Here is a 54710-nt window from a genome sequence, read left to right on the forward strand (position 1 = left end):
GCCATTACGCCCGGTTCTCCACCATCGCCAGCGATATCACGGCAATCGGCCGAGGCCGCTTGGATCGTTGTCGGATGGCTCGAATCATCCCTGTGCGCACTCACATTCACATCGATATCCACGCACCATTGCCCGAGATCAATGCAACGCATATGCTGTTGGTTTGAGCGACATTCGACTGGTCCCAGTACATTCGCCAGCGGGATACGCCGGACGCCCGGAATAGGGCGGGTCGCGGCATTAACTGATCCGAAAACGCATGGCATGAATCCCGATTCGGGTATTGGTTGCGTGGAGACGTCGAGGTAGCGCGGCTACCCATCTCTACGCGTTCAGTCGCGCACTGGCGCGGAGACTGGTTCCCTTTATCGCCCCGGCACGGGTAGGCGTTCGGTTCCAAGCGGGTCCATCCGAAGGAGGAATCATGGTGCGAGTCGGTCTACTGGTGCGTGTACAGGCAAAGCCGGGCAAGGAATCCGAAGTCGCGCAGTTCTTGAAAGACGCGCAGTCGATCGTCGAGCAGGAACCCGACACCCGGGCCTGGTTCGCCGTCCAGTTCGACGCGACCACCTTCGGCATCTTCGATGTGTTCCCGGACGACGCCGGCCGCCAAACCCACCTGGCAGGCGGAGTAGGCGCAGCGCTCGGGCAGCGCGCCGACGAGCTGTTCACCGTGGCGCCCGCGATCGAGTATGTCGACATCCTCGCGTCGAAGCTTCCAGCTTGATTCGGCAACCATAGGCTAGGGCACGCGGTGCCCGTGGCACTCTCAAACCGCCCACGTGCCAAGGGAATTGGCCACCGTATGTGAGCGATCACCGGATGACAAGGACGGCTCCGAGCGACGCGCCCGTACTCAGCTGTGATGCCGAGGCGGCGGCGTCGAAGTCTCTTACCACCACAGATCACGGTTTACACAGCCGGTGGCGGCCCGTGGCGGGCGAGGCCGACACGGGCAGCTCGCGGGTAGGCGTGCCGATCACATTCCGGAGATAGACACAGAAACCGTCGATCGAGCCGTAACGGGCCAGGATCTGACCCACCAACGCCCGCACCCCGGCGTCGAGCACCGGTTCGCTCATACCGACCTCCTGGCACGACATCCCCGCAACCACCACGCGCCGGGGACAGTGAGAAGAACAGAACGACCTCACCATTCCCAAACAAGCACTGGCGCAAACATCGAGCATCCCGTGCGATTCGGATGTCTACCCGCGGTGGGGCTAGTAGCAGAGCCATTCGAAGGCCACCGGCCGAGGACAGCCGAGAGTCACCATTGAGCGGTGAGCTCGACCGGTGGCAGACCCTCGGTCCGGCGCAGTCCGTCCGCGGCATTGACCAGCGTGTCGAGCGCGGTATCTGACAACCCTCGTGCGACATGACTCACCAGATGAACAGCGAGACTGCGTTGGCCGACTGACACGGAGAGTTGGGTGTCCAACTCGGTCGATTCGGTTGGGTTCGGCGTGCTGGATACGCGCATCTGGGGCAACGTCAGGTCTCCTCAGGGCTCGCAGCATGTGGGCGAGAGGCGGTTGTCGGACAGCCAGCAAGATCGGTTGCAGCGTTCGAAACCATCGATACCCCACCCGTGTCGACACCAAACTATCAACACCCCGAACACGCCGCCCGATCTCCTCGGGCGGTGTCAGGTCTGCATCAGTCGCGGGTCCTGCGATACCGGTGACCATGGATCCCTGGGTTGCGGTATGGGGATCGGGTGCGGCGGGAGGATGGTGCTGGGGATGCGGGGCAACGGCGGCAGCGACAACTCCAGCGGTGTCAGGCCCAGCGCGCGCTGCGCGTTCCACACAGTGAGCTCGGCTTCGAACAGGCCGCCGTCCACCGCGAGAGCCAGCCTGTACTCCAGGTATTAAGCGAACGCGGGAGCCTCCCCCGGACCGTCGGACCCGGCCGGATACGACACGGCAACAGTACGATTCAGATCCGCCGCGTCCAATACGCTTTGGACCCGATCGACGGTCCTCCGAATAGCCTGCAGCGCTTCGGATCCCACGCTTGCGGCGTTCTGCGCGGCCTCAGCGTCGTCCCTCGAGACCCTGCCAGGCGACCGAATGCCCGAGCAGCACGGCATTGGATGAGGAATGCGCGTCCGCGAGAAGCCCCGAAAAGGTGTCTTCATCGTTCGATGGCAGCAACGGCGGCGCGGGGACCGGTGACACCGGCGGTGGCACCGCGTAATCCGGTCTGCCCAGCGTGTCGACCAACCCCTGGAAGTAGGGGTTGGTGCTGATGATGAAGCCTGCCAGCACGGCCGACGCCAGGCGCGGAGGAACCAGCTGAGGTCTCCAGCCGGATAAGCCCGGTGTTGCCGTAACGCCGTCCTGACCAGGCGGAACGAGACTCATATGTCATTCCCCCGATGTCACCCCGTCGATATGCTCGCACGTACCGACGAACCACGTATTGGCAGTCTGTTCTCCTATCTGGGAATCGCGGGCAGCCCACCATGACTCGTCGACGCGACGATCGCATCGGCCGGAAGTCATTGTGCGGGTGCGGTTTTCCTACCTCATCGAGGCGGTGTGAGTTGTGCGCTGTGAGGCCGGCGGCGAACCCGACCGCAGGTGCGAGCGGAATCAGCGCCGGGCTGTCCGGTCAGCGTGCCGGGATGGAGACCTTGGTCAGTTCTTCGGAGATGCTCCAGATACGTTGTGCGGCTTCGACGCTCGCAAGTCGCGTGTACAACTTCTGTTCAGCGGGGGAACCACCGAGATGCCCGGGTCCACTCGGCCCGTACATACGGCCGCCGAGGGCGTCGGGGGCGGTTGCGGCGTACAGGGCCGGGAGTTTCGCGGTCTCGACGGTGCCGACCAAGATGCCGCGGGAAGACAGCGCGCGGATGAGTCGCACACCCAGGGTGTCGCGGTCGCGACCGACCTCCGGGCGCGCGGCGAGCAGACTTGTCGGCGCGACGCCGGGGTGCGAGAGGTTGCTGCTGATACCCCACCCTGCTTCGGTGCTGCGTCGGTCGAGCTCGAGGCCGACGAGCCCGAGTGCGATCTTCGATTGACTGTAGGCGTTCTGACCGTTGTAGGAGCGTTCCCAGTTCAGGTCCTGCCAGTTGATCGCACCGCGATTGGCGGAGATGCTGACCTGCGAGGTCACCCGGGCCTGCCCGGCGCGCAGCAGTGGCAGCAGGTGAGCGATCAGGGCGAAGTGGCCGAGGTGGTTGGTACCGAACTGCAGCTCGAATCCGTCAGCGGTGGTCTGCCGCTCGGGCGGGGTCATCACGCCCGCGTTGTTGATGAGCAGGTGAATCGGACGGCCCTCGCTTCGCAGGGTCTCGCCCAGGGCCGCGACGGATTCCAGCGCGGACAAGTCGAGGGAGTGCAACACGAGGTCGGCGTGCGGCGCCAGCTGTTTGATTTTGGTGATCGCTTCCTCGCCTTTGCGCGGATTGCGCACCGGCAGCAGCACTTCGGCTCCTGCCGCGGCCAACCTGGTGGCGATGCCGAGGCCGATACCGTCGCTGGCTCCGGTGACGACCGCGCGCTTTCCAGAGAGGTCGGGAATCGTGATGTCCACGGGTGTGCGTGCCATGTCGGCTCCTGTCGTTGGCTCGCTGGTCGAGGTCGAGTCGTGGAAGAACGTGGCACAGCTTCCGACCACACACCGTATAATATCAGGCACCTGCCTGATTAGACGTCGGTGCAGGTCAGGGAAGGAACAGTGGATGCGCCAGGGACCTGGGCGGCCGAAACGTGAACGCCGGACGCCGGACCACGCCGAATTGATGCACAATGGCCTTCGCGCCTTCGCGGAATTGGGCTATGACGCGGTCTCGGTTCGTGAACTCAACGACCGCCTGGGCATGGGACACACGTTCATCCATGACCGATACGGCTCCAAGAATGTCTTCTGGCGGTCGGTCGTGGATCACGAATTCCACGCTCTCAGTAGCCAGTTGGCGCCGGCGCTGCTTTCCGAGCCCGAGGACGACCTGCACTGGCTGGCTGAAGCCGTTCGCGTCTTTCACCGTGCCAGTGCCGAGCATCCCCATCTCAATCAGGTGATCGACTATGAGGCGGCCCGCGAATCGGACCGGCTGGACTATCTGTTCACGCTGATCGCACCGTTCACCACGGCCGTGCGGCCGGTCTTCGAACGGCTCGTCGCCGCCGGGCGCATCCGCGATATCCCATGGCACGTCTTCTATTTCGCGATCACCAAGCCGGCACTGCTGTATGGACAGGAGCCCCTGTCTCGTCGATTGGGTCAAACGGAGCGCAGCGACGACAGCGGCACCATGGCCGAGACGATCCTGCGTGGACTGGTTACGTAGTCGCCGCAGCGCGGGTCAGACGTCCGCGATGCCTGCGATGCCGAGAACGGACCGGGTACCCATTGGCGGGCATCCGGTCCGTTCGAGTTACTCAGGCGCGCAGGCGATTACTGCCCTTGCTGATACAGGCGCTGGCGCTGCTCGTTGACCTCGGCTTCGACGCGAGCTTTCTCGGCTTGAGCCTCCTTGGCCGCGGCCTCGCGCTGGGACTCGGCCTTGTCCTGCTGAGCGCTGCCTTCCTGGCGCAGATCGTCATTCCCCACAACCGCGCCGACGACCTCCTTGGCCTTGCCTTTGACAGCTTCGACGACCCCTTCAACAGCTTCGAGGGGACCGCTCTTGTGCTCGGACATCGCATACCTCCGAAAATTGTTGCCGCACATCGACAAACGAGATCTACCCGGCCGAACGGATGTCAATCGGCGACTACGGAGTCAGTCCATGCGATCCCGATCACAATGACAAGCGATGCACGCCGGGAGCCAACGCATCCCGAAACGACGCACAGGCAGATCGACTCGACACGTGGTCGCGGCTCCGTGGTGAACGCGCCCGTCGGTGACGTTGTGTGCACGATGACGGACCGTCAGTGCCAGGTCACTGCACAAACGGGCGTGCCTGGTTCATTTCTGGCTACTCTATGAGTGGGGATCAGCAACCGCATGCCGGATTCCCATGACGGGCTCTCCTTGCCGTCGCGGGGGGACCGTTCCACCCAAGGACGGTCCTCCTTCGGCAGGAATCTCCGATCGAGTTAAGCGATGGCAACCAGGATCTCGCTTCGTGACTCCCGGGATACATCACGCGACCGGCGTGGGCGGCACGCCGTCGAGCATCGAATCAAAGTTGAAATACTGGCGTGTCGCATTCGAAACCGTCGACACTGGTGGGCGCGCGCCGTCAGCGGCGCGCACATACGTCTGTCCACAGGGAGATGATCGGCAATGTTCAAGTCTCGGCAGTCGGCGTTCGTCGCCACCACCCTCACGGCGGCGGCAGCGGCACTGCTGTGCACCGCACCGCAAGCCTCGGCCTCCGTCACCAGCGTGACCGTAACCTCCACCAGCGGCGGCAAATACGGCACCGGCTGCTCCTACAAGGTCACCGTCAAGGGCACCGCGAGCGAATCCATCTGGCTTTACGACAGCGCCACCTCCACCTTCACGCCCCAGCAGTTCACCCTCGACGCCACGGGCACGAGCACCTCGACATGGACCCCGACGGTCACCGGCACCCACTACGTCCAGGCCTGGTCATACAACGGATCCCAGTGGTCGACAATCGAAGTCGGCACCGGCACCAACCTCGGCAGCTCCTGCCTCGTCAGCTGATCCCGAGGCGTTCTCGTGGCCACGGGCAACTGGTAGAACCACCCTCCCGCCCGTGACCCCGCCGCAGCCACCATGCACTTCGAGGTGGCCGTGGCGGTGGTTGAACGCCCATTGTCTTCGGCGGTCGGCCCGACCTCCACGGAATGCGGGCGGGCCCCACTATGCGCGACCTGCTGGCAGGTATGGCACCAGTCCCTGCGCGACGCGGATGAGCTGACCGCACAGGGCATCTCGGCCGGTCATGCGCTGGCCCGCCGGACCGCTGGACCACGCCTGCAACTCGATGATCCCTACGGTGTTTCCATTCCGCTGGCCTTGCGGTGCGTCGAATGCCAATTCGCAACCGCTGTCGCCGAAGGAAGCGGAATCTATGTCGAGGGCAGGCCGTCCGGCGACGGTGACCGGTCTGAAGCTGGTGTACAGGCCGAGCTGGAATATTGACTCGCGGAACCGTAGCGCCGACGACCGAGCCGAGACGTAGAACCCATCGCCCTGCCAGTCGCAGGAGTGGTCGTCGCCGTTGTCGCCGTGATCTTTTGCGGTCGCCGGGTTCAGCCCTGCCTCCGCCAATGCAGAGTCCGCGATGTCGCACGGGTTCCATACCGGCACCCGTGTCGTCGTGAAAGGCGGGTCGTTCTCCGGCGCCCCGGGTTGCAAGGTCCAGTCGATGGCGCTGCGCGACAGCATATTCGGCAGCTTGTCGATGAGAGCGGCTGCGATATCTTCCGCACCGTTGGTTAGGTCCGTGTTCAGGTTCGGTGAATCCGACACCGGCAGGGCCGCGCCGCCGGACCAGTCCATTCCGGCCGCGGAAATGTCGATGTCGATGTTCTCGACTCGTAATCGCGCCCGAACCTCGCGTGCGCCCCGCAGGGTTTCCAGACCGCTCGAGATGACCGAATCCACACCGGCGCCTGGGAGCGCGCGGGTATCGCCAGTAGGTGCGAGCCCGATCGTATTGGGGGTCAGGCTCGGTCGGGGCACCGAGAAACGTGGTGAGGTGCCGGTGGCCCGAAGCGTGATTGCCACCGACCGCGACAACGGCCCGGCCGCAGGGTAGGCGTCGGCCCGTGGCATCGGGTCCTCCACGGTGAGAGCGCAATTGACCGCCTGCGCCGTCCGCGTGTTCTCGGTGAACCCGGTCTGCAGCGGAGTGCCTGATACGTACAGGTCACCGCCGAACTTGTGCAGGGTCTCCCCCAGTGCGGTGTCCAACTGCGCGCACGTGGGCACTGTCGTGAATTGCGTTGCCGCCGGAGCGGATTCACCATCATCGACGGCGCACCCCGCCACCAGAGCCCCTACCGCCGACACCACCAACACAGAACACAGTCTTATCCCCGCCATTGTCCCCACCTTACGGCGCAACGTGCCGCTCGAGATTTCACCGCAGACGCATAGGTGGCATCTTCCCTACCGTGCAGTCGAGCGGTTCAAGGGGTGTAGCCGATGAGTTCAGCTGTCGTCTTGCCGATACACACGACCACCACCGCGGTCGGCACGACGCGGATCGGGGTGCTCACGCAGTCACGGCTCACGGTCACGATGGGTTGTGACTGCGTCCATCGACCGTCGTCTCGACTCCAGGCCTGCACCGCACTGCCCGCGGAGTAGGACGTCTCGATGATTTCGTCCCGGAGGAACGCGTCGTGTCCGGCGTCTTCGCCCCACCCGTCCATCCCCGCTAGCGCGTACCGTTCACCGCCGGTGATGGTGTCGGAGACGGTGAATCGGCCTGGCGCGCGCGGAGCGCGGGCCCAGTAGTCGCTGTAGAGGACATCGGGGCCGCCGGGGTCGGCCGCGATCGGCCACCGTGCGCGATCGATGGTCGGCGCGGTCGCGAGCTGGTCCGGAGAACGCACCAGCAGGTGTCCGCCGTCGTCGCTGGTCGCCCAGTCGATGACCACGGTGTTGGTCAGGGCGCGAACACGGACGTAGGGGTCGTAGCGGTCGGTCGAGGAGTGCCGCCCGAGTTCGCGGGTGGCTACGATGGCGCCGGTTCGGGCATCGAGACCTGTTGCGACGATCCAGGATTCGGTGTCACTCGAACACGAGGCCACCCGGTACACCGTGGCGTCGGTGACCACGGTGTTGTTCCTACTCTGACATTCGGGGACGGTGACCTCGGTGGACCACAAGCGTGTGCCGGAGCGCGCGTCGTAGCCTTGAATTCGGTTGTCGTCGTTCAGGATCAGCGGGATCGGGGCAGGCCATGGCCCGGGCACTGCGAGTTGTGGTCGCTGGACCGAATCCGAGGACTGCAAGGTGCGACCCGCGGCGTCGCGGGTGAAATCCGATGTCTGCCAGAGAACCTCGCCGGTGACCGCATCGAAAGCGATCCAGCCCAGCGACTTCCAGCGAGCCAGGATCATCGCACCGTGGTCGAGCGAACGCAGCGAGCCATCGACGTAGGTGACACCCGAACGTCCCGACTTGGTCGTGTGGGTGCGCAGATAGTGCCAACGCGGCTCCCCGGTGGCACCGTCGTACGCGGTGATGCCCTCGGGTGAGGAGAGGACGAATCCCATTCCGGCGGGCGCCAAGTCGCCGATCGTGGCGCTGCGACTACCCGGCAGCGCCGCGATCGGAAACCGATACTTCTCGGGACCGAGACGGGTGGGCGCGGGCGGGATCACCGCGCGCGCTGCGGTCACGTGATCGGTATGGAGTCGGTCATCGCCAGCACGCACTGCAGCGGCCGCCGTGCCCGCGCACACCAGCACGGCGGCGACCACCACGGCGGCCAGCACCCGAGTCGGCAGTCGAAATCGGTGGGGATGCAGCAGGTACGGGATCAATAGAGCAGCGCCGATACAGTTCAGAGTTCCGGCGGCCAGCGCGGTCGGCAGCTGCTGGGACAGCGGGTACTCCACCCGCAGCTGATCCCACACCTGCCACACACGATCCCCGACGATCAGAATCGGCCATCCGGCCAGAGTTGCCAGCACTGCGAGCGCAGGGAGGAACCCCCACCCGCGGTAGTCATCCCACCCACGCGCGATCCGCAACGCAGCCACGCCCACTGCGATCACCAGCCCCGCACCAAGCCACAGGGCTGTGGCGGTCAAAACACCGGGGACAGTGGCGATGTCGACTCCCCACACATCCTCGGTGAACCACGTTCGCCGGTGCAGTTGCTCGGGCTCGATCGTGGTCCGGGACGCGCCCCACCGGCTGTAGAGGGCCAACCCGAACCCTGTAGCGACTGCTATCGCGCCGCCCACACCGGCGACAGCGCTCGCGTTGTCCCGCCACCCCGACGTCGTCGAGCCGCCCACGATTCCCCCTGTCCCGCGACCCCTCCTGAATCGCGTGGCCAGCCTAGCTTTCAGCAGTTCGCAGAGCACTACCATTCATCCGACACCCGCATCGGCAGCCAGTAGTCAGGACCGTGGGCGAAATAGCGCCCCGAGTTCTTGTCTGGATAAGCGTGTGGCCGCGTCATCCGGTACTCGCCGCTGCGTCGGTTGATGTACAGGTATGACGGGTAGTGGCCGGATTCAGCACATTGCCAATGCATTTGGCTCGGAGCGAGCCGTATCACCAGCTTGTCGGCGGGACCGGCAAGCAGATCTGTCGCCATGCGCTCTGCCGCAGCTCGGTTCACGGGCCGGACATCGGTGAGGTAGGAGAACAACCGGTCCACATACTCCGACCACCACCGCACCCACACATCGCCACTGCTCGACGCCAGATCAGCAGCGGTGCGCAAGGCTGAATACTCGTGCGCGACTTGCCATCCCGTGATCCGGCGGGTGTAGTCGTGCAGAACCGAGGCGCAGTAACTCCGCTTCGGGCACTCGGCATCCGCGGCGGCAGTCACCAACAGCAGCAGCCCTGCCGGGTCATGGAGCAGCAGGTCCTCATCCTGCTCCATCAACACCGCGTCAGGGTCAGCCGCCCAGACCCAGAACGACTCTTCATCGGCAAACGGCCACACTCTCGCAGCCTAGCCACGGCATCACGGGATAACCCGCTCACCGTCACCGGGCCATAGCCGTGCGCCTACCCGATCTCGAGATGTCCTTCATGGGCTCGACGGAAGGTCGGTCAGATCTCGAGCTCGTCGCCGATCTTGCGCAGATGATGGCGTGCGAGAGCGAGATTGGCGCGAACACGGTCCAGGGCCAGATAGAGGAACAGGCCCGTGGAACGTTGGGCGCTCAGCGGGCGCAGGATGTGGTATTGGCCCGACAGCGTGATCAGGATGTCCTCGATTCCGTCGTTGAGGCCCAACTGTTCGATCGTGCGGATCTTGGCTCGCATCACCTCGGTGCTACCGGCCGCGCCGATTTGAAGGTCCAGCGAGCGGGAACCTCCCGCTGTACCCAGGGCCATTCCGCTGGTGCAGTCGACGACCGCCGCGCCCAGCACACCGTCGATGTTCATCATGTCCTTCAATGCCACATCCAGGTTCGACATCGCTCGCCTCTCTCCCGTATTGCGTTACGGCTCAATAGGTTTTCGGAATGTCTGATCGGGACCCGTTGGACGACAGCGCGAACCCGGCACCGGTCATCACCGTCTCCGCCGGGGCAACCGACCGGGCAAGCAGATCCGCGATCGCCCCTGCCACCGGACGCGCCTCCAGATGCACCCGTCCCAGCACGGCGTCGGCGGCGGTCACAACGGTTAGCATCGCGGTCGGACCTGCTGAATACACGACCACATGTCCGGCGCCACTGTCGATGACGACCTCGTGCAGGTCGGCACCGTGGGTCGTCGCGACGAAGGTCAGCGATATCGATAGCTGCGCGGCCGCCAAGGCAGCGATACCGGTGGGCTCGATCGACTCGGGTAGATCGCCGGCGATCAGCAGACCGTCGCTCGACGCCACCACCGAGCCGATCAGATACGGAAGGCGCTGTCGTAGCTCGAATAGTCGGAGTTCGATGTCACTGGTCGGCGGCTCCTGGTGAGAGTGCAAACGATCGCCCCTTCCTGGATTGTTCCCGAGATCATCTGCCCCGCCGCGACCGACACCGCGCCCCTTCGGACACCACACACCGTTCCCAATGGGACCAGCTCGGCGGCAGCCATGCCCATAGAGCGAATCTTGTTGATTGGCCGCGCTATTCGTGCCCCTTGCGAAACTTCTCCCGAATCCAGGACCGGAAGGACTCGTCGCAGCATCGCCATCTGGCCGCTCCAGCAACCCGGACCGGCGCCTCGTAACCGGTCAGTACCTCTGGGGCACTGACCCTTTCGCTACCCTTGCTACGCATTTACAGCATAGCGGGACGATGGCGAATGCGGAGCTACAAATCCAGATAGGGCGAGAATCGACACCGTCTCTCCCCGACGAGCCATCTCGATCATGCTGGGCGACAGTCCAATTCCGAGCACACTCACATCCGGTCGATGCCGATGAGCAGTCCGACTCGAGCTGTCCAACGCGCAGATCCGCTGTGGCGCAAACCTCACCGATGGTCGTCGTGCGGCCGTCGTGCTACTGCACTGAACATGTTCAGTGAACATGTTCAGTCACGGTCGGAGCAACACGCAGCGACCCGACAGAAGGTTTTGGCAGCAGCCGAACAGCTCTTCCGCGCGCAAGGCTTCAAGGCGACCACGATTCGACAGATCGCCGCCGAAGCGAATGTGAGCGCCGGGACCGTCATGGCAGTCGGAGGAAAGGACACACTGCTCGTATCCATCTTCGACACCTGGATCACTTCGGTACACAACGACAGGCACACCGATGTCGCCCCCTCGACGACCGCGACCACCGAGGACGTACTGAAACTCTTCGTACCCTTCGTCGGATACTTCGCGCTCGACCCCGAACTCTCCCGCGAGTACACCGCGATCCTCGTCCGCGGAAACCATGAGTCGGTGATCTTTCGGGACCTCGCGCTGGCCCTGCTGGCCGGACTCGAGACCGTGCTCGCTAGTTCCACACTCCCCCGCAGCCAGGTCGGTCCCGACGCTCGGACCATCTATCTCGCGTACCTGGGCCTGCTGATGACCGCGTCCAGCGGTGCCATCACGATGCCCGACGCGGCCGATCAACTACGCCAAACCATCGACTTCGTCATCGCGCAACCGAACGGAAAACAATGATCCACGCACCCGAACCCTGGTGGCTGCCAGCACTACTCGCGCTTTCACTCTTCGCCGACGCGCTCATGTCCGTCCGCCCGCCGAAGTTCATCCAGCAATGCCTCGACGGCGTCGGGTTCCCCCGCGACTGGTGGTGGACACTGATCGCCATCAAACTGGCGGCTACCGCCGGATTGCTTGTCGGACTGAAATATCCGGGCATCGGACTAGCCACCGTGGTCGGCGTTATCGCCTACTTCACCTGCGCCGCGTACTCCCATTACCGGGCTCGGTTCCTGGGATACGAGTTCTGGATCAACTGCCTCGGCATGCTGACTCTATCCGTTGCGGCGGCGGTTCCGTACCTGGCGTAAACGGCACGTGCCGCTCGGCACCGAGGCCGCTCGCCCATCGGCGAGCCACCCGCGCAGCCGTCAGACCTCGAACAGCCGACTAGGCAAAGCCGGTCAGTTCCAGCAGCCGTTGTGCGGGTCGGCTCGGCGACTCGATGATCAGCTTGTGCCCGGTGGGCGAGAGCCGTGCGGCCAGGCGGACTATCAGTCGCAGTCCGACGCCTCCGATGAAGGTGACCTCGGCCAGGTCGAGGACGACGTCGGCGGGTGCTAGCTGTATGAGCTCTCCGTAGGCATTGTCCAACTGAGGTTCGGTGGCCAGGTCGATCTCACCACGCATCACCACCCGCGGAAGGTCTCCGTGCAGGACACACCACACCTCACCTGGTCGAATGTCCAGATACCGCCGCGACCGCGCGACGGCTCTAGGGGTGCCGCTGGGTGAACTCACAATCGACCTCGTCTCCCGTGGACCGGCTCGATACGGCCAACCATACAATTGTCGCACGACAAATATTTAATGGCGAACCGCAGTGCGCGATCTACCCCTAGCGGCAGACCGGTAGACAGCGAGGTCAGCGCATCGAACTTGCTATGCCGTCAGCACGACCAGGGCACGACGCGGATCGCGGCCGTGCTGCCACACGGAGCAAATTCTTGGTCGAAATGGCCCGCCAGCGTCAAACCTCACTGACGATTCCGTCGATTGCCGCACGGAAAATATCCCCTGCGGTCGTCCGCTCAGGCGCGACGCTCCTGCGGTGCGATGTCGCTGCCGTGCTCCGCGCTCGCGGCGAACTCGGTCAAACCCGCCAGCAACGCCTGCCGCCCTGCGAGGCTCATCCCGCGCAGTACCCGGGCAAGATCCCGCCGTCGAGTGTCGCTGACCTCGGCGAGCAGCCGCTGCCCATCCCTGGTCAACGCGAGCATCACCTCGCGGCGGTTGGCTGGGCTCGCGGTGCGGGCGAGCAGTCCCGCGGCTTGGAGACGGTCACACAATCGGCTCGCCGACGACGGCATCGCCTCCAACTCGACAGCCAAACCGTTGAGGTTGATCTGCCCATGGTGTTGCACGATCATCAGCGCCTGCAGCTGCGAGGGTGAGACCCGTGTCCCCACCGACTGCTGGGCCTGGCCCCACAGCACGACCAGCCGTTCCGCGGCCTGTTCCACGGCCGCAGTAAGGTCGGTCCCGGAACGGTCCGGCCGCTGCGCACTGCTCATCGCACTACTGTGACACGTCCTCTCGTCGTGAGCACACCCCGCGCGCGGTACCGTCGTCAAATTAGTGTCGTGCGACAATCGCCGCGATCGACCACAGCCACGTAGCCCCCGGGGGCTCGCCGACTCTCAGAGGCCCACATGACCCGCAACGGCGACCCGCTCGCTCACGCCGAGACCGCCCTGCGCGCGAGCGCCCCACACGCTCTGCTCGACGTCATCCGGGACACCCTCCGAACTGATTTCGCGGCACTCTCGGTCGAGCTGCTGCTGGCCGACTACCGGTTGTCGGTGCTGCAGCCGGTCACCGAACTGCCCCACACCGCGACACCGCTGGCGATCAGAACCACGACCGCGGGCCGGGCATTCACCGCCCAACAGGCGCTGCTGGAACCCGGCCCAGCCGCCGAGGGCGTCGTGATCCACGTACCGGTGGCCGTGCGCGGGGACCGGCTGGGCATCCTGCGGATCGAACTGCCCGGCGTGCCTACCGCGAAGGACCAGCGTGCACTGGCGGCCCTGGCCACCATGCTGGGCCACGAGCTGATCGTCGCCGAACGCGACACCGACCTCTACCTGCAAGCGCGTCGCCGCGAACGCCTCAGCCTCGCCGCGGAGATGCAATGGCAGCTGCTACCCGGACGTGGCTGTTCTCGCACGGAATACTCCTTGGGTGGTCAGCTCGAACCCGCCTACACCATCGGGGGAGACAATTTCGACTGGAGCGCCTCGGCGGACTATCTCACCGTCACCGTCTCCAACGGCATGGGCCACGGCATCGGCGCCGCGCTGCTGACCAACCTGGCCATCAGCGCCCTGCGCAACGCGCGCCGGGCCGGACTCGACATCGCCGACCAGGCCTCATTGGCTGATCAGGCCCTCTTCGCACAATACGAAGGCACTCAGCACGTCGAGACCCTGCTGCTGCGATTCGAGGTCGCCACCGGCCGTGTCGGAGTCGTTGACGCGGGCTCGCCGCGCGTGCTTCGCTTGCGCGCGGGCACGGTCGAGCCGATCGAGTTCGACGCGCAACTGCCGCTGGGCATGTTCGACCGCACCGACTATCGCGAACAAACCTTCCACGTCGAACCCGGCGACCGGCTCGTCATCGTCAGCGACGGTGTGCACACCGCCCAGTCCCCCTCCGGAATCGCCTACGGCACAACCAATCTCGACCGCTCAATCCATTCTTCCAGCAATTTGCCCGCCTCCCAGGCCGCCTGCGCCATCATCACCGAACTGCTCGACTATCACGAGGGCACCGACCTGGTCGATGACGCGGTCGTGGTCTGCATCGACTGGAACCACTCCCACGGCAACTGAGGCGACTCGAACAACGAGGTCCCCTCGACCGTCCCGATTGGCACCCCTGCATCATTGCTTCGCACACGAGCACGGAACATTTCGTGTTCTCGTTGTTTGTCGGACTCGATATTCCACGTTCGACCAGGCAGTCGAGAGTGAGCGACGTCGTACACGTCCGTACACCCGTGCCGCGTGGCCCGGTGTCCTCATCCCGCCTGCTCGCGGTGGGTGCGGCCGTCATCGGCACGCAGGAACGCGCCGATGCTCTCGAGCGTCCCCGACGCGACCACTTCCACACCGTCGTCCAGCCACCAGTCGTTCGCGTCGAACTCGTTGCGGCACAGCGTGAGTCCGTGACGCTCGGCGATCTCCTGTATCCAATGACGTTGTGTCTCTACCGATCCCATTCCGAACCCCTGGGCGTAGGAGGATCTCCGGCGCGCTCCAGTAGTGCGTCCGTGCGGGCGGGGTTGCAAGTCGTCGCCGACGAGCGTGCCGAGGAGCAGCGACACAATTCCCTGCCTGTCGCCGACGCCGAGGGTTCGTCTGCGGCCAGAGCCACTAGCACCCTGGCTTGCGAAATGGGACGGCGGCACCGGGTCACTCCTTTCAGGTCGGCTCGAGGCTGCCTGGGACGATTGGCGTAACAGTGGTCGAGCGAGCACCGCGGCCTGCGCTGTCGAAGCGAAAGAGCGAACTGCCCGGTCCCAGGTACAAGAGTTGACGCTAGAAACACCGGTGCCCGGATCTCTACGGCTTTGCGCATGTTTGCACGGAAATGACGGAATCATTGTGTGAGTGCGCATTTCAGGGCCACTATCGGAAGGGCATGACGCAACCCGTACAAAACATGAAGGCCCTTATCATGCGTCTACTCGGCGGCCCCAGCGGCGTCAACGGATCACCACGACTATGGACAACCGACACTGGCGATTACCTGGTGCAGGGTTACCCGGTACCAGGAAGCCCCGGACATGTGCGGATACCTCAGGATCTGCTCGAATTCATGGAACCCGGCACGGTGTTCGACACCGACCTGACCGATATCGGGGACGGCTGGCACACACTGGCCGGGTCCGCTGTCACCACCCAGCAGGCCCATGCGATGGAGATTCCCGACCATGAGATCGCTGTCGCGGTCCCGGTACGAAAGGCGGTGTGATGACATGCTGTTCATCCCGGCCGGACCGGAATTCGATCAGCTGTTCCACGACGCCCACACGCGTGCGTTCCATCTGGAGACCCAGGACTCGTACGGGCAGGTCGCCGAAGAAGTGGCGATGATGGAACGATTCCTGGCCGGGGAACCGTACGAGTATCCGCCGAACTGGGATCAGTGGTTCCAGATGATCAAGTCCACAACCGCGCGCGGTGTAGCGGTGCAGCGGGTTCGGGTCGTGACCGAGCCTCACGGCGATTACACGCGGTTCGCGTTGGATTACACGAGCCGGTTCAATCAGCCTTCCGGGGAAGACATTCGGTGGTTGCCACGCCAGTCCGTCGACGCGGCGGAGCTGACCCCCGATGACTGGTGGTTGTTCGACAACGACATCGCCCTGTTCACGATGTTCACCAGCACCGGTGATTTCGCCGGGGGCGGCCACACCACGGACGCCGATATCGTGGCCCGCTGCGTGCGGGTGCGGGACCGGTTGTGGGAGCGCGCGATCCCGCACGACCGGTACGTGGCGGCTACGTGAGCGGTGTCCAACAGGCACGTGAGAACCTCGGCATCCGTCTGCGTGAACTGCGCAGGGATGCCGGGCTCACCGGCATCGCGCTGGCGCAGCGCACTGGGTGGAACAACTCGAAGGTGTCGCGGATCGAACACGGCCGACAGACACCGTCGGAAGCCGATGTGCGGGCGTGGTGTTCGGCGACCGGGGCAACTCTGCATGTACCGGATCTCATTGCCTCGGTCCGCAATATCGAAGCCGCGTGGGCGGAGTGGCGGCGGATCGTCGGCCACGGCCACGCTGGACGACAGCGCAAGGCGCTCGCCGACGAGGCCGGTACCGGGCTGGTGCGCGCATTCGAGCCGTTGATCGTTCCAGGGCTGTTGCAAACCCCCTCCTACGCGCGCCACATCCTGACAACCTGCATTGGATTCGTCGGCGGCACCAACGATCTCGAGTCCGCGGTGACCGCTCGAATGGAACGGCAACGGGTGCTCCGCGAAGGGGTTCACCGCTTCAATTATGTTCTCGCCGAACAGGTCCTCTACACCGGAGTCGGCTCCGATGCGGTGATGGTGGAGCAGCTCGACCGCCTGCTGGAACTATCCAAGCTTCCACGCATGTCCTTGGCCATCGTTCCTCGTCGGGCCGCATTCGTTTACACCACAACAAATTTCACGATTTATGATCGCCGGATGGTGGAGGTGGAGACGATCACCGCCGAGCTGACCATCACACAGCCGCGCGAGATTGCCAGCTACGAATCGGCGTTCGGTGCGTTGGCCGCCCAGGCGGTGGTGGGCGATGCGGCCCGCGCGTTGATCCGCGCAGAGCTGGAGCAGCGGATCCATTCAACCTAGCCAGGTGGGCCGCCTGCCATGAGTACGGACATGTGGCCCATGAACACGGCGGACGCGGGCGGAAAGGGCCACGCTCAGGAGGCCGTCCAATAGTCCATCGCGCCCTGCAGCACGGTCCGGAACAGTGCGAAGTCGACCGGTTTGTAGATGTAGCTGTCGGCTCCGGCGGCATAGCAGCGGTCGATGTCCTCGGCGGTGGTGGAGGAGGTGAACACCACCACGGTGAGGCCGGTCAGGTCGGCATCGGCCCGAATCTGTTGCAGCACACTCAATCCGCTGATGCCGGGCATGTTGAGGTCGAGGAATACCAGCCTCGGGCGCGGCTGAGTCTGGTCGCGCAGGCGGGTCAGTGCGGATCCGCCGTCGGTGACGAATTCCAGGCGCAGGTGGGGATGTGAGGCGTGCAGGGCGCGTTCGATGGCCTCGCGATCCTCGTCGCTGTCCTCCACGAGCAGCACGGGGTGCTCGATCAGCTGATCAGTTCGGTCCATGCCGAGGCTCCGTTCTTCGCCGCGCCCGGTCCGGCCGGGGTGATGTCCAGGCGTGTCCACGCGGCGTCGCCGCAGACCCGCAGATGTACCGTGTCGATGCCCTCGGCCAGCCATTCCCGCACGCGATCCTCGAATTCCCTTGGTAGGAAATGATTCTCCGTACCGAGCCGCAGCGCGGAGACCGCCTCGACCGCGAGGGCGAGCGCGTCCGAGGTCGCGACACGAGCATCGAAGGCGACCCGGCCGAGATAGCGCAGGATGACCACGGCCGCATCGTCGTGGACACGGAATCGGCCGACCCCGTCGGTCAGTGCCCTTGCCAGGTCGGCGGGTGGCAGTTCACGCAGGCCGGTCAGCGTCGCGGCGAGTTCGGGTTCGAAGAACCGCCGGGCGTCGTCGCGCGCCTCGGACAGGCCATCGGTGTAGAGCAGGATGCTGTCTCCGGGCCGCAACCGGACCGTGGTGGGTTTGAGGGACAGCTCGGGCAGATACCCGACGAGCTTGCCCGAGCAGTCGGCCTCCTCGACCGTCCCGTCGCGCCGCAGCACCAGCGGCCGGGGATGGCCCGCGGCGAAAAGCTCTGCCCGGCACTCGTTTCCGCCGTCCGAATCGACGCTCAGGCTCGCTACCGCCATGGTGAGGAAGCGGCTGATCTTCTCGTGCACCATCTTCGCGTTGAGCGCGTGCAATGCCTGTTCGACGCTGTGGCCTTCGGTGAGCAGAGTCTCCACGGTATGGCGAGCCAGTCCCGTCAGGGCCGCCGCGGCGGCGCCACGACCGCACACGTCGCCGATCAGGGCGTGCAGGCGGGCATCCGGTGCGACGACCGCGCCGTAGAAGTCACCGCCGACCTCCAAGGTGCCCTCGGCAACCTGATAGGACGACGCGATATCGAGTCCGTCGACCACGGGCAGGGTGGCGGGAAGCAGATGCTGTTGCAGCAGCAGCATGTCGCGACGCTGCCGATCGTGCAGCGCGGCATTGTCCACAGCCAGCGCCGCGCGCCCGGCGAGGTTGTGCAGGAACTCCGCCGCCACGGTCCGCGATGAGCCGTGCCGGTGGAACACGCTCAACAGGCCCACCTCGCGGCCGTGCGCGCGCAGCACCATCGTGGCCATGGTGTCCAGGTTGGCGTCCTCGGGAAGAGCGGCGGGCCGCGGCAGCGCCGAGTCCTGTGCACCGGCCTGCTGCCCGTGCTCGGAAACGCTCCCCGCCCAACGGCCTTCACGCAGATACGCCGCCAGCCGCGATTCCCGGCGGGCATCGACGTGCGCCACCGCGACCGGCTCCATGCGGCCGTTGCGTTCGATGTGCACCGCCGCGCCATCGGCGATGGCGGGCACCACCATGCGCACGATGGCACGCAGCGTGTCATCGATATCGAGCGAGGAACTCATCCGCAATGACGCCTCGGCCAGGATCGCATCCTGCACCTGACGCGTGACCCGCATCTCGCGCTCGGCCCGCCCGCTGTCGGCGGCCGCGGCGATATCGCGCACCTGCCGTACCGCGCTGACGATGCCGGAGCCGATGGGTGCGGCGGTGATCACCCCGATCACCGCGCGGGTGCCGTCTGCCCGGCCGTAGGAGGCGAGTACGGCGTAATCGGCTGTGCCCGTGGCGAATCGGTCGCCGTCGTGCCCGGCCATGAGCTCGCGCAGCCGGTCCGGGGGCAGTTCGAGCAGTTCGATCTCCGCGGCCGCGTCGAGCAGTCGCGCGGCCGATTCCGCTGCGAGCCTGTGCGTTCCGTCACCGTCCGCCCACAGCTGCGCCATGGCTTGCGGGCCGCCGATACTGAAGGCTGTTGCCACCTCCGGCCGATCCCGCAAACCGCTCAGCATCTCCGCGGTGGGGTCCGCGGACTCGGCCACGGTCGACCACCATTCATGCAGTTGGGCCGACCACGATAGCTGTTGCATACGACCTCGCGCTCCCTTCCGGGAGTCGGGGACGCCCGCCCCTACTGTAGGGTCCGCGACGAGATCGTGATCGTGCGGCTTGCGACCCGGGCCGCCTGCGCCGGGAGGTATGCCTGTGAATCGACCACCCGAGGACAGTGCTCCCGGCGACAACACCACCTGGCTGCCCGAGGAACGGGTGCGGCTGGCCGAGGCGGCGGCTGGGCCGAGTTTCGATCTGTCGATTTGCCTGAACGAGCCGATCCACCAACTCGGCGGCATCCAGTCCTATGGCGCGCTGCTCGCCCTCGACGACACCGGTGTCGTCACCGTCGCCAGCGCCAATTGCGCAGCGGTGCTGGGTGTTTCGCCCGAGGAGCTGGTGGGCTCGCCGATCGTGGCGGTGATCGGCGCGGACGGCATGGCCGCGGTGGAGTCGACGCTGGCCGCTCCCACCGGTGACCGCGGCGTGACGCTGCTCAGCGTTGAGGGCACCGAATTCGACGTCACCGTCTACCGCTCCGATGACTATCGGGTGCTGGAATTCGAACCCGCGTCCACGGGCCGCCCGTTCACCTTCTCGCGCTTCTATCCGAGCCTGCGTGCCACCTTGACCCGGCTGCAGAGCGGGCACGGCGTGCTCGATGTGTGCGCAACCGCGGTCGCCGAGATCCGAGCGCTGACCGGATACGACCGGGTCGTGGCCTACCGCTTCGAAGGACGCGACGGCCCCGGCGAGGTGATCGCGGAATCGGTGTCCGATCAGCTCGACCCGTGGCTCGGGCTGTGGTTTCCCGCCACCGACATCCCCCCGCAGGCGCGCACACTCTATGAGCGCAACTGGATTCGGGTCATCGGCGACGTCGACGACGCGACCGCGGCGCTGATACCGCCGCTGCTGGCGCACACCGGGCGGCCCTTGGATCTGTCGGATTCCACGCTGCGCACTGTGTCGGGCTTCCATCTCGAGTATCTGCGCAATATCGACGTGGCCTCCTCGATGTCGGTGTCGCTGTTGCGCGAGGGCCAGCTGTGGGGGCTCATCGCATGCCACGGACTCACTCCGCGGCGACTCTCGCCCGAGATCCGCGCGGCCTGTGAGCTTTTCGGGGTCATGCTGTCGCTGCAACTGGCAGCGTTGCAGGACGCGGAATCCGCGCAGGCCCGCCAGCGCGCCCGCCAGGCCCTGTCCCGCTTGGTCACCGCGCTCGACGCCGATATCACCGCCTCGGTGACCGGCAACGGGCAGCTGCTGGGTGAGCTGGTCGACGCCGACGCGGTAGCCCTGTACATCGACGGGGAGACGACGCTGGTGACGGGTTCGCACGAGCTGGTCACGGACGAGGAGCTGGCCGTGCTGCGCCGCCATCTGCCCTCACTGGACGCTGGAAGAGTATGGAGCAGCGACTTTCTCGGCGAGCTGGCTCCGGAACTGGAGGCGCTGGCACCGGCGGTCTGCGGCGCGCTCGCACTCGGGGTGAGCGGCTCGGAGGACCTGATCGTCTGGCTGCGCAGCGAACGGCACACCGCGCGCACCTGGGCGACAGATCCGGCGGCTCCCGTCCGCCTGGGCCCGCACGGTGAACGACTCACCCCGCGTGGCTCTTCCGCGGTGTACCGCGCGATCGTGCGCGGGCACAGTCTGCCGTGGACCACCGCCGATGTGGCCGTGGCCGAAGAATTCGGACATGCGGTCACCGAGGTGATGGCGCGCCAGAGCGCCCGCCTGGCCGCGCTCAACACCGAGCTGAGCCGAGTCAACAATGATCTGCACACCTTCGCTCATGTCGCGGCGCACGAACTCAAGGAACCCCTGCGCGGGATCGCGAACTCGGCGACGTTCATCACCGAGGACGTCGCCGACACCCTGGACCCGGTCACCGTGCGACGGCTCGACACCATCCGCGGACTCGCCAAACGGATGGATGAGCTGATCAACTCGCTGCTGCATTTCGCCCAGCTCGGCCGCGCCGAGCTGCATCGCGAAGAAATCGATCTGCGCCAGGCGACCGATCGGGCCCTGGAAATCGCCGGGGCCCGGCTCGACGAGCAACGTGTCACGCTGACCCTGCCCGAGCCGGGCATCATCCTGAGTGCCGACCCGGACCGCCTGCAGGAAGTATTGATCAACCTGCTGGTCAACGCCGCCAAGTACGCGCGCGAGGAGGAGCCGCGCGAGGTCGCCGTGGGCGCGGTCACACAGAGTTCAGGCGTGCACGCCTTTTTCGTCGCCGACAACGGCATCGGGATTCCCGGCACCGATCTGCAGGACGCGCTGCGCCTGTTTCGGCGGCTGCATCCGCGCGGCACGCACGGCGGCGGGCACGGAGCGGGCCTGGCAATCGTGGACCGCATCGTCAACCGCCACGGCGGCCGGCTCTGGTTGGACTCCACACCGGGGGTGGGCACCACGGTGTGGTTCACCCTCACCGCAGCGCCTGACCAGGGACTTTCGCACCAGGACCGCCCTTAGACGCGGACAGGCCGGAGCCGCACGGGCCATCCGGATATGCTGTCGGGCACGGCGATTGAGCAAACAGTCGGCCGCATTGTCTCCGGCACTCGGTTTAACAGCCGGAGACCCGGGCACCCCAGCAATCATGTGGCGGCCGCATGATTCATGCGGCCCAGTGGGTTCTGGCCCGCGAAATTGTGCAGAGAGGTGTGTTTTTGTGCGATTGACGGATCAACAGCGTGGGTTCGATGTGGACGTGGTGTCGATCGGCTCCGCCGTGGTGGTGGTCGCCACCGGTGAAGTGGACATCGCCACCGCGCCGCAGCTGCACGAGGCTCTCGAGCACGCCCGCGCGCAGTACGCCGGAGATCTCGTGATCGATCTCTCCCGAGTCGAATTCTTCGACTCCACCGGAGTGAACGTGCTGCTCACAGCGGCCAAGACCGCCGACACCCCGCTCCGACTCGTACCCTCCTACCCGGTACGACGCCCCCTCGAAGCCACCGGACTGACAACGGTTTTCGAGTTGTACGACTCCCTGGACGACGCCATCGCCGCCGGGCAGGGCTGAGCATTCGATTCCAGGTAGGCATTTCCACCGACCATGAGGACATGATGGACGACTCTGATCACGGCGCGCGAAGGTTCGATATCGAATTCCGTGCCGTCAACGAGGAACTGCAACGAGTACGCCACGCACTGCGAAACTGGCTGCGCGACATCATCACCGACGAGCGCCGCGCCTACGACGTGCTGCTCGCCGTCAGCGAAGCCTGCACCAACTCCGTCGAGCACGGCCATCGTGGTGACGGCCGCAACCTGCGGCTGCACGCCGTCGCCGACCACGAACAGGTCCGCATCACCGTCATCGACGGTGGCACCTGGCGGGTGCACCAGTCCCCGCCCACGACCGTGCGCGGCCTCGGTCTGCACCTGATGCGCGCACTGGTCCCCGAGGTAGAGGTCCGCACCGACGACAACGGCACCGTGGTGGAATTCGCCGCACCGATCCCTGCCTGAATCCGGTGGCTGGCAGCCACATTCGGGTACATCGCCCACGTGCCACTGCTGAAACGAAGCAGGGCACGCCCGCGTCGGCGCCCGGTCCCGGGATCGGCGGCGGGGAGCCTCAGCCCACCGGTTCACGCTCGCGCAGCCGGTGACGGCCTACCGTCGGCGCGACGAGCACGGGAAGCTCGCACGTCGGCGCGCCGAGGACATCGCGCAGGTAGAGGCAGAATGTGTCAATCGTGCCGTAGCGGGCCAAGATCTGACCCACCAGCGCCCGTACCCCGGCATCGAGCACCGGTTCGTTCATCACCGACCTCCTGAGACTGCCCCGCCCGCGATCGCGTCCGGGGAAAGTGAGAAGAACAGATCGAGCACGTGATGCCCAGCCGACGCGTGCGCAAACCTCGAGCATCTCGGTTCGCCGTAGTGATATCTCAACCAGACCACCACATTGATTGCCAATAGTTTGCTTAATAGGCTCGGTGGACGTAGAAATTGATGCTGCGATGGGCGTGGCAATGGTTCACCGTCGATCGAACTCAGGCGCATGGGCTGGATATCGATCTGGTTACCCCACTGCGAGCAACTGGCAATCGACGGTATTCTCCGTGAATTCCAGTTTGTAAAGCCACTTTTCGGGGTCCGACTCACCACTGAGACAGGGGCGTGCCGATGGATGTTTCAACTCGAGCAAGGACACGCGGGGAGTACGCCGCACGAAATGCGACCGATGAAAGGTCGCGTTCCGCTACACACCGCGCAATAACCGCTGGATTGCTAGCTCTCGTTCCTGTGGGGTTTGCGTTCGGCCCGGTGGCCGCGATGGTCATGATCGGCGGACACGCGGGAATGTCGAGTTTGGACGCGGCGCTGGTCGCCGGCGCGGTGACGGTTTCACTCGTGCTGGGCGTGATGTCGGCCGGACTCTTCGCTTCGGCACGTCACCGGAGTCGGGGCAGGAGGGTCTGACAGGAGCGCGGCCGCTGGGTGACAGCGCTGTCAGCCCGGCGGGTACGCGCCCCCGCGCGTTTCCCGTGACTGAGCACTCCCCCGCGGTTCGGTGCCCACAATCGAGAGCGGTGCTCTTGACATTGCTCGCCCAAACGGAGAGCATTGCTCTTGTTACGGAACATCGATCACGCGGAGCTAGTCATGACCCTGTTTTACACCGGACCGTCCACCGCCGACCTGCACGAGAACTACGCCAAGCAGGGCCTGTTGGACGACAACGCCCCGGTGCGCTCGTCGTCTACCGTCGTGATCGATGCCCCGGTCAGCATCGTGTGGCAACTGCTCACCGATATGCGGAACTGGCCCGAGTGGCGTTCCGACGCCCGCGTGCTCGAGCTCGGCGAGCTGCGGGTGGACGCACCCTTCCGCTGGAAATTGCATGGCAGCACCATCAAGGCCGTCTTCGCCACCGTTGTCCCCGAACGCGAACTGGCTTGGACCGGAGTCTCCATGGGCTGCATGAAAGCAGTCGACCGCATGCGGCTCAGCTCACTGGACGAGCACCGCACCGAGGTCACCATGGAAGAGTCTCTCGCCGGTCCGCTGCTCACTCTCTTCTTCAGCTCCGAGAAGCTGCGCGCCGGGCACGACGCCATGCTGCAGATGCTCAAGACCGCCGCCGAATCCCGGGTGCGCGTCTAGTCCCGCCTCGAACAACTCGCGCACCTCGTCGGGAACGATGACGAACGTCCAGGCGCTTACCCAGGCCCGGGTGGCGGGAACATCTCGTCCAGCTCATAGGGCCTCGATGGTGTCGCGGTGCCGTGCGAGGCTGACGGCCGAATGCCCCGAGGCGCTCCGGGAAATGTCACCGTGCTGCTACTCAGCTTGTGGGCTGATAGATGACGCCGGACAGGGTCACGTCCGGCCTACCGTTTGATGGTGGCAACTATGTCCGCGCGGCGGCCTCCCGACAGCTTCGTCATCCGTTAGCCTTTCCCGCTGAGCGCGCCACAGCTGCCAGGACCCGTTTCGGGTTCCCCGAACGCGTATCGCACTTTGTCAGTCGCTCGAGAGACTTCGAATGGTTCCGTAGTCGCAAAGCCGCCCGCAAAGCCGCCATTGAGAGACGACAAGGTGAACAAGTGAAGGTCCGTCCGATACGTTTCCTCGCCGTTCTGGCCACCACAGCCGCGCTCGCTGTGCCCTCGTCTGCGGTAGCCGTCGCCGACCCCGTCGACCCCGCGCCGGGCACCGTCGTCAGCACCGGACCGCTGCCCTCGGTTGCCGAGGTGCCAGGTGCGGCCAAGAGCGAGCGGATTACCTATTGGACCCGCACCAATAACGACACACCCGCCCAGTCGACAGGCGCGATCTTCCTTCCGACGGGTAACCCCCCGGCGGGTGGCTGGCCGGTGGTGTCCTGGGAACACGGCACCGTCGGCTTGGCCGATCACTGCCAGCCCTCGGCCGCCGGGCGAATACAGCGCGACACCGACTATCTGGCGCATTGGCTCGGTCAGGGATACGCAATCGTGGCCACCGATTACCTGAGCGTCGACGGGGTGCAGCCCTACCTCGACGGGCGCGCCGAGGCCCACTCCGGTATCGACATGGTCCGCGCGGCCCGCAGTATCGAGCCATCGCTGTCCTCGACATGGGTCGCGATCGGGCAATCCCAGGGCGGTGGCGCGGCGGTGTGGACGGCGTCGATGGCGACCCGCTATGCCCCCGAACTGGACTACCGGGGCGCGGTGGCGACCGGGCCGGCCAGCCACGTCGTGGAGGAGATGACCCTAGCCACCAGCCCCGTCGCACCCACCATCGCCAACCCACACACCAACGTCTACCCAGCCTTCGTCCTCGCCGCGCTGCATTCCGCGCGTCCGGACTTCGACCCCGATTACTACCTCACGCCCCTGGGTATGGACGTCGTGCGCGCCGCGAGCACGGTGTGCCTGGAGAACCTGGTCGAAGTGCACCCGGGCGCCACCATCAAGGACCTGTTCGCTCGCCCGCTCAGCGACGGCAACTTCGGCGAAATCGGCCACCAGGTCTTCGATGTGCCGGTCACCGGCTACGACCGGCCACTGTTCATCGGCCAAGGGCTGGCCGACACCGACGTGATAGCTCCGGGCACCATCGCGCTGATCGCCGAACTCGAAGCCCACGGTTTCCACCCCGAGGCGCACTTCTATCCCGGCAAGGACCACAGCGCTACCGTGAACGGCTCGCTGCCCGACAGCACACCCTTCGTCGCCCGCCTGTTCTCCTGAAGCACGTACTTGCGTGACAGCTCGTCCTCCTCCCGGACTCTCGATAGACCGGCCAGTTCGGTCAGCGTGCCATGCGGCAAATAGCGCTCGCAGCAAGTGAGTAGTTTCGCGGTGGGTGGATTCGTTCAGGGTCGGCAGGATCCAGGGTATGACCCAGAATTCCACTGCCGCGCAACAGATGTCTGGTCCACCTGTGCGGCGTTGGTGCGATGTGGCGGCGGGCTGGGCGCTGTTTCCGGTGGTGTGCGCGCTCGCGCTTTTCGCCGGCTACCTCACTGTCTTCTTCACCGTGGAAGACGACGACTGTGTGTACAAGGCGCAGATCTGCCACCCGCGCTATGTCGACTGGGCGGTGGGAGTCTCGTGGGGCGGTATCCTGTGCGCCGTCGTCGGTTCGCTGGTGATGCTGATCGTCTCGACGCTGAGTGGTCGCCGGGTGTGGATATGGCCGGTGCTGGCAATAGCGCTGATCATGTTCAGCCTATGCACCGGGCTCGCGTTCCTGGCACAGGTGGTGGAAAAGTAGCTTCCCGCACTCGCTCTCGCGCTCAGCGAAAGCGGCAAGGGAACAGTGGCGATGCGCGACCTGCGGCACAATGTCGAACGGCAGCACCGTCGTCTCGTATTCCGTGGTGTCGGCGCGGATTTCGGGTAGTCCGACCATGCAGAGGCCAGCGTTAGGGAGATTCCGTCATGGACCAGAGATGGTTCGGTCACTACCGTCTCGAACGGCTTCTCGGCAGTGGCGGCATGGGGCAGGTCTGGCTTGCGCACAACACCGCGACCGATCGTGCTGTCGCACTGAAGGTCCTGCCCGCGGAGCTGGCAACGGACCAGCTCTACCGACAGCGATTTGACCGGGAAGCCCGTATCGCGGCACAGCTGCGGGGACCGCATTTGGTCACGATCCACACCTTCGGTGAGATCGACGGCCGACTGTTCATCGATATGGAGTACATCGACGGCATCGATGTCGCCACACTGCTGCGCGACAACGGGCCGATGAGCCCGGACGCGGCAGTGGACATCGTCGCGCAGATGGCCGCCGCGCTCGATGTAGTACATCGGGCCGGACTGATCCACCGCGATATCAAACCGGCCAATACCGTGGTCCACCCCACCGGTTTCGTCTACCTGATCGACTTCGGCACCGCGCACCACACCGGGCAGAGCGCGGTCACAGCTACCGGCCAGGTCATCGGCACGCTGCCATACATGGCACCGGAACGGTTCAGTGGCACCGCGGACTCGCGCTCGGACATCTACTCGCTGGCCTGCGTGCTCTACGAATGCCTCACGGGGATGCGGCCTTTCGGAGACTCCGAGCCCGCGCGTCTGATACATGATCATCTCAGCACGCAGCCGCCGCGCGCGGCAGTAGTGAATCCTCAAGTCCCTGCAGCGTTGGACGAAGTCATTACGCGTGGAATGGCCAAAGACCCGAACCAGCGTTATTCCAGTGCGGGCGCCTTCGCGCACGCCGCACGCGTGGCGATCGCAACACCCGCATCCAGCACCTCCGAATTCATCGCGACGAAGCCGCTCACGGTCGGAACGCCGCACCCCTCGCTGTCCGTCACCAAGACCGAGGTACACAATCGTCGACTCGCGCCCGCGGCCCTGGTGGCCGTCCTCGCCGCGACAATCGCTGTGGCGTTCGGGATTTCACAGCTGCTCGGTGCGGAGACAAGGAACGGCAGCACCTCTGCCGAAGCAGTGCCGTCACTGACCTCGCGGCCGCCAGCCGCGACCAGCACGACCGCATCCGTTCCTGTCGCCGGACAACGCTGCGATCCCGACACCGACCAACCTTCCACCGCGGTGGACGGCACGCTCCTGGAGTGCATTGTCGCCAAAGGCCCCGGCGCACAATGGGTTCCATCAGACCACCGAGACAAGCCCGAGCATACGAAGACAGACAAACCGAATAAGAAGGACAAGTAGCACGTTTCTCAGCGGCGATCGAGCCCCTCTCCTGTGACCGACAACCCGGGTTCAGATACCCCGACTTCCCTTGCGGCAGTGGGCTTTCTGGTTGCTCGGAACTGATCGATCAACCCGCAGAATGAATCGCCCCGGGGTGTCGGGAGACTTCGGCCTCTGTAAAGGATGGAGTCGTGTCGAGTTCGAAGAAGTACCCGCAGGAGTTGCGTGAGCGGGCCGTGCGGATGTTCGCCAAGATCAAGGGTGAGCATGAGTCGGAGTGGGCGGCGATGAAAGCTTGCCGATCAGCCTCAATCCCACTGTCCCGCAACACTGAACAACCTCTCGCCTGCGACCGGCACAATCTCGGGTGGTGATGGCTCTGCGCTTCAGGATGCGGGGCATGATCAATCGCCAGGCAGCACCATCATTCACGCTGCGGCTCTGTCACCACCGCCGTACGATCCTTTGCTGGACGCAGTGATGTGGCGGGAGGGTTCGATGGCAGGCCACGATGAAATCGAGCAGGCGTTGGCACGCCATCCAGAGATTCGCGCGAGTGCGGTGCTGAGTGTCCCCGCCGGTCGAGGCCGAGACAGCGTGATCGCCTACGTCGAGACCGATAGCCTCAGCAGCGAGCAGATCCAGGGGTTCCTGAGCGACTCGGGACTTTCGAAGAGGGTTCTGCCTCAGGTCGTGGTCATGATGACCGCGCTGCCGCGCACCTTGCGCGGCAAAGTAGACCGTGAGGCACTTCCGCTACCGCCGATCCATTACGCCGTACCCGCCGGCAAGGCAGGGCTTTCTCCCACGGATGGGCGCGTGGTCGGTGGCGTCATCTGCACTGCGATCTTCGCCGTGTTCGCGCTTGCGTTCACCGGAACTCTGTGGCCCGGTTCGACGGACCTGGCCTTAGTGCCCACGCCGTGGTCGTGGTGGTTCCGGGGACTCTATGCCGCCGAGGTGATCTCATTCGGGGCCGGCGTCGCATTCGTGCTCTTGGCCTGGCCTGCGATGGCCAGGCTCGGACGCCCACTCGGCCGGACCCTGCTCGCCTTCGTGGCGATCGCCTGGCTCCTGCTGGCGTGGTGGCCGCAGGACAATTTCTACCGGCTGACCGCCAAGAACGACTGGCCGCGGCAGGCAGCACTGGTATACGGCTTCAACGTAACCTTGATGCTCGCAGCGCTGGCGGTCGTCGCCTTCGTCGTCAGTGCACCACGCCGTCACTGAACCCGTTCGGATTCTGGGGAATCCGGGCGGATACGACCCGCCAAAGGTCGCCGTTACGTCGATCGACGTCGGCCTCGGCGGCACCGATCGCCTCCAGGGAACGGCTGGCGAGCGCGATCCCGAGATAGGGCGCGGGATCGAAGGCTGCCGTCGGAATCGTGACCAGCAAGGTGACGCCCAGAGCCCGGCACGATTCGACGAGTCCGCCGACATGCGCGCGCAGCGCCGGGTCCGGCAGTCGGGCACCGATCCGAAGGCAGTCCAACGTCCGGACGAAGTGCCGTCCACCGTGCAGCCTGTCCAAGGTGTTTCGTATATGGAACGTCACGGCCGGTCCGGTCAACCGCAGATTGATTTCCATCGGTGCCAGCGCACCTGCTGCCGTGACGACGAAGTCGACGTCGAACCACCCCCTGTACCCCCACCCTGACAGCACCCGGCCCACCATCATCGCGAACCGCGAAGCCGTCCGGTCGAGATCCGGGGGCACGACGCCAGGACCGACAGTGGCTCCCATGTAGGCCGTCCCCGCCACATCCATTTCCGCCACGCCGACCGGATACACCCACCCCTGCGCGTCGATGACCGCGTCGAAAGTGACGTCACGGCCAGTCGAAACCCCGTCGATGTACTCCTCGACCAAAACCCCTGTCCTGGACCACTCCCGGAGCAGCCGGTACAACCCGGGCGTCTCGCGCGAGACGATCATCGTGCCGGATCCACCGGCTCCGTACTCGCGTTTGAGGACCACCCGCCCGCCCTCGGCCAATTCCTTGTGCAGTGCCCGCGCCGAGCGTAGCGATCGCTGTGCGGGCACGACGATCCCGCGACATTGTCCGGCGAGCTCATGAAAGAGAGCGTTCGCATGCCGCTTCGACTCGAAATGGTGGACCGCCCTGAGTAACTCGCAGTGCTGCGGCACCCAGGACGAGGTCCACCCCCAGGGCCGCACGCCCGGGCCGATACCGCGCTCAGCAGGTGTGCCCACCGCCAGCTCGTCCCAACCGAGCGTCTCGGCGACGTGTTCTCTCCACCAGTCGGCGACCGGCAATGGCAGTAGCACCTTGGCCGGTTCCGGTCCGCAAAATGCGGCCAGGCACGAGTAGTGGTCGGGCTCGGCCCGGACACCGGTGAACTGCCCATGGAACTCCGCCACGTTGCCCACCATCACCGGGCGTGTCCCGCCGTTCCATGCTCTGACCCAAGATGGTTCCGGAGAGATCGGGTAAACCTGGAAGCCAACGAGATCAGCCGCATCGGCGACCTGGGACCGCTCGGCGCCCATTGCCCGATAAAACGGCACAGCGTGCCGATCCGCGGCGACATTCACAACAGTGAACCCGAGTATTCCGGCTCGGGTGAGCATGTGTTCGTAGAGCACCCGCCCAACACCACAGCGCAGCAGTTCGGGCTCGACGAAAAGCAGGCCGAACTCGCCCTCGGGAGGCTCGCCCTCCAGCGTGGCCACACCTACCGCGCGACCTTCGTACTCGGCAACCACTACACGCCGGACCAAGACCTCCTCGGGTCGAATACGCAATTGCTCACGCACTTGTGCGAGGAAGTCGTCACCGTAACCCCATACCGCCTTGGACCGCACCGTCAATTCACTGAGCAGCCCGGCCTCGTTCGGGCGCGCCGCCCGCACCACGAGCCCGCTGATCATCTCATCCATGCCGTGTCGACCATAGCTCTGTGGCGGGGCTGGTAGAGCACCTTCCGGAACCTTCACCATGATTCGACAAGCAAGCAGACCCTCTTCCGAACGGCGTCTTGCTCTGCGCCCCAGCTTGTTTCGAACTCGAACCGCAGGCCATGGTGGGACGCGATCTCGAGACCGAGTTGGTTCGCCAGTCTGGCCAACGTTCTGAATTCGCATGAGCGTGCGTTTCACGGCCTCGGATCGCTACGGCCAGTTGACTTTCCACCGCATCGGGCTGGCCGGTTCGGTCGGCGCGGGATGTGCGGATGTCTGTGATGCTGGTGTCTTGGACCGAGCGAATGACTGCTCGAAGACTAGAGTTGGAGTGATGAAAGACCGGCCTGTCCTCGTCGTGGCCCTGGTTGGGGGCTTCGTCGGCGTGCTGCTGTCGAGTCCGTTCGCCGTGTACTTCGGGTTCGGCAATCCTGTGCTCGTTACTTTCCTTGTCGGCGTGGGAATCTTGCTGGCTGGAGGCATGATGTTCGGCGGCTTCTGCGCTGCATTGGTGTGGGCTGTCAGGGCTGATCGGCGTAACGGTGGTTACCGCTGTCGCGGTGAGAGCCGGGCATAGCTTTTCGACACTACGGTCTGGCGACGGTGCTGCCAGCAGCCTCAACTCGCACGAAATTCAGTGCGCCGGTGATGCTGAGAGGTTCGCGGCCCGCGATCTTCAGCTCGGGTGCGCAACCAGATCACCAGAGCTGCCGGTGAAGCACGCGGGCCAGAGTTCGTGGGCTCATCGCGAGGGGCAGGATGAGCGGGGTCGGGTCGAAGTTCGCGTGCCGTCGGCGCACTCTGTCACCGTCGAGGGTGATGCGGTCGACGGAGATCCATTCCACGGGCCGACGACCGATCGTGCCGTACAAGCGCAGTTCGATGAACAGCACATCGCCGCGGTATGCCCAGCTGATCACCTCACCACGCAGGTCCGGGATGATCGCGAAGGTGCGTTTCAACCAGCGATCAATCTTCTTGTGGCCGATGACGTTTCGACTGAACGGTTGAATCAGTTCCGCGTCGGTGTGGACCAGAGCGATGAGGCGTTCGAAGGTCGGGTCCGCCCACGCGTCCGCGAAGCGCTTCACGAACGTCTCGACAGACACGAGCGTGTCGTTCGACATAATCTGTTGCTCCCCTGGGAAATTGCCGAACCTTCGGTCGGTCCGCACTGGTCCGTATCGTTGCCGACATGGCCTCCGCCGCGCTGTCAGAAACGTGCCATCCAGCTCCGCCGCTCGTGGTGTGGTTGCGGCTGGGGCATGCGGTGAGCGTGGGAGCGTCGCTGGAACTGGACACTCATTCCAGCGCGCTGGCGTGTCTTGGCGTCGGGGTGGACGAGCCGTTCATCGTTCGGCCGGACGGGTATCCGGATATCACCGCGCGCAGCTTCCTTTTTCGAGCCCGCGAGCGGCACAAGCTGGTTCGGAGCGCGGGCCGCTTGCTGTTCTGTTACTTCGATCCGACCTCGGCGCGAATGACCCGCAGCCTCGGGGGCATGCGGCGCACCGTGTTCGGGTTCGGAATCGATCACCACAGAGAAGCCGAACTCATCGAGCTGTGCAATCGTCCCAGCATGGACGTCGACCGCGTGCTGGAGCTGGCAAGTGTTCCTGGGGTCAGGATCCACGACCAGAGAATCGTATTGGCGGCCAACATCATTCGGGCCGATCCAGCACGCCGATTCCGGGCGGCGGAACTGGCCGCCGAGGTGGGTTTGTCACAGGCCTACTTCCTGCGGCTGTTCGCCGAGCAAACCGGGACCAGCTTGCGCCGCTACGTGCAATGGGCGCGCATGCTGCGCGCCGCTCACGGTTATCTATCGGGCCACGACGCCACCCGGTGCGCGGTAGACGCAGGGTTCTCGACACCGTCGCACTACACCGATGTCTTCCACCGCATGTTCGGATTCACTCCCACCCACTTGGCACGCGTGGGCGCACGGCTTCATATCGACGACCACAATGACTGATCTTCCACCACGCCGGAACCGGTTCGGTGGCAGCAGCATTCGCGATTACGACGACCATCCTGCCGTAAGAACCCATCGCTCGACAGTCCCTGTGCGGTCATTATCGGTTCCCGATGATGTTGCGCGAGTGGGTATCCCAGCCGGTGCTGCCCGAGTGGTCGGCGGTCCCGTCGCCGAGGTATCGGTAGTAGCGCAGATGACCGTCGAGTTCGACCCGATGATGTGCCCGGCCCTTCACATCATGGCGCGCGGGTGGGCCTGAAGTACCAGGGGCCACTCGACTTTCCCCGCATACGCTCACGACACCTCCTCCGGCATATCCGTTTGCGATGCTTGTCCCATGGCTGAAAGCGACCGTCGGATGCATCCGGCCATCGCCGTCGTGCTCTCGGGCACGCCGCAGGACGATGGGAGAGCCCGGGTGATGGGCTCTGTCATTCGGGAGGAGGACGGCGCGGTGGCCGTGGTCGTTCACACCGACCAGTGGCGCTACGTCGTCGTCATTGAGCGCGAGGGTGACCAATGGCTCGAACCAGGTGTGATCATCGGCGAAGTTCTTCCAAATCCCGACCGGCTGGTCACCAACTCTCCAATGATGCCGTTGGCGCAGCAGTCGGGTTGTATCCAGTCCAGCCTCGACGGAAAGTTCGTGTGGTACGCGGTCGTCGGGACGGCGGCATTGGATGCGGTCTCGGTGCGCGTATTGACCACGCTCGAATCCCGCTATCCGGAAATCGGTGACGGCGGTCTGGTATTGGCGTTGGTCCGTGCGCAGAGAGGTGAACGACCGCTCGTGACCGTCACGACCGGAGACGGGCGCGAAGAAAGTGACTACCGCGAGGAGTAGGCCCACGAGCTGCCACTGGCTGAGTACAACGACGGCAACCTAGGTCGTCGGGATGCCGTGTCGGTGAAATCGGAAGTACCAGTGCGTCATTCATGTCGGTACATTCGTGGGCAGGGTACCAATGGGGAGGGACTATGGTCGGCGAGGCTGTTACCACGCTGTACGACTATCAACTGGCGATGCTTCACCCGATGAACGAGAGCGCTCCGGCCCAGGCCGCGCAGCTACTCGACCGCATCGGCGCTACTCCGGTTGAAACCGCGATCGCCGAGAAGCGGTGGTTCTACGGACAGGCCGTCAACAACTTCCGGTCGATCGATGAGTACGTAACAGCTTGGGGCGCACCGGTATACGAGCGGATCGACCACCCTGGCGATCGCGAGGTGCGGTATGCGGCATGGGATCTCACGTTCTGGCCGGGATTACAGCTCGAATTCATGGAGGTCAATCGCGGGTACAACATATTCCGGCGATTGCTGCGCAGATCCGACCTGCCGCCCCCGCGGATCGAGTCCATCGCTGATCTGACGCCCTGGTCGTGCACATCCGAGGAACTGCAAAACTCGAGCCTGGGCCCGATCGATTACGTCGACGGCTTCGGTGCGGTCGGAGACGTGGCGGTCTTCACCGCCGCTGACCCCGACACCGGAGATCAGTGCCCGTACTTCGTCTACATCGATTGGGCCCTGATTCAATCGGTCGAACCGGCACCGCGCTGGTACACCGACAAGCATCACCGCGCGTGATGACCTACGACCGCCCGCCTCGGATCGCCACGGCGACAGATGTGGATGGTGACCGATTGCCTGGCATGCTCGGTGAGACCGATTGCCTGGCATGCTCGGTGAGTATGACGACCCCAGGCCACTCGGTGCCGCCCGACGATGGCGATGAACAGCAATTCATCGAGTTTGCCCACACCTACAACGGATACGTCACCTTTGGCAACGGGCCAGCAGACCTTGCCGCAGCGGTGCGGACAGTACGGGTGGCCTGGGATGAGACCGGCAAGTTGCCGAACGATCCGGACCTGCTGCGGGGATGCCTTTTCCTCGAGGTCAGAAGTCATCGCCATCGTGGTGACGAGGAACCGTTCAACGAGCTTGCATTCGTTCGCGCGTTAGTCGGCCGAATCCGGGAAGTCTCGGGTGGAAGCGTGGATTAGAGCTCGGCCGACCACGCTGTACTCGGCATAAATCTGTGTTCGGATGACGCGCCGAACTATCAGGACCCTATGCGGCGCCGCGCCGCGCGATACGCGATCGCAAGCAGCGATGCCACCGCGGCCAGCGCCAGGCCGAGATATGCGGGCCAGCGGGGACTGTCGCTGACCGCCCTGTCACCACGGACCCGGACGGCAATATTCTGACCGGATCGATGGTCTCCCGTGACTCCGTCGAGAATTCCGGCCCCGCTGCGGCCGTCACCGAATATCCATGTGCCAGCGCAGATATAACCGTAGCGGGGACGGTCCGGGTTACGGAGCCAGCAGTCACGCACCCGAGCGGTAACGGGCTCTCCGCGGTAGTAGGTCACGATGCTCGGAGCGGAAATGAGGCCGATTCCAGCGAACCCGACCAGAACCACGATGACCGCCGTCATCAGTCCCCGCGGCCAATTTTCGCATCCGCCCCACCGCGTCATCAGTCACCGCACACCCCGCGGGACCCAAGCTCCCGCGTCATCGTTGGAGCGCTTTGCCGGACAATGCATACGGCCGGCGAATCACATTGATCGCGTACACGAACATCGCCGCAGCGACCACGAACGGGAACCAGGCGAGCGCAAATTGCCTGAGCGAGACAAGCACCACGCCACACCCCACAGCGACCAGGCCGAAGACGACCAGCACACCTGCACCCACGACCGCCAGCACCCACACCATCCGCTGCCGCCTCGCAGTCACCACGCGCAGTCCGGCGCTTTGCTCCCCCTCCGAGTTCATTGAACCGATGTTAGCGAGCGGACCAAGGCAATAGGGTCAGCACCGGTCTTGTTGCCGCACAACGTCACTGTCGCACCCGGGATTGTGACCAGTTCGGTGCAGTCCTTGCCATCTTGCGCCAAGGCTGAGGCACCGCATCGCGATATTCGGTGACTCAACACACCACAATCGACAGTTCAGTGCGTCCGGCCAGTCCCGGATCGCCACGGCCAATTGACCTTGCATCGCACCGCACCGGCCGGTTCGGTCAGCGCGCCATGCGGCAGTTGAGGACGTTCCATCAGCCGCAGTTCGACTCGGCCGGTCGGCCCGCGCCGTGAGTCGGGCTCAGCCGGGGTGAAAACGGTTCCGCCTGTCAACCCACCATGCGAACCGGTCGCGATAGCCCCAGTCGAACACGGCCAGGGATTCTCGTCCTGGCTGTGGCAGCTCACCGTCGGTGTCGTAGATGTTGAGCTCGAAATCCTGCAACGGACCGGAGGGACCGACGAGAGTCATCGACTGACAGATGGTGTCGTACAGCCCTTCCCAAACGCGCGCAATGCCGTCGGTGATCTGGGTGTTCCTCAACGTACCTAGCGCGCACTGCGCGGCGAACAGTGGTGCCACCTCATCGAACTCGGGCTCGGCGGCAAATGTTCCGACGAGTGCCCGCTCGTCCTCACCGGTCACGGTGATTCGCGCGAGAACCGTTTCCTGCCGCCGCAGCTCCCATACGGCACCAACTTGTCGATCCACGGTTCGAGTGTAGGTACGTTTCGATCAACCGGAATGCGGTGTGGGCTCAGGCGGTCATCGCAAGACGTGTCCCACGGGGTTTCACTCGTTGTCGGGGAGGTCATGGTTGCGCGTCGCGTTAAAGCTGTTCGCCAGCGGGAAGGTAGATCGGCTCCGGGCGGATTCCGGTCACATAATCGCGGAAGGCTCGCAGGTACTCGCCTAGTTCCCGCTCGTCGGCGAACCTGATTCCGGTCGGGTCGAACCATTCCTGCGGGGTCGGGCGTCGCACGATCATGTAGTCCAGGGCTTCGCGCACCAGCACCCCGTAGGTCGGATCCCTGACGCACATATCACGCACCTGCGGGGCGTAATACCGCATTCTGCCGTCGCGGTGAACGTCCATCAGCGGCCACCACAGGGCATCGAAATGCGGGATTTCGTCCCACCACATGGAGCGCAGGGGCTCTTCGGTCCGCGTTCGGCGGCGTGATTGCGGAACTGATGTCGGGTAGTCGCCGGATACGCCTCTGCTGTCGATGGCGCGGATCGGTCCGGTTCCGAGGTTCACCGGCGGATACCACACGCCGCGCCACACCGGGACTCCGAGATGGCGAGGATTCAGCGGCAGCGGCGAGGCCAGTGAGATGTCGACCGTGATTCGACGCACGGGTGGCAAAGGTCCGTCGGTCACCAGATCTGCCACCATCGACAAACAGTCCCGCACGTCGAATCCTGTCACACCGATAGCTCGTCCGAACCATGGGGCAGGGCAGTCCCGCACGTCGAATTCGATCCAGAACCGTCGCACCGTCGACATATGCGCGCGCTCCTCCATGCCATCTAGTTCGTGGGCGTCAACTGCGGGTCCACAATGTTCCAGCGCGATCCTGGGGTGACACCCAATCCTTACCGAAGAACCACACGAGCCCGTCGCTTGCCGCGGCGAGCTCCAGCGCGACGATCTCTCCCAACACCGCCCCCATGGACATGGAATCCGCAGCCGCCATCTCGATATTGATCACGTGCCGCACCGCCGCCAGATGGTCACGAATCAGGACCGGTCCAGGTCCATCAGCCGCACCCAGCACTTGGCTGACGGCCTCCGAAACCTCTTCGGCGGCAGCAGGACTGAAAGAAATTTGGAGTGGTCGCCCGGATTCGGTCCAATACACATCGACTGCTGTCCCGGCGTGAACCCGAAGGTTGGCCAACACCGATTCCGCGGCAGCCTCGGCCAGTTCATCGTCGTCGTAGAGAGTTTCGGCCCAGGTCCACAAGTCCGCGGTTTCGATCCACCGACGGATCTCATCGCCATCGAGCAGGATCGGCTCTCGGCAGTACACACTGATCCACTCGGCCACCAGCACACCCTAGATCGCCATGAAATCGGCTGCATACGGTGAACGCTCATCGGCACGAGCGCGCAATCTCCGTCGGCGGAAGGCGCTGTGCCCATATATGTTCCGGCAACCCGTGTCGGCCGCTTCGGTCAGCGCCGACCTGCGGTAGCGCGGCACTCGACAGCCTCGCTGCAGAGGGGGTGCCCCCTGCCATGGCATGAAAGCGCGCCCCGCTGGTGGGATATCTTGACGCGATGCCGTACTTGCAGCGTGAGGGCCAGGTTTTCATCCTCCAGTTGGGTAACCAGGGGGACCGCGATACCGAGAACCGGTTTCATCCGGAGTGGGTTGGCGCAATGGACGCTCTGCTCGATGAGGTCGCTGCCATCTCCGGCCCCTGCGGGCTCGTCACGATCGGTGACGGGAAGTTCTACTCCACCGGCTTCGACGTGGAGTGGGCGGCGCGAAACCCCGAGCGGATCAACGACAATGTTGCCAACCTGCTGCGGTTGTTCGCCAGAATTCTCACACTGCCGATACCGACTGTCGCCGCGATCAACGGTCATGCCTAGGGTGCCGGGGCCTTTCTCGCTGTCGCACACGATCACCGGATCATGCGCCGCGATCGTGGCTATGTGTGTTTTCCCGGCGTCACGCTCGGTGTCAACTACGCTCCCGGGATGGTGGAGCTGGCACAGTCGCAGTTGCCGCTACCCGTGGCCCGTCATGCTCTTCTCACGGGGCACCGCTACGGCGGGACCGAAGCGATGACGATCGGTTTGGTCGACTCGGTCGCTGACGAGCACGATCTCCTGAACTCCGCTGTGGAGTACGCGCAGCGCCTGGCCTCGACCAGCGGGCCCGCCCTCGGCCACGTCAAGTCATCGCTCTATCGCAACGCCACCGCGGCCCTGCTCGGATCTGTCGCGGACTACAACCACGATTCCGCTGCGAGCTGAGGCGCCGCGCATATCGCACCGAAATCGGCAGACCAGTGTGTCAGACGGATCGAGATGACCTTGCCGCGTTGACCTTCGGGCGCGCCCACTGGTCTGGCCGAAACGCACGGGTCGCGGCAGATTGGTCAGCTGTCGCGAGATCGCGGATACCGATACATATTCGCCGATGCGCCTGCGTCCAAGGTTTCGACTGTCGACGAACAGAGTATCTACCGCCAGCAGTTGCTGGCCTGGAGTCGGCCGAAGTAACCCCTCATCGACAGTAGAGAGCGCCGAGAAGCGCTGACAGCCAACTGGTTTGGACGGCAACCGCGCGGGAAGCGGCATGTGCGGACGTCGCGAGAATCAGGCCGTTCCTTCATGCGGCACAATAGCGACGGTGCGAGCTGCTGACCTAGAAATTGCCTTCCGCCGGTACCTGGACAGACACTGCCGCGCCCTCGACGCAGCCACGGCCGTCAACGCTATGACCACGTTCTACGCACATCACCGCGTGATAGATGTCGACCTCGACCGCGACGGCGACATGCTGCTGTTCCAGTGGGGCACCTACGGCGACAACCAGCAAGAGTTTGTTTTCGACATCACGCGCCAAGTGATTACCGATGACGGAGACGACGACACAATACTGCAGCTCTCACTCACCCTGCATTATCCGACGACATCGGCGTCCCCCGGCTTCGGAACCGGTAGTCAATGGTGTTCTCACCCAGAACAGACCGAACACTTCCAGTCGCTGATTGCCCAACACCCTGCGACATCTTATGTCCTCGCCGCTCACCCGCACCGTACCGAGCTCACCTTCGACCACGCCGGGTAGCCGAACCCAGATCAAACCTTGGACGCGCTGAAAGCGGCAATGTACTGCGTTCTGGCTACTACCAGATGAGTACGCCGCCGCTCACACCCAGCACCGTTCGGACCACTCGGCTGCGGCCTATGGAGAGAGGGCGGGAAAGGGCGAATGAGACGGAACTGTACTGCGTGAGCGGCCGAGCCATTTAGTGCTGACCGTGCGTGCCACTCTCTCAATTCCTGGGCGTGGCAGCGGTTTTCGTCAATAACATGCGCTCGTGAAATTTGGGGTGGGCTGTCACATAGGCGGTGTTCGTGCTGTTCGCACCGCCCCGAGGAACTTGCGAGGAGGCATGGTGGGCCGACAGGAGTGGTTCCCGATAATTTGCGGGAATTTCGTCGGCCGCGCTGAACCATCGGGTCCGATCGCACTTGTGTCGACTCTCCATAAGTCGTACTTATGAGCCGATACGCACAACCCTGTTGTTCCGAGAAGGAGCTCACGCGACGGTAATAGGGCTGGTTCCGTTGTTCATCACCTGGAGAGAACCCTTTGAGCACAACAACACTCGCCGACGCCCCCGAGTTCCGAAACGGCGACTCACTCTGCCGCCCGCTGGCCACCCCCTCGCTGGGGACCGTCGACCTCGCCATCTGGCGCGTCGACATGCCGCCGGGGTCGACCGGCAAGGAGCACACCCTGGACAGGGAAGAAGTGTTCGTCGTCGAAACCGGCAGGCTCGCAGTCACTCTGAACGGCAGCGGCTTCCTGGTGGACGCCGGCAGCGCCGTCATCGTGCCGCCCCACACCCCGTTCAGCGCGTCCAACGGCTCGGACAGCGAGCCTGCCACCGTGATCGGCTGCGCGCCCGCGGGTATCACCGCAACCCTGGACGCGCTCACCGTCACCCCGCCCTGGACCGCCTGAACCTGTAACAAAGGACATCCCCATGACCGTCGTAAACCTCGACCAGGCCCCCGTTTTCACCAGCGACGGGTTCACCTTCCGCCCCCTGGCCGTCCCCTCCCGCGGTTCCACAGATCTGGCGATCTGGCGGGTGGACGCCGCCCCCGCGGCAATCAGCGTCGAGCACAGCATGTCCCGCGAGGAAGTGTTCATCTCGCACACCATCGGCCTGCACGTCACCATGGCCGGTGAAGAATATCGCCTGGCCCCCGGCGATGCCCTGACCGTCCCGCCCAACACCAGGCTCGTCATCACCAACCCATCACCCGACACCATCGCCACCTTCACCGCCGTCACCTCGGTCGGCATGCTCGGCACCATCGGCGACAACACCTTCGCCCCACCCTGGGCGCAATAGGACCGCGATCGATCCGGAAGCGGTTCACAGGTAGTCAGTCAACACGTCCTGCCCGGCCCGCTGGATTTCGCTACGCCCGGCCGCAAAATCCGTTGCCAAATTCAGCGGATCCAGGGGCCGGCGTGTGGCCGAAGGCCTTGGTGAATCTCCGGGCCAGTGCGGCCCGGGAGAGGTGGACCCGTGCACTCAATTCAGCGATGGTCCACGACTGTTCGGGCTCGGCGCGCATGAGGAGCAGGATCTCGTGCGCGACGGCGTCATGGCTCCTCTCCGCATCCGTACGATCGTCGATTTCGAAGTAGCCCAAACTCTTTCGCGCTCCTGCCGGTGCCGTCAGGGCCATCGATGATCGGACTCGAGGCGCTTCCGGCACCGATGACCTCGGCCACGTCGTGCCGGAGTCCAGGCTGCGCTGGAACAGATTTCGCCGACGTCAGCGGAATGCGCCGACGACATACTTCGCCCATTCGCCGTAGCTGGTTGCCGGGCGGCCGAGGACGCGCTCGACGTCAGGACTGACCAGCTGCTCCTGCGGCGTCGGTTCGCCGAGAATCGAGAGCGTGTGATCGGCAACGGATTCCGGCATGAAATGCAGTAGGTTGGCGCGGGCCTCGTCGTGGCTCAGCTCGACAAAACGCAGCGGCTCGCCCAGCGCCGCAGCGAGTGCCTCGGCCTGCTCACGCGGGGTGACGACGGCCGGCCCGGTCACGGTGTACGCCTGGCCATCATGGCCGTCTTCACGCAGCGCGGCCACCGCCACCGCGGCGATATCGAAGGGGGCCACCACCGGCAACCCGATATCACCGAAAGGGGCCGGAACCATGCGCTGGGTGCGTACGGGCTCGATCCAGGCGAAGGTATTGCTCGCGAATCCTCCCGGGCGCACCGATGTCCACTCCAGCTCCGATGCCGCCATCGCCTTCTCGAAGGCGATCGTCCGGGCGTACCCGCCGCTCTCGGGCCGGGTTACCGCGCCCTGGGACGACAAGAAGACCACCCGCCGGACACCTTGCGCCGCAATGGTTTCCAGCAGGGCGGTCGGCTCGGGCCCGCTCACCAGCTGGTCGCCGGTGATGAGCAGGAAGAGAGCGTCCGCGCCACTCACCACGTCCGCGAGGCTGTCGAGGTCGCCCACATCGCCACGGCGATGTTCCACGCCCTCCGGCAGGTCCACCGGCTTCTCACCGCGCGATACCGCCACGACCTTCTCGCCGGCCTCCGCGAGCATTCGCACCACGATGCTGCCGACGTTGCCCGTTGCTCCGGTAACCACGATCATCTGTCCCGCTCCTGAGTTAGTTGACTGACTTACTCGTTCAAACTAGCCAGCGCGGCCCGACGTTGTCAACAGTTAGTCGACTGACTCATAGGGTGGCCCGGAGAAACCTCATCGCCCACGATCGCCGCGTTGACTACCTTCAGCCGCATGATCTATCCGGGCGGTGATTCAGCGGCGCGAGTGGCACAGCTGGCGAACATCGCGCACGAAAGCTGGATGCAGGACTGGCCCATCGAGGTATCGGATGCGGCACGCCTCGATGAGTTCGTTCATCTGCTGCTCGCGAACAAGGCCGACTGGGAGCTGAGTTTCTGGTTACTGGATCTCGTCCTCGAGTCGGCCGAGGACTATCTGGCCACAACCCCGGCACAGGACGAGTCGTCCGACCGAGTCGAGCAGTTGGTCGACGCTCTGGTGGCAGTGTGGGAGGCCACGCAAGCACCAGGAATCGCACAGCGACTCGCGTACTGGGCGTGCCTGGACGCTTCCGCGCTCGACGAGATGTTCTGCGTCAGTCCGCTGGTGCGGCAAGCACGTCGACTGATCGGCCACAGCTAGTGTGCAGATCCATCGCGTACCCGCCGGTCAGCCTGGGCATATCTCGCCCAGGCTGACTGCGGGTTCTCGATCTACAGTAATGAGGCGGTGCGGATCGATCCCGAGCGTGTGTGACTCCATCGCCGATTCCCGCTGACACCAGGGGCTTTCGAGCGTCTTCGATTGCCGACCTGCGAGCCGCTCGCCCAAATGTGTTCTCGTCCAGTTCTTCTGAGCACCGTTCGTGGTGCCGAAAGGATCAACATGGCCACACCGATCGGCTTGGACCGCGCAATCGCCGCGCTCGAGAAATCCACCCCCGCGGTCGACCCGCATCGCGTGATCACCGCGGGACCCGAACTCGACGCCGCCGCGAAAGTGTGGAACGGCGCGGTGACCAATCGTCCAGCGCTGATCGTGCGCTGCGAGACCACCGCGGACGTGCAGCACGCGGTCAACGCGGCACGCGAGAGCGGGCTGGCGCTGTCGGTCCGCGGCGGCGGCCACGACTGGGCCGGGCGCGCGATCCGCGCCGGCGGTCTGGTCATCGACCTCACTCGAATGCGGCAGGTCTCGGTGCGCGACAACGTCGCCACCGTGGCCGGAGGCGCCACCTCCGCCGATGTCGCCGAAGCCGCGGACCGCCACGGACTCGCCGTCGCCACCGGAACGGTCGGCGCCGTCGGCATGCTCGGGCTGTCCCTCGGCGGCGGCTATGGCCCGCTCAGCGGACGCTTCGGTCTCGCCGCCGACAACCTGCTGGCCGCCGACGTCGTGCTCGCCGACGGACGCGTTGTCCGCGCGGGCCATGACGACGGTGCGGATCCCGAATTGCTGTGGGCGCTGCGCGGCGGGGGCGGCAACTTCGGCGTGGTCACCTCCGCCGACATGGCCCTCCATCCGCTGACCGAGGTGCTGGCCGGGTCGTTCGCATACCCATGGGAACAGGCCGAACAGGTACTGCGCGGTTACGGCGAACTCCTCGAAAAAGCTTCCGACGCACTCACTTCCGTTATCGCCTTCGTCGCCGACCCCGACGGCAACCCGATGATCACGATCGCACCCACCTGGTCGGGATCCCCCGCAGACGGACCGGCGGCGCTCAGCGGATTCGCCGCCCTCGGCTCACCACTGACCGCCGCGGTCACCTCGAAATCGCCGCTGGCGAAACTGCGCGAATTCGACGGTGCGTTCCCCGACGGAGCCCGCTACGCGATCCGCACCCGCAATATCGCCGCCTTCTCCCCCGATGTCGTATCGGCCCTGATCGAGGCCTACGACGCACGCACGTCCCCCTCGGCATTCGTCAACATCCACCACTTCCACGGCGCCGCCGCCCAAATCTCCTCCGACAGCAGCGCTTTCGGACTGCGCCGAGACCACTTCATGGTGGAGCTCATCGAAATCGGCGCCCCGAACGCAGACCCACTCTCGGTCAGCTGGCCCAAGAAAGCCGGCTCCATCCTGGCCCAGCACGCGCTCCCCGGCGGCTACCCCAACCTCCTCGGCCCCGACGACGAGCACCAGACCGCCGACGCCTACGGCCCCCACACCGCCCGCCTGCTCGCGGTAAAGAACCGCCTCGACCCCGACAACCTGTTCACCGCAATCCCGCTCCCCGCAACAACGTAATCGGGAACGACCAACCGAGACACGGTACATCGCAGCAAGTTTCGCATCGAAGACCCGGGATCGCGTCGTGCTGGATCGCCATGATCCAGCCGACGGACCGACGGCGATGGCGGCGGCGGCCGACGCCTTCGCACATCGACGGGAGGCGAGCCTGGGACTGATCGGCCCAGGCTCGCATCCCGTTCGTTGATTACCGTCGATCATGTGAGTGCACTACACGGCGATCTCGGGCGCGTGCTCCGCGAGTGGCGAGAGCGAGTGTCGCCCGCCCTGGCGGGAACTCCCGTCCACTCTCCGGCGGCGAACTCCGGGTTTGCGGCGTGAGGAACTGGGCGGATTGGCAGGGGTGTCCGCGGACTACATCAAGCGGCTCGAACAGGGCAGGGCGCGCCCGTCGATGGCGGTTCTCGACGCCCTGAGCCGGGCCTTGCGGCTGTCCCGCGCCGAGTACGAGCACCTGTGCCGACTGGCCGGTTACGCCCCGGCCGGTGAAGGTTGCGTGCCGACCCACCTCGGCCCCGGCGCGCGCCGGCTGCTCGACCGCCTCGACACCGGCCCGGTCGGTATCTTCACCGCGGCGTGGACCCAGCTCGCCGCGAACTCCTCGTGGGCCATGCTGTTCTACGACCCGAACGCGCAGCGCGGTCACGAGCGCAATTTGGTATGGCGCGAATTCCTGGGATTCAACGACTGTGTCATCGACCCGGAGGAGAACAAGCGCTTCCGCGCCTCCCTGGTGGCCGACCTGCGGGCCGCCGTCACTCGCTATCCGGCCGACCGTGAATTGACCGCGCTGATCGCGGACTTACGCTCGGCCAGCACCTGTTTCGTCCAAGCCTGGGACGCCACCCCGCCTACCACGCAATCGGCCCCCCACGCGGTGATCATGCACCCGCAGATCGGGCCGATTCATATGGACTACGACATCCTGACAATCCACCACGGCGACCTGCGCGTAGCCCTGTTCACCGCCGAGCCGGACAGCGACGATGCCCAGCGTCTCGCCCTGGCCCACGTCATCGGCCTCCAGGACCTCTCCGCCACCGAGCCCCACCAACTCTGACCATATTTCGCTACGGTCCCCTATTTGTATTTAGAAGTACAGAATAGGTAGTGTGCTCGTCATGGGTGCTGGCAGACCACGAGAGTTCGATGAAGCGGCGGTTCTCGATGCGGTCGCCGGGCGATTCCGAGTCCGCGGGTTCGCCGACACCTCGACCGAGCAGCTGTGCGAGGCGGCCGGTGTGCGGCGGAGCAGCTTGTACAACACGTTCATCTCGAAGAACGAGCTGTTCGTCCGCGCGCTGGAGCGACACACAACCCTCGCCCTCGAACAGCAGCAGACGATCCTCACCGATCAGCGACTGTCCGGAATCGAGCGCCTCACAGCCCTTTTCGATGTCGTCCTCGCCGAGGAAGGTGCCGCCGAGGGGAACGGCCACGCCGCGGGTTGCATGATCGTGGCGTCACGGATGGCACCCGATCTCGGTACCAGGGAGCCGCGCGTACAGAGCCTCCTCGACCGCTACGCGGACGTTCAACTCGCACTGCTGGCCGACGCCGTGCGAGTCGGTCAGCTGGACGGCACCCTCCGCGAGGATGTCGCGGCGCGCGACGCGGCCCTGATGGTTTCCTCGGCCATCTCGGGGCTGCGAGTCCTCGCCCAGTCCGGCTCCGGTGTCGCCGAGCTCGCGCGGGTGGCCGATCTGCACCTGCGTTCTTTGCGCACAGTCACCTGACCGGGGCTTTTGCGTCTCTCATTTTTGAACTTTCGAATACAGATTTCGTCCAACATAGGGATAGAGCGCCGATGACAAGACACCTGTACCTGCTGATGCTGACCATGCTCATCGTGGTGTCAAGCGAGCTGCAGATCCCGGCGATGATGCCGGTGATGGCACATGACCTGGGAGTCGACACAGGCATGATCGGGATGCTCGTCTCGATCTTCGCGCTGGGCATGGCGATCGGCGGCCCGGCCATCGCCTTCGCCCTGCGGCACCGTCCACCGAAGCAGGCACTGCTCACCGTCGTCGCGGCGTACGCGATCCCCGAACTGCTCGTCCCCCTCGTGCACGAGTACTGGTGGGTAGCGCTGATGCGCCTGTTGACCGGATGCCTCGCCGGGGCGGCCGTCGGTCTGTCGATCGCCTACGCCACCAGGCTCGCTCGGAACCCGGACACGATCGGCGAGGCCGTCTCGATCGTGCTGAGCGGAATCATGGTCGGCACGGTCGTCGGGCTCCCGGTATCGCACTTCATCGCCGAAAGATGGAGCTGGCAGGCCACATTCCACGTCCTCGGTGCCGCCGCTGTCGTCGTCTTCGTCGTAAGCCTGCTCGCCCTGCCACCGCGAGATGCGGCGACGGCCGACGACGCCGCCCAGGACCTGCGCAACCTCCGCCTGCCCCGCCTGTGGTCGCGCTACCTGGTCAGCTTCCTGACGATCGGCGCCGCGTACGCGGCCTTCTCCTACTTCACCCCGCTGCTGGAGCAGAGCGCCGGATTCAGCTCATCGGCGACGACGCTGATCCTGCTCGCCTACGGCGTGTGTGCACTGGTGGGGAACCTGGCCGTCGGGAAGCTGGCCGACCGTCACGCCGTCGGTATTCTGCGGTCGGGTCACGCCCTGCTCGCGGTCTCGCTGGCCGTGATCGCGGTCGCCAGTGATGTGCGGCCGGTGGTCCTGGTCATGGTCCTCGTCGTCGGATTCGCCGGTGTCACAATGAATCCGCCGCTGGTTACGCGGGTCGTCGAGGTGGGTGGCAGCGGTGCTCTCGTGAGCACCGTCCACACATCGATCATCACGCTCGGCATCACCGTCGGCACGGCCGTCAGCGCGGCCACGATCGGCGCGTTCGGCGACGACCCGGCGGTGGCCATGTGGACGGGCAGCGTGTTCGCCGTGCTCGCCGCGGTCGTGCTGGCGCTGCAACACCCGCGACGCGACCGGCTCAGCGCACCGGGGTCGGCCCAGCTGCAGCAGACGGCCCGGTAGGAGGCGACGATGTCCACGAATCCGGCACCCGCGACATGGCATCCCTGCGAGCAGGCGATGCACCGCCTCCTGCGGGTGGTGCACCGCGACAACCCCACCACCTCCGGTCTGCCGATTTCATACGGACTCTGGATGGCCGAGAGCCCACTCCTGATGCTGGGCACGGTCGATGCGCACGACCGCGTCTGGACCACCGTGCTCGGTGGCGACGCCGGAGTGGTCCGGCCCGTCGCGGCCGGTGTCCTGGGCGTGCATGCCCGCTCGCGTGGGCCACTGCTGGGCTTCGATCCCGTGCTGGAGGCGTTGTTCGCCGGGCACGAGCTGCGCGACGGCGTGATCGCCCGGCACGAAGGCGGCGGGAAGCTGGTCGGCGGGCTGGCAATCGATCTGGAGACCCGGTCCCGGGTCAAGATCTCGGGCAGAGTGCTGGGCGGCACCGTCGTGGCGACCGATCAGCAGGCCGGGACATCGGCCGACGTGCAGCTGGCAGTCGCCGTCGAGGAGACACTGGGCAACTGCCCGAAGTATTTGAACCGCAAGGCGATTCGCCCCTACGACTCGTCGCCGACGCTGGTCAGCGAGCGACTCCCGCTCGTTCCCGAGGCGATTGACCTCATCGGCAGATCCGACCTGTTCGCCCTCTCCAGCCGCCACGGCACGGCGAGCATGGACACCAATGTCCGAGGTGGGGCGCCCGGGTTCGTGCGGGTCCTGGCCAACTCGGCCACGGCGGGCGTCACACTCGTCTATCCCGAGTACTCCGGGAACCGCCTCTTCCAGACCCTGGGCAACCTGCGGGCCGACCCCGCGGTCGGCGTGACCTTCCCCGATATCGAAACCGGCGCCGTGCTGTACCTCAGCGGACGCGCTGACATCCTCGTCGGCGCAGATGCCGCGAACCTGTTGCCGCACAGCAAGCTTGCCGTCCGCGTGCACGTCGACGCGGCCCGTCTCGTGCAGGACGGGTTACCGTTCCGCGGCACTCCGCTGGATCCGTCACCCTACAACCCGCCAGTCCACCGGTTGGCTCAGGAACTCGGCGGTGCCGCCACCATCGGAACGACCGCTCCCGACGGGAAGCCGCTGGCCGTCGCCACGGCGACGCTGCTCCGACGATCGACCCTCACGCCGACCATCTCGCGGTACACCTTCCGGCTCTGCCCCGATCGGTCGACCACGTTCTCGCGAGCCGCGTTCGCACAGCTGACACCGTGGCGTGCGGGGCAGCACGTCACATTGGATTTCTCCGCCCACCTCGATCGCGGCTGGTCGCACATGCGCGACCATGATCCGCGATCCCTCAACGACGACCACATCAGGTCATTCACCATCTCGAGCCAACCCGTCGCACAGCCCGAGGACCGCTCGGCGGTGCTGGACGGTGCCGAGTTCGACATCACCGTCCGCACGCAGGGGCCGGTGACGGCCTTCCTCGAGCGGTGGCGTCCTGACCGGTCGGTCGAGGTCGCCGTGCTGGGCTTCGGAAGCGGCGACGAGTTCGAGTTCGGCGCCGACCCCGAGGCTGACGACGTCGTCGTCGCTGCCGGGGTCGGGATCACACCGCTCATGGCGCAAGCACAAGCGGCATCCGCGGCATCCGCGGACCGGCGACTGAAGCTCCTGTGGAGCGTGCGGGCCGACGACCTGCCGCTGGCGGTCGAGGTCTTGGGAGCGCTCGGCGAAGTGGCAACTGTCACCGACCTGTTCCTCACGCGCAGCACCGGATCGGAGCCGGAGGTCACCGAACTGCGCATGCTCGGCGCGCGCGTGCACACACGACGGATCGAGCCCGCCGACGTTCTGTCCGCGGGGACCGCCGGGCGGCGACGTTTCCACCTGTGCGCACCGCCAGGTCTGACCCGGTCGATACTGGAATGGGTCGGCAACGAGCACGTGCGATGCGCCACCTTCACGTACTGAACGGATCCGACCGCGGGCCCGCATTCTGCTCATGCTTCCGCAGGTCGCATTTCGAGATCCATTGTCGTGCTACATCTTACGATCCACCCCTGCGGCAATCGTCCGAACTTTCCTGGAACAGATTGGCCAGGCACATTTCATCGGCCGCGTTCAGCGTTGTCATGACCTGCCATCGAGGACTGGGCTCGTTCGGGAAAACTATTGGCGCAGTAGGGAATTAGGAAGGCCAGCAAACGACATGTCCACGGCGAGTCGCGATGACAGGCGTTGCGCCGTCCCCAGCTGTCTTTCGGCTCTCTCCGCCGGGGCGCCGCCGACGCCCGTGAATGGTGGACCGATCACTCATCACTCGACTTGATCACGGTCACCACTGCTGCGCGGGTCCACCGTTGCACGGGATGACCTGAACCACTCCCGTGAGGGTTCTGCCCTCGAGGGTTTGGCCGTCCAGGCACATGGCTCCGTCGAGGCCATTGTGGAGAGTGTTGCCGGGGCCGGTGAACCACTCCTGCACGAGACCGCCGTTGCACGGGACGACTTGAGCGACCCCGGTCAGGGAGATGCCATCCATTGTCTGCGCGTCGAGGCACATACCTGTGTTCAGGCCGTTTCGCAGACTGTTGGCAGATCCGTTGATCCACTGCTGCGCGGGGCCGCTATTGCAGGTAATGACTTGAGCGACCCCCGTGAGCGTGACACCGTCCATCGTCTGCGCATCCAGACACGTGCCCTGAACGAGCCCATTGACCAGCGTCGTGCTCGCCGCCGACGCCGACGGCGCGCAGATCACCATTGCGGTGACGGCCAGCGCGGCTCCTACCCCCAGCCAACGCACCGGCTGCCGACCTCCCCGCTGCACCGACGAATTGTCCACCGACTGATCCACACAGGTATCAAGCGACTTGTTCATATCGTTCCCCTCCGCATCGCAACCAGCACTGGGAGCGACTTCTGTTGTAGCCAAACATCTTCCATCCGATGCGAAGCAAAGTATCCAGGGTAACTTTCAAGATCCTTAACAACCACATGCGCTCGGCCGCAGGGCATTTGAAGCGACTAGCTGTATCTGCTCCGCTCAGCGCGGGAACCTCACTGAGCACGATCATCGGCAGTTGCGGACGTTCGCCGACCTCGGATCTGGCACGGCCAATTGATCTTCCGACGTTCCGCCCTCGCCGGAACGGTCAGCGCGGTATACGGTGCGGCCTCAGCGCGCACTCGAGTTCGATAAGCCAGCTGTGCAGCGGGGTTAGGGTTCGGCGTCGCCGATCTCGCCACGCTTTCGATGCAGGATCTCCAGATTGTTCACGGCATCGGTGTCGCCGGTGGCTGCGGCACGCCGGTACCAAGTTTCGGCTTCATCGAGCTCGCCGAGGTCCTCCAGTAGACGACCGAGGTCGACCATGATCCATGGGTTGTCATCAGCGGCGGCAGCACGTAACAGGGTGATGATCGACCCGAGATTGAAGCGCTCCTGTACACCCATCGGTTCCGCAGCCTGCGGCGAGTAGTGGCGCACCACCCGCAGGATCTGCTCGACCGCGCCGTGCAACTCGCCATCATCTCCGGCACCGAGCTCGACGAGTTCGGTATCGAGAGCCTCCTGCCGCGCCAGAGACCCCGGCTCCGCCTCGACCATCGCGATATCGACGTGCGCGTACTTGCGGGCGAGCACGCCTTTCAACTCCTGATACGCGTCCGCCACAGCCGCTTTGGCGGTATCGGTCATACCCGCCGTCGCACCCGCCGACACCGCAGCGGCCACCGCCGCCGCAACACTCGGATACACCCCCACCGAGCCTCCCGCTCGCAAACCCACGCCCCAGCAGCGAAACCGTTCCAGCCCCGAACCCAACACTACCCAGCCACGACCTCAGAAGGCCACCATGTCTTGTTGCTACTGGCCGTGCACTCGATCGGACCAATCGGCAATGCCGGATGTTCGGCCGCCTCGGACTGACACCGCCACTTGATCTTCCGCCCCGCCCACGCTGGCCGGTTCGGTCAGCGCGCCACGCGGCATGACCGTGCGTTCGTCGGAGCACCTGTTGCGGCAGGTAGAGACCAAAGATGATTGGGCCCGGCGATCTTGCGACACGTGCCGAACCAATTACCTAGTTAGACAACGGTTTTGGCGTCCTAAGCCAGGCGAGCGGCGGCCTCGTTCAACTTGCCCGCGTCATAGCTGATCTGCGAGGTATCGCAGATCGAGACACTGCACGGCCCGTAACCGACCTTGATCTCGTCGTAACGCACCTGCCCGCTCTCCTCCGGCGGCAGCGACAGATCCACGCCATCGAAGTGCACGACCGTGACGGTGTGGGGGTGGAAGTCGAAATCGGCATGGGTGTGATTGGTAATCGCACGAGCGAAACCACCAGCGCCGAAAGTGAATTCGTTGTCAAGCATCTCCCTCGCGCGGCCTAAGATGGCCTTGTGAAAATGAGAAAGATCGTCGCCACAGCTGCGCTCACCATCGGCGCCATGGCTATCACGGGGGGCACATCGTATGCGGCGCCGGAATCGAACGCACAGGATGTGAAGGCTGTTTCGCAGCTGTCCGGAGACCAGGGCGGCATCCACTACGACGTGGTTCGCTCCGATATGGACCAGACCGTCACCACCACCCTGACCGGGGGCACGTTCCAGCTCACCGACGCCGCGGTGAACATCCTCGACGGATACGGCATCGTCACTTCCACGATGCCGCTCTCGGTGACCATCGACGGCACCGATCAGGTGCTCTCGTTGAACCCCAGCATCGCTGACGACGGCGCCGCACTGGTCGCACACCCGACCGCCACCGCCGTCGCGGCGGGCACCGCCCAAACCGGCAGCGCCAACGCGGCGGCCGGCGCGCTCATCGGGGGCATCCTCGGTCTCGTGGTCACCGTCATCAGCCTCGGTTTCGGGTTCATGGCGATACCCGCCGGGATCCTGGGCGGTGCGATGATCGGCGGCCTCAGCGGCTCCGGCGCGCCGAGCAGCACCCGGCCGTGCTACGTCATCCCGAACACCAACCTGGCGAACTGCTACTGACCGCTGAGAGCCGTAAACTCCACCTCACCATCGCTTTCGAGCCGGTGCCAGCTTCCGTTGGCACCGGCTCGAGCCGCTTTTCATACCCTGATCTGTGACGATCGAGAGACCGCCGGTCGTATCCCGTTGCCATGAGCAGAAATTCACGTCCCGGAAGCCTCAGAAATCGGGCATTCATCGAGAGACATTGCGGCGCAACACTTCCTGTTTACCGTTCCGTTTCACGAATACAGTCGTAGGCGAATTCGTTGGTGAGGTGCACGTGGGACGGCAGGCTGAGGTTCAGCTGTTCGACCGCCGCGCGGACACCGGCGTCGAGCTCCCACTGCAGATCTACGACATGACCCGCCCACACGTCCCACAGGCAGCTGACGGGTTCGTCGATGATCAATCGAAGCGTCGAACCAATCTCCGGATCTCCGGGATCATCCACCCATCCCAGCTGTGCGTCGTAAGTTCCCCCAAGAATGAGACGCCAGCGATTCAGCTCCCCGTCAGAGAAGAACCCGTCGTTCAACTGAACGATAGCGATACCGACTGTCACAGAGGGCATTTCCGGTGATGAGGAGCAGCAATCCAAACTGATCACCATCCAATCGTCGCTGTGGATCACGCCCTGGACAACCTGGTCGCCTGCCGACCTGGCTTCGCGCTCATCGGCAGTAGCGGATGGTGTTCTGTCCGCGTTGAATTCGGCGCCGCCGGGCATTACGAGGGAATCTTGCGGGTGGCGTGACACCGCTGTCGGTCTGATCATCGGCGGCGCGCAGCTACGCTGAGGCCATGTACGAGGGGGTCTGCCCGGTTTGCGGGCGAAACAGCCAGTGCCAGAAGGCATCGGCGATCTACGCTGCGGGAACGTCGTATGCGCGGGGGTACGCATATGACGAGGGGCGGCGGCGCAGGACTACGACGGTCAATCAGTCGACGTTGGCGAAACAGCTTTCGCCGCCGGTGCTTCAGCCGGATCGGGGGAACCTGGGCAAGGGCATCGCGCTGCTGATCGTCGGGCTGTTCCTGCACCTGTTCTGTTCCGCGATCATGGCTTCGACGGGGGCCTCGATCTCGGCGAGTATCTTTGCGCCGCTTTGCATGACGGGTTGGCCGCTGGCAATCGGAACTCTCATCACGATTGCCGGTGTGATCCAGACGAAGCAGTTGAAGGCTGTTCTACCGCGGCGGCAGGCCAACTGGCAGGTATGGAACACGGTGTATTACTGCTATTTGGACGATGTCGCCTTCGTGCCCGGCGGTCCGCCGTTCCACCCGAGCCAACTCCCCGGATTCATGGCGACGAACACCGGACCCTTCGCGGCCGCTGCCCTAGCCCGACCTGTCTCGCAGTCCGGGTTTGAAGATCGACGGTGACGACTCTGCCGACGGCACCGTGTCTGCAACCCTGACCGAGTGGTACACCCACGATGGGAGCATCGTGAAATCGGCAGCAGCGTGCGTTCCACGGTGGCACAGACTGTCTGGCCAGGGCGAATCCGGGTGGGTGGACTACGCCGCGTCGGCACCGAAATGCTGACGGTAACGTTCGGGCGTGGTGCCGAGACGGCGCGTGAACACCCGGTGCAGGGTTTCGCCGTGCCGGTAGCCGACCTGGCGGGCGATGGCGCCAATGGTGAGCTCGGTGGATTCGAGTAGTCGGCGCGCGGCTTCGATGCGCAGGTCTTCAATGAAAGTCGCTGGCGTGCTTCCTGTTTCGGCGCGGAATGTACGTGCGAAGCTACGTTCGCTCATTCCGGCGCGGCGGGCGAGGGCGGCGACGGTGAGGTCGTCGCCGAGATGGTCGGGCAACCACTGCTGCACCGCTCGGATCGCAGGGGTCTTGGCGGGCAGGGCACGCAGTTGGGCACTGAATTGGGCTTGTCCGCCTGGTCGTCGGGTGAAGATCACGGCCACCCGCGCGATCATGGCGGCGGTTTCGCGGCCGTGGTCGTCCTCGACCAGTGCCAGCGCCAAATCGACGCCCGCGGACATCCCCGCCGATGTCCAGCGGTCGCGGTCGCGGACGTAGATCCGATCCGGTTCGACCCTCACTCGTGGATAGCGTTGGGCCAGAATGCCGGTCGTGGACCAGTGGGTGGTAGCCCGGTAGCCCGGCGGCGGCGAGCAGCAGCGCGCCCCCGCACACCGACGTCACCCGGCGGGCCTTGCGAGCCAGCGCGGGTAACTCCGGAATCACTTCGGCCGCACCGGGACCCATGACATCGCCACCGACGACGATCAGGGTATCGAAGTCCGCGCCCGCGACGATGTCCTCGAGCGAATGCTCGACGGTGAGGGTCAGACCACCGTCGGCTTTGACAGGCCGGCCACCCGGTGAGGCTGTCATCAGGTGATACGGCGGTGACGCGGCATCGCC

General features: G+C 65.0%; 62 protein-coding genes and 2 pseudogenes (1 of these 64 cut by a window edge). 35 read left to right on the plus strand and 29 right to left on the minus strand.

The annotated features are described in order from the left end of the window. The first annotated feature begins 424 nt into the window (after window positions 1–424). Complete coding sequence (locus tag ACFC4D_RS21995) at window positions 425–727, plus strand: putative quinol monooxygenase (RefSeq protein ID WP_376065954.1); 303 nt, start codon at window positions 425–427, stop codon at window positions 725–727. Between the two features lie 178 nt (window positions 728–905). Here ACFC4D_RS21995 and ACFC4D_RS22000 read toward each other — a convergent pair whose 3' ends face one another. The 3 genes from ACFC4D_RS22000 to ACFC4D_RS22010 form a co-directional block, all read right to left on the minus strand. After that, a complete protein-coding gene (locus tag ACFC4D_RS22000; RefSeq protein ID WP_376065957.1) occupies window positions 906–1082 on the minus strand; it encodes a hypothetical protein in 177 nt (58 codons plus the stop codon). Window positions 1083–2039: 957 nt separating this feature from the next. Continuing rightward, the gene (locus tag ACFC4D_RS22005; protein WP_376065959.1) at window positions 2040–2369 is read right to left on the minus strand and encodes a hypothetical protein; all 330 of its coding nucleotides are present in this window, start codon (window positions 2367–2369) and stop codon (window positions 2040–2042) included. A 250-nt stretch (window positions 2370–2619) separates the two neighbouring features. Beyond that, on the minus strand, window positions 2620–3564 hold the full coding sequence (locus tag ACFC4D_RS22010) for an SDR family oxidoreductase (RefSeq protein WP_376065960.1): 945 nt from the start codon (window positions 3562–3564) through the stop codon (window positions 2620–2622). Here ACFC4D_RS22010 and ACFC4D_RS22015 point away from each other — a divergent pair. Continuing rightward, complete coding sequence (locus tag ACFC4D_RS22015) at window positions 3542–4306, plus strand: TetR/AcrR family transcriptional regulator (protein WP_376065962.1); 765 nt, start codon at window positions 3542–3544, stop codon at window positions 4304–4306. The two genes, ACFC4D_RS22010 and ACFC4D_RS22015, sit on opposite strands and share 23 nt — an antisense overlap. Window positions 4307–4413: 107 nt before the next feature. On the opposite strand, the gene ACFC4D_RS22020 is transcribed toward ACFC4D_RS22015, so the two are convergent. Continuing rightward, complete coding sequence (locus ACFC4D_RS22020) at window positions 4414–4659, minus strand: CsbD family protein (protein ID WP_376065965.1); 246 nt, start codon at window positions 4657–4659, stop codon at window positions 4414–4416. Window positions 4660–5250: 591 nt separating this feature from the next. On the opposite strand from ACFC4D_RS22020, the gene ACFC4D_RS22025 reads away from it, so the two are divergent. Next, the gene (locus ACFC4D_RS22025) at window positions 5251–5637 is read left to right on the plus strand and encodes a hypothetical protein (RefSeq protein WP_376065966.1); all 387 of its coding nucleotides are present in this window, start codon (window positions 5251–5253) and stop codon (window positions 5635–5637) included. Between the two features lie 159 nt (window positions 5638–5796). On the opposite strand, the gene ACFC4D_RS22030 is transcribed toward ACFC4D_RS22025, so the two are convergent. The 5 genes from ACFC4D_RS22030 to ACFC4D_RS22050 form a co-directional block, all read right to left on the minus strand. Then, the gene (locus ACFC4D_RS22030; protein ID WP_376065969.1) at window positions 5797–6852 is read right to left on the minus strand and encodes a DUF3558 family protein; all 1056 of its coding nucleotides are present in this window, start codon (window positions 6850–6852) and stop codon (window positions 5797–5799) included. Between the two features lie 218 nt (window positions 6853–7070). Continuing rightward, window positions 7071–8915, minus strand: coding sequence for a PQQ-binding-like beta-propeller repeat protein (locus ACFC4D_RS22035; protein ID WP_376065972.1), 1845 nt, complete (start codon window positions 8913–8915; stop codon window positions 7071–7073). Window positions 8916–8983: 68 nt separating this feature from the next. After that, window positions 8984–9577, minus strand: a complete 594-nt coding sequence (locus ACFC4D_RS22040) for a hypothetical protein (protein ID WP_376065975.1) — start codon at window positions 9575–9577, stop codon at window positions 8984–8986. 110 nt (window positions 9578–9687) lie between these two features. Further along, a complete protein-coding gene (locus tag ACFC4D_RS22045) occupies window positions 9688–10059 on the minus strand; it encodes a hypothetical protein (protein WP_375956428.1) in 372 nt (123 codons plus the stop codon). Window positions 10060–10090: 31 nt separating this feature from the next. Then, window positions 10091–10642, minus strand: a complete 552-nt coding sequence (locus ACFC4D_RS22050; protein ID WP_376066513.1) for a roadblock/LC7 domain-containing protein — start codon at window positions 10640–10642, stop codon at window positions 10091–10093. Between the two features lie 518 nt (window positions 10643–11160). On the opposite strand from ACFC4D_RS22050, the gene ACFC4D_RS22055 reads away from it, so the two are divergent. Together ACFC4D_RS22055 and ACFC4D_RS22060 are read left to right on the plus strand one after the other, a co-directional pair. Then, window positions 11161–11700 carry a TetR/AcrR family transcriptional regulator gene (locus ACFC4D_RS22055; RefSeq protein ID WP_376065977.1) on the plus strand — a complete coding sequence of 180 codons (540 nt, stop codon included), beginning with the start codon at window positions 11161–11163 and terminating at the stop codon, window positions 11698–11700. Next, window positions 11697–12053: a DoxX family protein gene (locus tag ACFC4D_RS22060; protein ID WP_376065979.1), complete on the plus strand. Its 357-nt coding sequence runs from the start codon at window positions 11697–11699 to the stop codon at window positions 12051–12053. The genes ACFC4D_RS22055 and ACFC4D_RS22060 overlap by 4 nt, the downstream gene beginning before the upstream one ends. A 79-nt stretch (window positions 12054–12132) precedes the next feature. Here ACFC4D_RS22060 and ACFC4D_RS22065 read toward each other — a convergent pair whose 3' ends face one another. Together ACFC4D_RS22065 and ACFC4D_RS22070 are read right to left on the minus strand one after the other, a co-directional pair. Continuing rightward, a complete protein-coding gene (locus tag ACFC4D_RS22065; protein ID WP_376065982.1) occupies window positions 12133–12540 on the minus strand; it encodes an STAS domain-containing protein in 408 nt (135 codons plus the stop codon). Between the two features lie 233 nt (window positions 12541–12773). Continuing rightward, the gene (locus tag ACFC4D_RS22070; protein ID WP_376065985.1) at window positions 12774–13256 is read right to left on the minus strand and encodes a MarR family winged helix-turn-helix transcriptional regulator; all 483 of its coding nucleotides are present in this window, start codon (window positions 13254–13256) and stop codon (window positions 12774–12776) included. Window positions 13257–13394: 138 nt separating this feature from the next. Here ACFC4D_RS22070 and ACFC4D_RS22075 point away from each other — a divergent pair, with 138 nt between their 5' ends. Next, a complete protein-coding gene (locus ACFC4D_RS22075) occupies window positions 13395–14576 on the plus strand; it encodes a PP2C family protein-serine/threonine phosphatase (protein ID WP_376065987.1) in 1182 nt (393 codons plus the stop codon). Between the two features lie 188 nt (window positions 14577–14764). On the opposite strand, the gene ACFC4D_RS22080 is transcribed toward ACFC4D_RS22075, so the two are convergent. After that, complete coding sequence (locus ACFC4D_RS22080) at window positions 14765–14965, minus strand: acylphosphatase (RefSeq protein ID WP_376065989.1); 201 nt, start codon at window positions 14963–14965, stop codon at window positions 14765–14767. A 569-nt stretch (window positions 14966–15534) separates the two neighbouring features. On the opposite strand from ACFC4D_RS22080, the gene ACFC4D_RS22085 reads away from it, so the two are divergent. The 3 genes from ACFC4D_RS22085 to ACFC4D_RS22095 are packed head-to-tail and all read left to right on the plus strand — an operon-like array spanning window position 15535 to window position 17094. After that, complete coding sequence (locus ACFC4D_RS22085) at window positions 15535–15720, plus strand: hypothetical protein (protein ID WP_376065992.1); 186 nt, start codon at window positions 15535–15537, stop codon at window positions 15718–15720. 4 nt (window positions 15721–15724) lie between these two features. Continuing rightward, entirely contained in the window at window positions 15725–16258 is a 534-nt protein-coding gene (locus ACFC4D_RS22090; RefSeq protein ID WP_376065995.1) for a DUF6879 family protein, read from the plus strand. Further along, complete coding sequence (locus ACFC4D_RS22095; RefSeq protein ID WP_376065998.1) at window positions 16255–17094, plus strand: helix-turn-helix domain-containing protein; 840 nt, start codon at window positions 16255–16257, stop codon at window positions 17092–17094. Before ACFC4D_RS22090 ends, ACFC4D_RS22095 begins: the two co-directional genes overlap by 4 nt. A 74-nt stretch (window positions 17095–17168) precedes the next feature. Here the strand turns inward: ACFC4D_RS22095 and ACFC4D_RS22100 are convergent, their stop codons facing one another. Together ACFC4D_RS22100 and ACFC4D_RS22105 are read right to left on the minus strand one after the other, a co-directional pair. Then, window positions 17169–17585: a response regulator gene (locus tag ACFC4D_RS22100; protein ID WP_376066001.1), complete on the minus strand. Its 417-nt coding sequence runs from the start codon at window positions 17583–17585 to the stop codon at window positions 17169–17171. Next, window positions 17564–19456 (minus strand): PP2C family protein-serine/threonine phosphatase, encoded by a 1893-nt coding sequence (locus ACFC4D_RS22105; protein ID WP_376066004.1) that lies wholly within the window; start codon window positions 19454–19456, stop codon window positions 17564–17566. The genes ACFC4D_RS22100 and ACFC4D_RS22105 overlap by 22 nt, the downstream gene beginning before the upstream one ends. A gap of 163 nt (window positions 19457–19619) precedes the next feature. Between ACFC4D_RS22105 and ACFC4D_RS22110 the strand changes: the two genes are divergently transcribed. From ACFC4D_RS22110 to ACFC4D_RS22120, 3 genes are all read left to right on the plus strand, one after another. Next, a complete protein-coding gene (locus ACFC4D_RS22110; protein WP_376066007.1) occupies window positions 19620–21956 on the plus strand; it encodes an ATP-binding protein in 2337 nt (778 codons plus the stop codon). Window positions 21957–22155: 199 nt separating this feature from the next. Next, window positions 22156–22509: an STAS domain-containing protein gene (locus tag ACFC4D_RS22115; RefSeq protein ID WP_376066010.1), complete on the plus strand. Its 354-nt coding sequence runs from the start codon at window positions 22156–22158 to the stop codon at window positions 22507–22509. Window positions 22510–22550: 41 nt separating this feature from the next. After that, entirely contained in the window at window positions 22551–22958 is a 408-nt protein-coding gene (locus ACFC4D_RS22120; protein WP_375956379.1) for an ATP-binding protein, read from the plus strand. Window positions 22959–23067: 109 nt separating this feature from the next. Here the strand turns inward: ACFC4D_RS22120 and ACFC4D_RS22125 are convergent, their stop codons facing one another. Then, entirely contained in the window at window positions 23068–23256 is a 189-nt protein-coding gene (locus tag ACFC4D_RS22125) for a hypothetical protein (protein WP_364645426.1), read from the minus strand. Between the two features lie 845 nt (window positions 23257–24101). Here ACFC4D_RS22125 and ACFC4D_RS22130 point away from each other — a divergent pair. The 5 genes from ACFC4D_RS22130 (at window position 24102) to ACFC4D_RS22150 (ending at window position 29332) form a co-directional block, all read left to right on the plus strand. Further along, complete coding sequence (locus ACFC4D_RS22130) at window positions 24102–24602, plus strand: SRPBCC domain-containing protein (RefSeq protein ID WP_376066013.1); 501 nt, start codon at window positions 24102–24104, stop codon at window positions 24600–24602. Window positions 24603–25045: 443 nt separating this feature from the next. Then, complete coding sequence (locus ACFC4D_RS22135; protein WP_376066016.1) at window positions 25046–26176, plus strand: lipase family protein; 1131 nt, start codon at window positions 25046–25048, stop codon at window positions 26174–26176. Window positions 26177–26324: 148 nt separating this feature from the next. Then, a complete protein-coding gene (locus tag ACFC4D_RS22140; protein WP_376066018.1) occupies window positions 26325–26702 on the plus strand; it encodes a hypothetical protein in 378 nt (125 codons plus the stop codon). A gap of 167 nt (window positions 26703–26869) precedes the next feature. Next, complete coding sequence (locus ACFC4D_RS22145; protein WP_376066020.1) at window positions 26870–28120, plus strand: serine/threonine-protein kinase; 1251 nt, start codon at window positions 26870–26872, stop codon at window positions 28118–28120. 480 nt (window positions 28121–28600) lie between these two features. Continuing rightward, the gene (locus tag ACFC4D_RS22150) at window positions 28601–29332 is read left to right on the plus strand and encodes a hypothetical protein (RefSeq protein WP_376066023.1); all 732 of its coding nucleotides are present in this window, start codon (window positions 28601–28603) and stop codon (window positions 29330–29332) included. Here ACFC4D_RS22150 and ACFC4D_RS22155 read toward each other — a convergent pair. Beyond that, a complete protein-coding gene (locus tag ACFC4D_RS22155) occupies window positions 29310–31067 on the minus strand; it encodes a GNAT family N-acetyltransferase (RefSeq protein WP_376066025.1) in 1758 nt (585 codons plus the stop codon). The genes ACFC4D_RS22150 and ACFC4D_RS22155 overlap by 23 nt on opposite strands. Before the next feature lie 142 nt (window positions 31068–31209). Between ACFC4D_RS22155 and ACFC4D_RS22160 the strand changes: the two genes are divergently transcribed. Further along, window positions 31210–31605, plus strand: a complete 396-nt coding sequence (locus ACFC4D_RS22160) for a hypothetical protein (RefSeq protein ID WP_376066027.1) — start codon at window positions 31210–31212, stop codon at window positions 31603–31605. A gap of 121 nt (window positions 31606–31726) precedes the next feature. Here the strand turns inward: ACFC4D_RS22160 and ACFC4D_RS22165 are convergent, their stop codons facing one another. Then, window positions 31727–32155, minus strand: a complete 429-nt coding sequence (locus tag ACFC4D_RS22165) for a nuclear transport factor 2 family protein (protein WP_376066028.1) — start codon at window positions 32153–32155, stop codon at window positions 31727–31729. A gap of 68 nt (window positions 32156–32223) precedes the next feature. Between ACFC4D_RS22165 and ACFC4D_RS22170 the strand changes: the two genes are divergently transcribed. From ACFC4D_RS22170 to ACFC4D_RS22185, 4 genes are all read left to right on the plus strand, one after another. After that, window positions 32224–33003, plus strand: a complete 780-nt coding sequence (locus ACFC4D_RS22170) for a helix-turn-helix domain-containing protein (RefSeq protein ID WP_376066030.1) — start codon at window positions 32224–32226, stop codon at window positions 33001–33003. Between the two features lie 340 nt (window positions 33004–33343). Further along, a complete protein-coding gene (locus ACFC4D_RS22175; RefSeq protein ID WP_376066032.1) occupies window positions 33344–33850 on the plus strand; it encodes a hypothetical protein in 507 nt (168 codons plus the stop codon). 191 nt (window positions 33851–34041) lie between these two features. Next, window positions 34042–34596, plus strand: a complete 555-nt coding sequence (locus tag ACFC4D_RS22180) for a hypothetical protein (protein ID WP_376066034.1) — start codon at window positions 34042–34044, stop codon at window positions 34594–34596. Beyond that, entirely contained in the window at window positions 34593–35015 is a 423-nt protein-coding gene (locus ACFC4D_RS22185; protein WP_376066035.1) for a hypothetical protein, read from the plus strand. Before ACFC4D_RS22180 ends, ACFC4D_RS22185 begins: the two co-directional genes overlap by 4 nt. A gap of 516 nt (window positions 35016–35531) precedes the next feature. Here the strand turns inward: ACFC4D_RS22185 and ACFC4D_RS22190 are convergent. The 4 genes from ACFC4D_RS22190 to ACFC4D_RS22205 all read right to left on the minus strand — a co-directional run bounded on the left by ACFC4D_RS22190 (window position 35532) and on the right by ACFC4D_RS22205 (window position 37876). Continuing rightward, window positions 35532–35795 (minus strand): hypothetical protein, encoded by a 264-nt coding sequence (locus tag ACFC4D_RS22190; RefSeq protein ID WP_376066038.1) that lies wholly within the window; start codon window positions 35793–35795, stop codon window positions 35532–35534. 327 nt (window positions 35796–36122) lie between these two features. Next, window positions 36123–36533, minus strand: coding sequence for a hypothetical protein (locus tag ACFC4D_RS22195; RefSeq protein WP_376066040.1), 411 nt, complete (start codon window positions 36531–36533; stop codon window positions 36123–36125). A 118-nt stretch (window positions 36534–36651) separates the two neighbouring features. Beyond that, the gene (locus ACFC4D_RS22200; RefSeq protein ID WP_376066043.1) at window positions 36652–37221 is read right to left on the minus strand and encodes a hypothetical protein; all 570 of its coding nucleotides are present in this window, start codon (window positions 37219–37221) and stop codon (window positions 36652–36654) included. Between the two features lie 148 nt (window positions 37222–37369). Continuing rightward, the gene (locus ACFC4D_RS22205) at window positions 37370–37876 is read right to left on the minus strand and encodes a hypothetical protein (protein ID WP_376066046.1); all 507 of its coding nucleotides are present in this window, start codon (window positions 37874–37876) and stop codon (window positions 37370–37372) included. Between the two features lie 233 nt (window positions 37877–38109). Here ACFC4D_RS22205 and ACFC4D_RS22210 point away from each other — a divergent pair, with 233 nt between their 5' ends. The 5 genes and pseudogenes from ACFC4D_RS22210 (at window position 38110) to ACFC4D_RS22230 (ending at window position 40934) form a co-directional block, all read left to right on the plus strand. Beyond that, a complete protein-coding gene (locus ACFC4D_RS22210; protein WP_376066048.1) occupies window positions 38110–38427 on the plus strand; it encodes a hypothetical protein in 318 nt (105 codons plus the stop codon). Between the two features lie 12 nt (window positions 38428–38439). Then, window positions 38440–38814: pseudogene (locus ACFC4D_RS22215) on the plus strand (enoyl-CoA hydratase/isomerase family protein); the annotation flags it as partial. Window positions 38815–39280: 466 nt separating this feature from the next. Continuing rightward, on the plus strand, window positions 39281–39634 hold the full coding sequence (locus tag ACFC4D_RS22220; protein ID WP_376066050.1) for a hypothetical protein: 354 nt from the start codon (window positions 39281–39283) through the stop codon (window positions 39632–39634). Between the two features lie 528 nt (window positions 39635–40162). Continuing rightward, complete coding sequence (locus tag ACFC4D_RS22225) at window positions 40163–40537, plus strand: cupin domain-containing protein (RefSeq protein ID WP_376066053.1); 375 nt, start codon at window positions 40163–40165, stop codon at window positions 40535–40537. A gap of 22 nt (window positions 40538–40559) precedes the next feature. Then, complete coding sequence (locus tag ACFC4D_RS22230; protein ID WP_376066055.1) at window positions 40560–40934, plus strand: hypothetical protein; 375 nt, start codon at window positions 40560–40562, stop codon at window positions 40932–40934. A 70-nt stretch (window positions 40935–41004) separates the two neighbouring features. Here the strand turns inward: ACFC4D_RS22230 and ACFC4D_RS22235 are convergent, their stop codons facing one another. Further along, entirely contained in the window at window positions 41005–41241 is a 237-nt protein-coding gene (locus ACFC4D_RS22235) for a hypothetical protein (protein ID WP_376066057.1), read from the minus strand. A 126-nt stretch (window positions 41242–41367) separates the two neighbouring features. After that, a complete protein-coding gene (locus tag ACFC4D_RS22240) occupies window positions 41368–42213 on the minus strand; it encodes an SDR family oxidoreductase (protein ID WP_376066059.1) in 846 nt (281 codons plus the stop codon). A 129-nt stretch (window positions 42214–42342) separates the two neighbouring features. Between ACFC4D_RS22240 and ACFC4D_RS22245 the strand changes: the two genes are divergently transcribed. The 6 genes from ACFC4D_RS22245 (at window position 42343) to ACFC4D_RS22270 (ending at window position 49300) form a co-directional block, all read left to right on the plus strand. Then, on the plus strand, window positions 42343–42771 hold the full coding sequence (locus ACFC4D_RS22245) for a hypothetical protein (RefSeq protein ID WP_376066061.1): 429 nt from the start codon (window positions 42343–42345) through the stop codon (window positions 42769–42771). A gap of 243 nt (window positions 42772–43014) precedes the next feature. Beyond that, a complete protein-coding gene (locus tag ACFC4D_RS22250) occupies window positions 43015–44382 on the plus strand; it encodes an FAD-binding oxidoreductase (RefSeq protein WP_376066063.1) in 1368 nt (455 codons plus the stop codon). A 208-nt stretch (window positions 44383–44590) separates the two neighbouring features. Next, window positions 44591–45445 (plus strand): helix-turn-helix domain-containing protein, encoded by an 855-nt coding sequence (locus ACFC4D_RS22255; RefSeq protein ID WP_376066066.1) that lies wholly within the window; start codon window positions 44591–44593, stop codon window positions 45443–45445. A gap of 61 nt (window positions 45446–45506) precedes the next feature. Further along, window positions 45507–46121: a TetR/AcrR family transcriptional regulator gene (locus ACFC4D_RS22260; protein ID WP_376066067.1), complete on the plus strand. Its 615-nt coding sequence runs from the start codon at window positions 45507–45509 to the stop codon at window positions 46119–46121. Between the two features lie 71 nt (window positions 46122–46192). After that, window positions 46193–47380, plus strand: a complete 1188-nt coding sequence (locus ACFC4D_RS22265) for an MFS transporter (protein WP_376066070.1) — start codon at window positions 46193–46195, stop codon at window positions 47378–47380. 153 nt (window positions 47381–47533) lie between these two features. After that, window positions 47534–49300: a pyridoxamine 5'-phosphate oxidase family protein gene (locus ACFC4D_RS22270; protein ID WP_376066072.1), complete on the plus strand. Its 1767-nt coding sequence runs from the start codon at window positions 47534–47536 to the stop codon at window positions 49298–49300. Window positions 49301–49664: 364 nt separating this feature from the next. Here the strand turns inward: ACFC4D_RS22270 and ACFC4D_RS22275 are convergent, their stop codons facing one another. The 3 genes from ACFC4D_RS22275 to ACFC4D_RS22285 all read right to left on the minus strand — a co-directional run bounded on the left by ACFC4D_RS22275 (window position 49665) and on the right by ACFC4D_RS22285 (window position 51709). Beyond that, window positions 49665–50210 (minus strand): ricin-type beta-trefoil lectin domain protein, encoded by a 546-nt coding sequence (locus ACFC4D_RS22275; protein ID WP_376066074.1) that lies wholly within the window; start codon window positions 50208–50210, stop codon window positions 49665–49667. 339 nt (window positions 50211–50549) lie between these two features. Continuing rightward, the gene (locus ACFC4D_RS22280) at window positions 50550–51029 is read right to left on the minus strand and encodes a hypothetical protein (protein WP_376066076.1); all 480 of its coding nucleotides are present in this window, start codon (window positions 51027–51029) and stop codon (window positions 50550–50552) included. A gap of 410 nt (window positions 51030–51439) precedes the next feature. Continuing rightward, window positions 51440–51709, minus strand: a complete 270-nt coding sequence (locus tag ACFC4D_RS22285) for a hypothetical protein (protein ID WP_376066079.1) — start codon at window positions 51707–51709, stop codon at window positions 51440–51442. A gap of 75 nt (window positions 51710–51784) precedes the next feature. Between ACFC4D_RS22285 and ACFC4D_RS22290 the strand changes: the two genes are divergently transcribed. Further along, window positions 51785–52339 carry a hypothetical protein gene (locus ACFC4D_RS22290; protein ID WP_376066081.1) on the plus strand — a complete coding sequence of 185 codons (555 nt, stop codon included), beginning with the start codon at window positions 51785–51787 and terminating at the stop codon, window positions 52337–52339. 208 nt (window positions 52340–52547) lie between these two features. Here the strand turns inward: ACFC4D_RS22290 and ACFC4D_RS22295 are convergent, their stop codons facing one another. Then, the gene (locus tag ACFC4D_RS22295) at window positions 52548–53048 is read right to left on the minus strand and encodes a hypothetical protein (RefSeq protein WP_376066083.1); all 501 of its coding nucleotides are present in this window, start codon (window positions 53046–53048) and stop codon (window positions 52548–52550) included. Window positions 53049–53122: 74 nt separating this feature from the next. Here ACFC4D_RS22295 and ACFC4D_RS22300 point away from each other — a divergent pair, with 74 nt between their 5' ends. Then, window positions 53123–53707 (plus strand): hypothetical protein, encoded by a 585-nt coding sequence (locus tag ACFC4D_RS22300; RefSeq protein ID WP_376066086.1) that lies wholly within the window; start codon window positions 53123–53125, stop codon window positions 53705–53707. A gap of 135 nt (window positions 53708–53842) precedes the next feature. Here ACFC4D_RS22300 and ACFC4D_RS22305 read toward each other — a convergent pair whose 3' ends face one another. Next, window positions 53843–54385 (minus strand): GlxA family transcriptional regulator, encoded by a 543-nt coding sequence (locus ACFC4D_RS22305; RefSeq protein WP_376066087.1) that lies wholly within the window; start codon window positions 54383–54385, stop codon window positions 53843–53845. Window positions 54386–54500: 115 nt separating this feature from the next. Next, window positions 54501–54710 (minus strand): annotated as a pseudogene (locus ACFC4D_RS22310) (DJ-1/PfpI family protein); its annotated part runs 180 nt beyond the window's last position; the annotation flags it as partial.

The sequence above is a fragment of the Nocardia sp. NPDC056000 genome (assembly GCF_042269265.1).
GTDB lineage: Bacteria > Actinomycetota > Actinomycetes > Mycobacteriales > Mycobacteriaceae > Nocardia.

What these genes read in the sequence shown, in the direction of transcription:
- ACFC4D_RS21995 (WP_376065954.1), top strand. Translation starts at nt 425, where the DNA reads ATGGTGCGAGTCGGTCTACTGGTGCGTGTACAGGCAAAGCCGGGCAAG.
- ACFC4D_RS22000 (WP_376065957.1), bottom strand. Translation starts at nt 1,082, where the DNA reads ATGAGCGAACCGGTGCTCGACGCCGGGGTGCGGGCGTTGGTGGGTCAG.
- ACFC4D_RS22005 (WP_376065959.1), bottom strand. Translation starts at nt 2,369, where the DNA reads ATGAGTCTCGTTCCGCCTGGTCAGGACGGCGTTACGGCAACACCGGGC.
- ACFC4D_RS22015 (WP_376065962.1), top strand. Translation starts at nt 3,542, where the DNA reads ATGTCCACGGGTGTGCGTGCCATGTCGGCTCCTGTCGTTGGCTCGCTG.
- ACFC4D_RS22010 (WP_376065960.1), bottom strand. Translation starts at nt 3,564, where the DNA reads ATGGCACGCACACCCGTGGACATCACGATTCCCGACCTCTCTGGAAAG.
- ACFC4D_RS22020 (WP_376065965.1), bottom strand. Translation starts at nt 4,659, where the DNA reads ATGTCCGAGCACAAGAGCGGTCCCCTCGAAGCTGTTGAAGGGGTCGTC.
- ACFC4D_RS22025 (WP_376065966.1), top strand. Translation starts at nt 5,251, where the DNA reads ATGTTCAAGTCTCGGCAGTCGGCGTTCGTCGCCACCACCCTCACGGCG.
- ACFC4D_RS22045 (WP_375956428.1), bottom strand. Translation starts at nt 10,059, where the DNA reads ATGTCGAACCTGGATGTGGCATTGAAGGACATGATGAACATCGACGGT.
- ACFC4D_RS22060 (WP_376065979.1), top strand. Translation starts at nt 11,697, where the DNA reads ATGATCCACGCACCCGAACCCTGGTGGCTGCCAGCACTACTCGCGCTT.
- ACFC4D_RS22070 (WP_376065985.1), bottom strand. Translation starts at nt 13,256, where the DNA reads ATGAGCAGTGCGCAGCGGCCGGACCGTTCCGGGACCGACCTTACTGCG.
- ACFC4D_RS22075 (WP_376065987.1), top strand. Translation starts at nt 13,395, where the DNA reads ATGACCCGCAACGGCGACCCGCTCGCTCACGCCGAGACCGCCCTGCGC.
- ACFC4D_RS22080 (WP_376065989.1), bottom strand. Translation starts at nt 14,965, where the DNA reads ATGGGATCGGTAGAGACACAACGTCATTGGATACAGGAGATCGCCGAG.
- ACFC4D_RS22090 (WP_376065995.1), top strand. Translation starts at nt 15,725, where the DNA reads ATGCTGTTCATCCCGGCCGGACCGGAATTCGATCAGCTGTTCCACGAC.
- ACFC4D_RS22100 (WP_376066001.1), bottom strand. Translation starts at nt 17,585, where the DNA reads ATGGACCGAACTGATCAGCTGATCGAGCACCCCGTGCTGCTCGTGGAG.
- ACFC4D_RS22120 (WP_375956379.1), top strand. Translation starts at nt 22,551, where the DNA reads ATGATGGACGACTCTGATCACGGCGCGCGAAGGTTCGATATCGAATTC.
- ACFC4D_RS22125 (WP_364645426.1), bottom strand. Translation starts at nt 23,256, where the DNA reads ATGAACGAACCGGTGCTCGATGCCGGGGTACGGGCGCTGGTGGGTCAG.
- ACFC4D_RS22130 (WP_376066013.1), top strand. Translation starts at nt 24,102, where the DNA reads ATGACCCTGTTTTACACCGGACCGTCCACCGCCGACCTGCACGAGAAC.
- ACFC4D_RS22140 (WP_376066018.1), top strand. Translation starts at nt 26,325, where the DNA reads ATGACCCAGAATTCCACTGCCGCGCAACAGATGTCTGGTCCACCTGTG.
- ACFC4D_RS22145 (WP_376066020.1), top strand. Translation starts at nt 26,870, where the DNA reads ATGGACCAGAGATGGTTCGGTCACTACCGTCTCGAACGGCTTCTCGGC.
- ACFC4D_RS22150 (WP_376066023.1), top strand. Translation starts at nt 28,601, where the DNA reads ATGGCAGGCCACGATGAAATCGAGCAGGCGTTGGCACGCCATCCAGAG.
- ACFC4D_RS22155 (WP_376066025.1), bottom strand. Translation starts at nt 31,067, where the DNA reads ATGGTGAAGGTTCCGGAAGGTGCTCTACCAGCCCCGCCACAGAGCTAT.
- ACFC4D_RS22160 (WP_376066027.1), top strand. Translation starts at nt 31,210, where the DNA reads ATGAGCGTGCGTTTCACGGCCTCGGATCGCTACGGCCAGTTGACTTTC.
- ACFC4D_RS22165 (WP_376066028.1), bottom strand. Translation starts at nt 32,155, where the DNA reads ATGTCGAACGACACGCTCGTGTCTGTCGAGACGTTCGTGAAGCGCTTC.
- ACFC4D_RS22170 (WP_376066030.1), top strand. Translation starts at nt 32,224, where the DNA reads ATGGCCTCCGCCGCGCTGTCAGAAACGTGCCATCCAGCTCCGCCGCTC.
- ACFC4D_RS22175 (WP_376066032.1), top strand. Translation starts at nt 33,344, where the DNA reads ATGGCTGAAAGCGACCGTCGGATGCATCCGGCCATCGCCGTCGTGCTC.
- ACFC4D_RS22180 (WP_376066034.1), top strand. Translation starts at nt 34,042, where the DNA reads ATGAACGAGAGCGCTCCGGCCCAGGCCGCGCAGCTACTCGACCGCATC.
- ACFC4D_RS22190 (WP_376066038.1), bottom strand. Translation starts at nt 35,795, where the DNA reads ATGAACTCGGAGGGGGAGCAAAGCGCCGGACTGCGCGTGGTGACTGCG.
- ACFC4D_RS22200 (WP_376066043.1), bottom strand. Translation starts at nt 37,221, where the DNA reads ATGGTGGCAGATCTGGTGACCGACGGACCTTTGCCACCCGTGCGTCGA.
- ACFC4D_RS22210 (WP_376066048.1), top strand. Translation starts at nt 38,110, where the DNA reads ATGCCGTACTTGCAGCGTGAGGGCCAGGTTTTCATCCTCCAGTTGGGT.
- ACFC4D_RS22220 (WP_376066050.1), top strand. Translation starts at nt 39,281, where the DNA reads ATGACCACGTTCTACGCACATCACCGCGTGATAGATGTCGACCTCGAC.
- ACFC4D_RS22230 (WP_376066055.1), top strand. Translation starts at nt 40,560, where the DNA reads ATGACCGTCGTAAACCTCGACCAGGCCCCCGTTTTCACCAGCGACGGG.
- ACFC4D_RS22240 (WP_376066059.1), bottom strand. Translation starts at nt 42,213, where the DNA reads ATGATCGTGGTTACCGGAGCAACGGGCAACGTCGGCAGCATCGTGGTG.
- ACFC4D_RS22250 (WP_376066063.1), top strand. Translation starts at nt 43,015, where the DNA reads ATGGCCACACCGATCGGCTTGGACCGCGCAATCGCCGCGCTCGAGAAA.
- ACFC4D_RS22260 (WP_376066067.1), top strand. Translation starts at nt 45,507, where the DNA reads ATGGGTGCTGGCAGACCACGAGAGTTCGATGAAGCGGCGGTTCTCGAT.
- ACFC4D_RS22265 (WP_376066070.1), top strand. Translation starts at nt 46,193, where the DNA reads ATGACAAGACACCTGTACCTGCTGATGCTGACCATGCTCATCGTGGTG.
- ACFC4D_RS22270 (WP_376066072.1), top strand. Translation starts at nt 47,534, where the DNA reads ATGCTGGGCACGGTCGATGCGCACGACCGCGTCTGGACCACCGTGCTC.
- ACFC4D_RS22275 (WP_376066074.1), bottom strand. Translation starts at nt 50,210, where the DNA reads ATGAACAAGTCGCTTGATACCTGTGTGGATCAGTCGGTGGACAATTCG.
- ACFC4D_RS22280 (WP_376066076.1), bottom strand. Translation starts at nt 51,029, where the DNA reads ATGACCGATACCGCCAAAGCGGCTGTGGCGGACGCGTATCAGGAGTTG.
- ACFC4D_RS22285 (WP_376066079.1), bottom strand. Translation starts at nt 51,709, where the DNA reads ATGCTTGACAACGAATTCACTTTCGGCGCTGGTGGTTTCGCTCGTGCG.
- ACFC4D_RS22290 (WP_376066081.1), top strand. Translation starts at nt 51,785, where the DNA reads ATGGCTATCACGGGGGGCACATCGTATGCGGCGCCGGAATCGAACGCA.
- ACFC4D_RS22295 (WP_376066083.1), bottom strand. Translation starts at nt 53,048, where the DNA reads ATGCCCGGCGGCGCCGAATTCAACGCGGACAGAACACCATCCGCTACT.
- ACFC4D_RS22300 (WP_376066086.1), top strand. Translation starts at nt 53,123, where the DNA reads ATGTACGAGGGGGTCTGCCCGGTTTGCGGGCGAAACAGCCAGTGCCAG.